Raw genomic sequence first — 55874 nt, 5'->3', positions numbered from 1 at the left:
CTTGATGCAGCCAGCAAACCGGCATGGGTAATACGAACTACAATGTCAGCAGCGATATTGCTCATAATGTTTCCTTTTTAATAATATTTTTTCACTTTGACATTGATGAAACCAAGCCGGTAATTTCGCATCATGCCCATTTGTACAATCGCATCAAATACACCCAATTGATGCTCGGTTTGAAAACGCTCACGCTGATTCCTGACATACACCATTCCATCCCTAACATACGCAAAAATCACATCCGCATTGGCGTTTTGATTGGGTCTAATATCATCCAAGGCCAGCATTGGTGATAAAACTGTGCCATACGGTGTGGTAACAGCCGCATTGACCGTACTGTCATACCAATATAAATACGATTGGCCATTGAGTAATTTGTAAGCAATATATGGATTCATATTCAAGTCAAATGCAAAACTCAATTGCACCACATTAGCCACGGTCAAAATCTCATGTGAGCCTAATGGGTTGGAAAGAATGATTTTGTTGTCCACATATGAACTTGACCACAGATAGCCATTGCGCCCTTGTGACAAATCACGAATGCCTACACCACCCCATTCATAATCCACCAATGGATACATGCGTGTGGGTGTTAAAAATTCATTGGGAATGGGCGTGCTAGAAAGCTGATTATTGGGAATCATGTTTTACGCCCCCAAGTCACAACATATTGAAAGCGCATGGTTTGAGTATTCACTTTTGAGATTGGCGTATCAAAGCCAATCTGATACAAGCCCAAAGGCGTATAAATCAACATTGATGAAAATGTTGTATTACCTTGTTCAACTGGAAGTGACACAGTGTGTACAGTCTTAAAAGAGCCGCCGACATACGATGCTATATTGTGCGTAATTGCACTTGCTGTTGAAGTCCATCGATTTGTACCGCTTGGTATGTATTCAGCAGCTCCTATTGCACCGCTATACGTTGCTAAAGCATTGCCATTCGTGCCTACTGAAGCTCTCATGTTCGTGCCAATTTTGTAGCTTGCGGCTTGATTAATATTTGCTGGTCTGATTGTGTAATTGACGGTTTGAGCCACTTGGTCACGATTCATAATCGCAATACTGCCCACTTGGTCGCTAGCGTTTGGATAAACACGCACTTCAACTGTCACATCCAAATATTCATCAGCAAGCATCGTAATCGAAGTCGGATTGCCTTGTGCATCGGTAATCAATGCACGATTGATAATTGCCGATGATGTGTTGCCTGACAAAATACCTACTTCGGACAAAATGGTGTTATTGAAGACACCAGCGGCAAAGCGAAAGGTTTTGCGTGAAAAGCCATAATAAGGTACTTCGCTTGATACGCCATTAACAGTGCTGCCCTGCTGCGTTGTAGATGCCGCAAAACGAGCATCTAAATCGGTTTGCGTTACCACTGGCGTACTGTTTCCTGTACCCAAAGCAATACCCCCAAACCAACTACCAGCCGCCATTAAATCCAAACCGCTGTTTAAGACAATATTGTCCATCCAGTCGGTTTCTTGAGTGACTTCATGTGTAACAGCGTTGCGCTTGGTGAATTGAAAACGCCCCTGCACGCCTATCGCAATATTCATCATTCAACCACCCCTGTATATCTGCCCCAAGACACTGAAAAGAAAATAGTAAATATTTCATCAGCCGTTTTTTGGATGGTCTCGTCTAATTGAAATTGAAATGCAATCATATAAGTTTCAAGTAAAAATGATTTTATTGCAGCGGTATTGCCAAGACTCAAAGGCACAATAAAACGGTATCTGACTGAATAACTATCATTAACATAAGAAAAATAGGTTTTACTTACGCTGGTATTAGAAGTCGAAAATATCGTACTACCGCTTGGATAACCCGTAAAAATATTTGTAGACATTGAATTTGGATATGCTTGTAGGCCAAAGCCGTTACCACTTGAAAAACCACTTGATAGTGAATAAAAAATAGATGTATTGATTTTAGATGGCAAACACTGATATGAATGAGAGCGAATCAAATGATTATTTTTATCTGTTAAATTAAAGCTTCCTGTTGTTGGTGTTTTTGACACATACATTCTCAATTCGACTTTAACATCAAGATATTCATCAGATTTGATTTGAATAGATGACGGTTGACCATTGGCATCTAAAATCAATGCACGATTGAAAAGCAATGCGCCTGTTTCATTCGTTGTAATACCAACCTCTGTTAAAACTTGGTCGTTAAAAACCCCAGCATTGAAACGAAATTGCTTAATTAATGACGCATACGGTACATCAGCATCAATAATGGTTTTAATATCACTACCTACTGCGGTTGTAGTGGCCGCAAAACGGGAATCTAAATCGGTTTGCGTCACCACTGGCGTGCTGTTACCTGTGCCTACCGCCACACCAGAAAAAATATTTTTATTAAAAGCCAAATTCAAACCTTGGTTTAAGACAATGTTGTTAAACCAGTCGGTTTGCTTAACCAGCTCACCAGTGCTTTGCTTATACACTTCCAATTTAAAACGTCCGCACATTTCAACTTTGGCTGAGAACTCAGGAATTGATGACATATATCATCCTTTCTAATTATCTATATGAAATTCTTGTATTAAGATGCTGCAACTTAATGCCTCGCTCTGAGCATCATTGGTAATCAAAACATTTTTAAGTTGCGCACTTTCAATGGCAGCGTTGCTTGTAATGGCTTCTATTGGTGCTTCTTGATTAACCAACACATTTTTAAGCTGTGCGCTTTGAATGATGGCGCTGCTTGTAATGGCTTCTATTGACGCTTCTTGACTGACCAACACATTTTTAAGCTGTGCGCTTTCAATGATGGCGCTACTTGTAATGGCTTCAGGCTCTATATTGTCCAGCGCCACCATCACATTTTTAATCTCAATCGATTGAATACTCACACTGGTTTGTAGCGCTTCAAATTCATCAGTTGGATAAGGTTTCGATGTCAGATACACAGCCTCTTCCACCTCAAACTTAACCACGGTTTCCCTGGTCACTGAAAAGAAGTCGCTGTGTTGACCTATATTCACACCGCCATTCACATCACGGCGCACCACAATGTCATGAATGAACAAACGTGCTGGCAAAGTGTCGTCTAATGAATTGGCAACATCGCTAGGGATTGCATCAACTGGCGTTAAGTCAGGACTCAATTCAATGCGAACCCGTGACGTTAAAACAAAATCTTCTGCTGACCGCCCCATTTCTTCAATGTCCGTCGGTGAAAACAAAGAAGCGTCCTGAGCGTAAACCCCATCTTTAACAAAATACAGCTGATACGCCTTGTAATCGTCTCGCCAAAGCGCACGTAAATAGGTATTGAGTAAATGCAAGCCTCGTTTGCCATTGCGATAACGACGTGCCATGTGCAAATATTTCAGGACGCTTAAATCAACATTCTCTGCTTCAAAATTACCGATACCATCAGCAACCAAGCTTTTTTGAAGCAAATCACGGTTGCCCAAGTAAGGCGTACCATAAACATTGATGTTTTGTGCCGCATCTGCCAAATGCGTTTGATACAAAGCCACAAACACTTGCTTGAGTTCGGTTTCAAAAGCATCGTGTTCATGCGATTGTTGTAAGGGAATCAGCGCTTTCATGGCTAGATCGGTGTATTAGTGATGCTGATGGATGCAGCACTCACATATTGAAATACTTCAGGCAAGTGATTTTGTGGCTGTTCAATCACCATAGACAAATCACTACCTCCATCAGCAAATTGGGCAATCGCTTTGGTCAATTCACGCACCGTATTGCGGTTGTTAATACGTTGCCCACCTCGTTTTGCCCACAAGGAATCGCGCCCGTATTGATTCAACAACCACAATTTGATTTGTTGGCTGACATCGCCCTCGTCATACATGGATTTCAACTGCAAAGCCACTTGAATGTGAATGGCTTGTTCTACCGCAGGGACAAACACCAATTGGTAACTGTCATCCGCCATAAATACGGTATTTTTGATTTGGGTTTGCATCGCAGTGGTATTGATGCCTGACTTGATGAAAGAAACAAACAACTTGTTGATGTTGTTTACATTGGCACCACGAGCTTGCTCTTCCCGAATCTCATTCCATACCGATAAAAAGACAAAAGGACTGTGTTTGCGCTCAATCAGAGCTTGAAATTCGCCCAGATACACCGCGTTTTCATCGTAAATCGACGGATAACGAGTGATTTCACGCAATTCAGTGATATTGGGCGCATCAGAACCGGCCTGAATTTGAATGTCGGCATAAATGCTCAAATACTCTTCACCTGGTTGCACATATTCCAAGCTCAGCTCTGAATCTTGTTTGAGTACCACATCACCATGGGTGTAACGCAATGTGACTTTGATTTGTTCACCCACTTGTGGCACATAACCGAATTTGTCTTTCAAACCAAAGGTAACAAACAAATCCATCACTTCATTGCCATGCAAATGCCAAACCTTTTGACCTTGAAGAACATTGTTAAAGCGTGCCACATGCTCAAATAAATCCCCATCGCCATCATTGACTTGTACATTCAATAAAAATTGATTGTCAGCAGGTTGTGGAATGCCGATTTGGTAAAAAGACTCGTGCTCGGTGACAGTGTGTACAAAATGGTTTTCATCCAATTGCTCCGCTTCAACATAAGCATGACTTTTAGCAGGCACCACCACGCCATCGGTCACCACCCAAGTACGGTTGCGATTATCAAGCAAGCGGCGACCTGCATGAATGGTGGTGGCCACATCTTGTGGATTGTGTATGGCAAAGCGGTATTTAGAAGCGGTTCCATAAGGAAAGATTTGACGGGCAGCAGCATCGGCCAATACCATCGAATCGCGAGCCTTCGTCCAAAACTCGGTTTCACCTAAGCCAATTTGAGACGACAACATGGCCAGCATTTGCGCCATGGCACCGATATGCTCGATCACAAACACATCGCCCATGGCCACACGCTCAGCCAATTCGGTATCACTGCCTACCAACATGCGCAATGCGGCTTCTTTGAAGTCTTCCTTACTGTAAACGTCGCTCATAAAAAAAGCCTGAAAATGGATTCAGGCTTATTATCAGACACACAACAGCGTGGTTTTCGAGGCGTTCCCTATGTAGATACGAAGTGATTGTAAGTCACTTCGTCATTTACGGTGCTGGCTCCCTATTTGATTCAAGTCCACTTCTAAGGCATAGCCATACACCTCAATCACAATGATTTTGCTGTCAAAGCCATCATTGCGCGCATGGATATTCAGACCGTCTTCTGCCACACCATTCAAAACAGGAATATCAGCCCGCATTTTGGCAATGATTTCATCCGCCATTTGGTGGGTCATCGGCTTGTGTAAATATTGGTAGACATCAATACCATAATTGCTGCCCAAATAGGCATTTTGCGGTGTGTGTATCCAATGGTGGACTTGTGCAAGAATGAATTGAGCAGAAACTTGTTGGCTCATCGTTTACATCCAAGTGGGCATGAAGGTCGATTCTTGTACAAAACGCAAAGACACCTGCTCTAAAGCTTCTTCAGAACGATCTAAATCACTTTGGGTGCCCGCAATCATCATGGTGTAAGTCTCATTGTAAAATTGTTTATAGGCCTTATTGGTGCCATAAATCACTTTAACATCAAAGCAATGGTAATACGGCGGCATCACCGTGCCATCACTTGGGGTTTGGTACAAAGCCTTGCGCTTGGCCCAATCTTTAATCACACCTGTCATGGTGTCATACACACTCAAAGTCATCTCAGTCAAACCGTTTTGAGTCGGAATGTTCATGGTTCCTGAGCCAATTTGAATCTGTTCTGCACTGATTTCAATCGGATTGAACGACAAATTGGTGGTAAACAAATTGAACAAGCTGCGATTGCCATCACTGCCCTCAGTGGGGGCTTGCCCTGAACGGTCATTGATTTGCAACACGTAGAAATTCTTACGAGACAACTCATCGGCGCGGGTTTCTTCAATGATTTGCTTCATGTCATTCAGTGACAAGCCGCCTGCAAAATGCAAATCTTGATCGCTGCGGGCTTGATGGCCAAAATTGCTCAAGCCCAAAGCCGACAACACCTTGCCAGCACTTTGGTTGATGGTCTCATCCACTTGGTAACCCAAGTTTTGAATCGCTGCATTGGCGCGTTTGTTGATTTCGGTGGCAGCCATACCAATGGCAGCATTGGCCAAGTTACCTGCTACCGTTTGGCTCAATGCACCGGACACTTTACCATTGATGGCTTGTGTGGCAGCGCCGCCTAAAGAGGTGGCAGCACTGCCTATAACACCTGACAACAAACCACTGGCAGTAGAAGTCACATTACTGAACAAGCTCGGTTGGTAAATCGACATAAGGCGTCCTGTAAACATCAAACAGTGATGATGGGCATTCTAAATGCCAAGCGGCGCAATTGATCGTTGCGATAAACGGTGATGTCTTGCTCAATCTCGCTCGATGTGCGCCCAAACAATTCGTGCATGTGGTTTTTACTCGCCTCTTGTACCAAAGCTTCTTGGCGCTCGACATAAAAATACGCCAAAGGCTTGATGACACCCCATTCTGACAAGGACAAAACGGTATTGGCATTGACCATCACTTCATCGCTGACCAGCACCGATGCTTGAGCCAATACATCGATGCGCTGGTTCTCTGCTTTCAAAGCCGCCCATGCCTGGTATTCACGTACCGCTTCAATGAACAAAGCCTCCAAAGAAACCTCATCCAAAAGTGTGGTGACATGGGTATCACGGTATTCAGTTACCAAAGAAGTGATGGTCAGCATCAGATATTGCCTTTCTTGCTGCCAAAGCAATGGTAGGCAATGTTGCCTGCGTATTGCATGATTTGAGTGCGGTTTTCACCATCGATTTCAGGCGGCTCAAAACCATGTAACAAGGCTGAGCTGCATGACCATTTGCGCACATGCTCTTCAACCGTACCTTGATAAATGGTGAAGTTGAATTTGGTACGATGGACAATACTGCGCTCATAAGCCACGGCTTCAAACAAGTCCAAAGCATGGCCTGGTACGGTTTCAATGATGGTCAAGCCATGTGAAAAATCGGTTTTGGCCATTGGGCTGGTATGGGTCACTATGCCACCTGCTAAAAACACGTCGATTTTGTCTTCTGCGGATGCCAAAGGCAATGCAAAGCCTTTGGTTAAAAAACGCAGGTGTTCATAACCCTCAATCACCATCAAATATTCACTGGCGATGGCGATTTCGCCCAAAGCAGTGACTTGATTGATGGCCGCTTGCTGTTGTTTTAAATTGAACATGGGTTTGCCTTTATTGGAATAAACGGGATACAGCGCTGGCGGTATTGTCAAACAAGGTATTCACCGCGCTGTGACCGATATTTTGCAAGTCTTTTTGATCCCAACTTCGGTGCGTTCCCAAACTGATTTGAACCGTGGCATACACATCACCAAAGCTGGAATAAGGATTGATCAAAGGGCGTGAAATGCTTTCAATCACCAGTGGCTTGTAAGTCTCACCTTTGTAAGTCAAAGACACATACGTCGGGGCAATGGTCGGAAACAAGGTTTCAATCAGTTTTTTCATGCCATCAGTGGTGGATGTCACGCCAGTTTGAGCCGCTTCTTCAGTGGATTGCACCGCTGCTGTGATCATGTCTTCGGCCATTTCGGCGGGATAACCCATGGCCCACAAGGTTTTGATGGGCTTGGTCACTTCTGATACTGGGTCTTGGTAGGCACGAAATGCCAAAGTCAGCTCAAACTTAATCGGCTCATGTCCGACAAATACCTGACGGCTATTAAGTTTGGTAATGCCGCTGCGTCCTTCGGCTGCACCCATGACTTCAGACAATGGCCGCACAATACCTGCCACCGATTCACCCGTTGCCCCACCGTATTCTTCCATCTTGCTTGCCAACAATTGTGTTACTTGTTCTGCCTGTCCTGATTGCAAACGTGCAGCCAAGGTTGGATTTTTGGATTCTAGTGGGACGTTTTCAAATGGAGACTGCCAATTGAATTGTTGTTGCATGTCGGCGCTATCAATTAAAGGCGCTGAAACGGCTATCGCGCCAGCAATCGGATTGCCATCTTTGTCGCAAGGCATGATGGTGGCAAATAAATGGGCATTCAAAGAACCCCAATTGGATTTCATGGTGTATTTTTGCTGTAAAACTTCCACACCAGCGGCCACCAAATCATTGAACCACGTCATGCCCTACGCTCCTATAAAACCTTACATGCCCAGTTTGGCGCGCTTGCGCATTGATTTAGCGCGTTTCATGCGTGCGGCACCATTGTGTGATTTACGCTGTGCTTTCTTGATGGCCTGCTTTTGGGCTGACGTCAAACGCACTTTGCCACTGATGCGTTTTTTGATTTTAACCTTTTGGCCATTGCGAACAGCAGTCACTTTTTTGTACATCGCATCCATGACTGCGCCATCCATCACCGCACCCAAACCCGCAAATTCATTGATAGCCGCTTCAATGGCATCGTCACCATCAGGCAATACCCCTGCCAGCAACTCCATGACGTTTTCAGCCACGTCGTCATCGTCATCATTCAATAAAGCATCGATGTCAGCATTGGTCACCCCTTGCAATTGCAACCACTCAACCGCTACATTCAAAGCCATGTCCAAATAATCGGCTTCATCGCTGGTGACTTCACCGTCTTTGTCCAAATCCACAATGCCCATGAACAAAGCGTTCAAACGATCAGTTGGGGTTTCACCTTCTTGCAAGTCATCGGTTTCCGCCCAAGCAATCAAGGCACTGGCGACCAACAAACGCAAATTGGTCAATTCATATTGGCTTGCCGCATCTTTGGCTTCGACCGCTAGGCCATCAAACACCACTTGCGCGCTATTGGGCACCATCGGTTGCGTGACTTGATGTGCCAAATCGTTTAAGTAATTTTCAATCATTTTGTTTCCCTTCAATCAATCGAATACATATTGCTGTCAATGAAGATGCGACGCACCACACCGTTAATGGCCAAGTTGATGGTCACATCCATTTCATCGTCTGGATAACGCTCATTTGGACGCACCACATAGCCAAATGCCGCACCATCCAAAGACGCACTCGGCACCAACCAATCAGAGGCTTGCGCCCATTCACACACACGCTGCAATTGGTCTTCCATTGCGCGAATGGCATCAGTCATAGGCTTTTGCAACACACTTTTGGCATAACGACCAAAATAATGTTGAAACCAAATGGCAATCTCAGCCGCACTTTCCAACTTGGAAATGCCTGATTTATTGGCACCTGACAAAGAATCCGCCCACACATAACCACTGGTATCGTGGTATTCCTGATACAAACATGGGTTGATTTTGGCTTCTGCCAATTGCGCCAATTCCAAATCGTTCGGATATTGGGTTTGATTGAATTTGGTACCAATCAACTGGTAATCTCGTCCCGCAATCGGTTGCTGTAAAGCAGGCATCCCGTAAGCGTTGTAAGTGGCATTGCGAGCACAAGCCAAACCAATTTTTTGACCAACAGACGACATCAACACAATGCCGTTTTTGTAAGTTGGGTCTTGGCGTTGAATCGGCGACCACAACCAACCGACATACATTGCCTCTTGGTCATCGATTTCAAATTGGTTTTTCCACGCAATCGCCGCTTCGGGTGACAAAGTGCCATCAATGGCTTGGTACATGCGGCGGTTTTGAGCAATCGCCACTTGGGTTAAAGCGAACACCAAAGCCACATTGTTGGTGTCTGACATGATGTAACGGTATTGCAACGAGGTATTGCCAATGTGATTGGCTGCCGCCACATATTGGGTATCTGCCAACACACCTGCATCTGTATAAGGCACCACGGCTTGGGCTTGTTTGACGGTAAACAACGCATCGTCAGGCAAAACAGCATTCGCAGTAGGATTCACCTCAATACTCAACCAATCGCCGTAATAACGCTGTGCCACGTCTGCAATGAAGTAAGACTGATTCAAATCATCGGTCGCATCCACATCGGTCGAGCCGGTAACGGTGTACAACACCTCACCAGTACCCACTTCAACACCACGGCTGTTGGTTTTACGTTCACGCACCACCAAATTGATTTCAGTATTGCTTTTGCCTTTTTCAAACGACACCCACACACCGGCATTGATACAGTCGGCCAACTTCACTGCCATCAGCCAATCGCCAGTGTTGGGCACTGTTTCTACCAAACTAATCTGATTGTCTGCGGCATGACTGAGCAAAATCCATTTATTTGAAGCAGTCTCACTGGCCAAGCGCATCACCACTGCAGCCGCCGCACCACGATTGAATGCTTCAAACATTTGCAAATAAGTACTGGCCGCTTGGGTTTTACGCAATGATTGGGGCTCACCCAAATAACGGTTCATTTTGCTGGCAGCCACCAACATTGGTTTATCAATGCGGCCACGGGTAAACATGCCCACGGTAGCAAAGGTTTGATCACCAGTTTCTTGTAATAAACGCTCAGTACGGTCATAAGGAATATTGACTTGTACGCCCGACTGTTGACCCACTAATTGGCGTTGATAAGTATTTTGTGCCATAAAGTTACTCCTGCTGTGCTTCAGGCACCGCTTCAATGAACACACCATGCGGTGCTACCCATTTGCCAATGCCGTTAAAGCTATTTACATTGCGCTGCAGTGTCGCCATGATTTCAGCAGTTTTAACCGTCACCACTTGGCTCTCACCACCACGCAAACACACATTGCCAACTTCTGGGTAAGCGACGGTGGCATAAGTACGATTGACCAATAAAACTGTGGCTGGATAGCGTTCAGGCTCAAATGGTGCAGATGCATTGGCTGTTTCAACTTCCACGGCTTCAGATACAGATGCCATTTGTGTGTTTTCAGCCTTCACTTTCGCTGCTGCTTTTTTCTGTGCCGCCGTCAATTTAATTACAGGTTGCTCAACACTGGCAGTGTCGCCAGCTTGAGCAACCACGTCTTTTTGAGTGTCTTCAGACATGGTTGCATCACCTTTCAATTAAAATTTCACATTGATCAAAGCTGCAGAATCAGCACACTGCAAATGCGGATTGACGGTGTCTACACCGGCTTCAAACACAAATTGACCTGTGATGCCATCTACTGTGGTAGCCAATGGTGAAACCGCCGCACCCAACGCAGTACCAGTGATGTAAGGATTGGCACCTGCTTGATCGGACGTACCGATACACAACATCGGGAAACCATCAGAAGTGGCAACTAATTCAGGAATTGGGCTGAAATACAATTCATATTTACCCAACAAACGACCCAAACGATAAGTGCCTGCACGTGGTTTCACATTGGATGCTTGTAAGATTTCAGGTGGCAAGGTGCCCAAATACGAAGCCGCTGACGCACCGACATAAATCACACCAATACCATTTAAATTGGTGCGTACAATCATGTCCAAATTGGCCGCCTCAATCGCCTGACCCAAATCCATCATAATGCTGGTGATGGAACGCTCATTCATACGGTTGGCTTTGTCCATTTCAAAATTGAATACATGGGCTGAAGCAATGCGCCACATGCGACGCACCGCCAAATGATGACGCTCAGCCACACTTTGGGTACGAATGGCAGCCATGTTTTGTGAACTTTGATCCAACTTCACATCCACTGCCCATTGGTGGCGTGCTTCTTGTGACACACTGTACAAAGCAGATGCATACGTTGCACGAATGGACTTGATGGTGGCGTGTGATTCCACCACTGGACGCTTTCCTTTCATATTGGCATGTTCAAAATCAATCGCGGCACTGAATTCAACCACTGAACCTGATGCCAATGCCGGTGTAAACACCGCGGACAAAACGCCTGTGGTAGCGTTACCTGTCACTGTCACCGCTGTACCTGCAGCTGCACCTGGCAAATGGAACGATTGTGAGAAGGTAATGGTGGTATCAGAACGATTGGCCATAGGATTGCTTTGACCGACCAACAAACCATTCACATACACACCCACTGCTGACGGCAAAATTGGTGAACCTGCCGCATCGACTGACGCATTTTTAATCGTTGCCGCCCAAGTACCACTGGTGTCAACGGCTTGAGCCATGCGTTGTGACATCAAGAACGGCTTACCCGCATTCAAGCCATCTAATGAGGCGTATTGTGCGTAATCACCTGAAGCGGCAGCAGCTCGATGACCCACCAAAATCACACGACCTTCCAAGCCTTGGTCCATGGCAATGCGGCCACTGAACGGCATCGGTTCAGAATAAGCCATCACAATCGCAGTCAACACTTGGCTCACGCTCATCGCACCGCCTGAGGCACTGTTCACATCATCGAATACGGTTTTTTGACTGCCTAAAAATTGGCTTGGTAAACCCAAAAATTCCGCATAATTTTTTGATACCAATGGCAGCGTCGAACGCAAAGCATCGTCAGAGACCCAAGCAGGTGCTGCATGACCATGCTCATGAGCAAACATGGCTTCGGATTTGGCAATTGAATCCATCACCAAAGAGGCAGTGTTGTAAGGTGCGGCACCTTCGGCAAAAGTCACGGTTTCAGGTAATACTGCCATCAAGTCTTGCACCACTTGTGGCGCACCACTATCACGCAAATGATCTTGCACATTGGCATCATCAAACACAGCAATATTGCTTGGCTTACCACCTGTGACTTTGTCCAAGGTTTGTTTGATGAATTGGTTGGTTTGATTTTGAACAGACGGTGTCATGCTCTTGGCTGCAGGTTGTGGCATACTTTTTCTCCAAATAAAAAAACGACATGCGTTGTTGGCATGTCGTATTGTCACTTTGATTGCAAGTATGATTTCGCAGCGTTCCCTATATTGCTTTCGATTCGCAAAAAGCTAATCTAACAATGACTGTTTACTGAATATGATAAAATACGCCATTATATTTAAAAAATAAAAAACCATAATTTATGAACTTCATCGACTTATTCGCTGGTATTGGTGGCTTTCACCTTGCTCTATCCCGTCTTGATATGAATTGTGTTTTTGCTTCTGAGATAGACTCTCATGCTCGAGAAGTTTATAAACTCAATCACAAGATTTCTGATGAGATTTTCAATGAGGACATACGCTCTATTAGTCCTGATGCCATTCCAGACCATGATATTTTATGTGGTGGATTTCCATGTCAGCCGTTTTCGCAAGCTGGGCACAAGCGCGGCTTTGATGATGTTCACAAATCAGAGCGTGGTAATTTATTTCATTACATAGCAGATATTATTAAAGAAAAACGTCCTAACGCGTTTATTTTAGAAAATGTACGTCATCTTCTTAAACATGATGAAGGCCGAACTTTCCAAACAATACGAGACATTCTTGAAAAAGAACTTAATTACACTGTTTATTTTAAAATCATCAAAGCTACTGATTTTGGCCGACCTCAACACCGACCTAGAATCTATATTGTTGGATTCAACAATCATACTGTAAACACAGTACCAAGTTTTGAATTCCCAAAACCAACTGGCACCACAATGACTATGTCAGACGTATGGGAAGGAGATTGTTCTCGCGAAATTGGTTTTACATTGCGCGTAGGTGGCAAAGGCTCACCTCTAAACGATCGAAGAAACTGGGATGGCTATTTAGTTAATGGCCAAGAGGTACGATTATCTCCAAAAGAAGGAAAGCGCATGATGGGCTTTCCTGATGATTTTCAATTATCAAAATCAAAAACACAAGCCATGAAGCAATTGGGAAACAGTGTTTGTGTTGACGTAGTTTATCATGTAGGCCTCGCAGTAAAAAAATACCTTGAACAAAATCAAATATCTGCAAATGAAAGTGACGGCATGGCAAATTTCAACAAAGGGGAATGGGGAGAGCTGTATGCTTTTTTAAAAGCAATTCAAAATCCTCAAATAAAATTTGGTGATACCAATACCAATATTTTAAACACAAACGACTTTATTACTGTTTTTTCATTACAACATAATGACCAACCATATCAATACACCATACAAAATAATCAGTTAATTATTTCAGAAAATGGCGTATTAATATCGGAGCACAATATTGATGAAATATTAAACCAAGAACGCCTGGATCAGTTTAAAAATGATATTGTTAATTCAAAAGCAACTTTTGAAATACAAGACCAAAATATACTTGAAACACTCAAAATCAATTCATTTAAAGGCAGCTCTTTTTCAAAAAAAGATGTGAGTGTAGGATTTAACTATCAACATATGTGCATTGAAAATGATCCATTGGGGATTAAATCATTTTTAGGTAACAACCCTACCCTTTTAAATGCCTCATCCAATACAAACTTTATTTTCGAAGTAAATGGGTTCCAAGGCAGAATTGATGATGTCAACTCAATCGATACCAAAAATAAAGTACGTGATCGCATTGCCTATATTGTAGAGCACGGCGGTAGTTTTACATTTAATAAATGTGAAAAACCAACCTTTGAGGAAAACCTTTTCAGAGTAGACAGCTGTATGCCTCAGATTTTAGGTAATTTACTGTTGCAGTACTACTCTGGTAGTGGCTCTGAAATTGCACAATTGATTACTGATGACTCAGAAAAAATCAAAATAAAACGATTGTTAGAAGCCATGTTGCTTGGGATGTTCCCAAGCAAACTGTGGGATGGCAATTACAGCTCAAATGGCATTATCGTAGTACGTAAATTAGGTGACCTACTGCTATACCACACATTAAAGCGTAATATTTTAATGAACTACTTATTTGAAAATACAAAACTTGATACGCCATCTACTTCACGCCATGGTTTTGGCAAGCTTATTGAAGAAAAGAACGGCTCAAAATTTTTCAAACTGAATTTGCAAATCCGAAATACTTAAAATCCACAATTAAAAGCCCACTCATATCATCACGTAGTGGGCTTTTAATTTAAATCAAATCATTGAAATCAGGGTTTGAAGCCTGTTCTAACGGCTGCAAATACACCACACTGGAGCGTCCTTGCGGCAAACTAGAAGGCGATGTAATGCTGGACACCTGATAACCATAAGCAAAATCAGGCAAAATCACATACACCCTGTCATGTTTTTTGATTTCGAATTCGCCTTCTATAACCGGCTCAATTAATACTGGCACATCACCGTTACTCACATTGAAGGTCTGCCAATTGCCCGCATGTTCCGCACCACCATATTGACTGGCAAACACCATTTTGCCCGCTCCCACAATTTCCAATTCATAATCGGCTTCATCTTCCATGCCCATTTGCATTGCACCACCGAATGTAGCGGCATTGTCAGGATCATTGTCTTCATCAGGACGCAGCGAGATTTTACGGTAGACCACCACGTCTTGAGACCAGATGTGATTCATCACCACCATGCGCTTAGCACGGTTGTTGGCATTCGATAAAGGATTGCCATTGCTCCAATCAAGACCCACGTTTGGCTCCTTCCAAAAGCTTTTGAATTTGAGCAAAGACCTCAGGAGTCGTATTTTGCTGAATCTCAGGATTGTTCAATTGACGGTTGATTTCACGAATCGCTTCCATATTGGCGGCTTTAGCCTGTGCTTTGGCTTTGGCAATTTCGGATGGTGTCATTCCCACACCGGCAATGCTTTTGGCTTTGCGGCGGTTACTGCTAAAAGCATCAGTCATGTCAGCAGGCACAGCGGCATTGGCATGTTGGCGGATGCGCTTTTTGTTCCAAGCCTCTTGGCTGATTTGCTCTGCCAGTTGCTCAATTTGCTTTTTGCCCATGGTTTTGGCTTTAGGCGTTGGATTCCCACGCATTTGTGCAATGTATTGCTTCATGTAGGCAGTAAAAGCAGGCGATTTGGTCAACACCAACATCACCCGCAACACGTGCTTACAGGCAATGCCACCCAATTTTGGATTGCGTATCTTGGGAAAGCCCGTCTCAGGCTTGCCTTGGGCAAAACCACCTACCGTAGCCACATAACGGTACCAAAAACGATGACGGCCACAATCACAATCAAAACGAATAGGACCACGTGCCACTGCTTCGGCCATTTTATTGCTGATGCGACCACCGGAAATGGCGGCCTGAAAATCCAAAAACTGTACCGATACCGCATGGTGGGTTTGTTTGGACTTGGCACTGGCATTGACCCGAAACACCACCACGCCTTCTTTGTCACGTCTTGCTGCCACCGCTGTATTGATTTCAGTTTCACAACGCAACAAATCGACCTTACGGCTTTTGTTAATCACAGTTCGTGGATGAATGCCACCGCGCACTTGCATGGATTTGAACTTGTCTTGCAACTCGTCCATCGCTTTGGCCAAATGCTGCAAGTCATCGCGGGTCAATTCTTCGGTCATCACCCCACTGGCAATATTGATTTTGGCCAATACCTCTTCAACTTGCGTCGGCTTTAAACCCAAGGCATTGCCTAGTGCCAAAATATTGCCCGCTTCGACCCGTTCTTGCTCGGCACGCTTTTCACGCGCCGCAATCACATCCAGCTGCTGTTTAACCGTTAAAGCGGCTATGGCTTCTTTGTTTTCGGCAACTACTTTATTTCGTGTGGCCATATCAATACAAACTCATGCCAGATTTGGTTTTAAGCATTGCGGTGGCTTTGGTAATGGCAATGGCCTGGCTCATTGGAATGAAGCGACGTGCGCCCTCTTGTACGGGTACATCCACATCGTTAAAACCCGTCACCGCAGCAGCGACCAACCAATCAGCACGGTTTTTGTACACAAATTGATTGGTCAAGCTGTGATCCAAGACTTGGCGCAGCTGAACATAGTGGACTTTATTCAATTGATAAGATTTGGCATGTTGCGATGCTTTGCGCATTTCACGGTAAGCATGGCCCACTCGCATAGAGTCAATCGGCATAGGGAACTCACAATCAAAGCTATTGGGATGCTTGGATAATAAGCCCACTATCCACCATATTGATTGAGCGTTCCCCATGTCACAAGAAGTGATGATTCGTGCCGCGTTTGGCGGCTATGACGGCAAACCCGTCGGCATTTTGTCTATGGTGATGGACATCGATGGCAAACCGACTTTGATTTGTACCCAAGAAGAAACGCCACCGAAATTTGGTTTACAAGACGGCTTTGTGTTGATTACTGATTTGGATGGTATTGGCGCCACCTCACTGTTTGACCAAACCGAATTCATCCCTGCCATTGAAGCGTATCGAGAACTCAAAGCCAAAGGCGCCATTGTTTTGGAACCCAGCTTACAAAAGCATGATGTATCCGACTCGGTACAGATTGCAGGTTTGAAAGATTCAGGCCGCTTCAATTACCAAGTGCAAAACGTGGGCAACGGTGCTGCCGCCATCTTGGCCACCGCACTGTATTTCAAACAATACTGTGGTACCCAAACCGTTTTATCTGGCATGAAAGGCTTTATGAACATGCTGACAACGATTTGAAACCGCGTTTTAACACTAAGATACTGACCGTTAATTTGAACTAAAGAGATTTGCCATGACGACTACCTATTATCCAAACAACTTCCAATTACCCATGCTCGATGAGCTATTGGCCATTGAAGGCATTCGAGACACTACTGAGTTTCAGGACGCTTTGCACGTTGCGGCCAAATCATCTTTGGAAGCTTTGCAATCTCAAGCCAAAAGCCGTGTGGTGTATGTACTTTGCGGCTCAGATACAGGCATTGAGATGCTGCAACGTGTGGCCGCGCAATATGGGATGGATTGTTTTGAATGTGTGAAGCTGCATACTGAGGAAACCATGCCTGTAAAGATTTTAGCGGGACAGCAGTTTATGAATTTGGTGGGGTACTTTTGAATATTATGATGTAAATACACTAAGATTCAAAGCAATACCAATTTGACAATTAAATCCTCAAGCCTAAATGTGAAATATGATTTTGTTAAATCAAAATCTATTCAATAGTTTGAATGATATTGAAGACTATACCACTAGCTGGCTGTGGTTTACAACCATGAAAGGCCTCATCAAGCCAATGGCGGCAAGCCGCCATTGATGACTGTTTGATTCTGTTTATTCGGTCCATTAAAAATGGGAGGATTACCAAGATATGGTTTACTAAATTAGTCCTTACTCAACAATTTAGGGTTAATTATTTAAAAGGTCTTAATCTAATAACTCTAGCCAGTTAGATATTTCACTAGCTTTTCTTTTTAATTCTACAGAATGAGTTTTATTTGATAATTTTCTTAATATGAAATTTGATTTTCTCATATATGGTATTAAAGAGCGATGTCTATTATATGTAGGTACTTGTTCATAATAACGCTTCATATTTTCCAATTCATTAAGACATTCTGAAAGATTATTATTTCCATAATAAAAATCTCCTAATCTATAAAAATATTGTATTTTTACTATATGAAATTGGGTACGTAGATAATCATCTAAATTTGATAAATCAATATTATTAATGAGCTGGTTTGCTTCATGAAATTTCTTTTGATACATATATGCACGAATTAAAGTGATTTTTAAATCAGGTGAATTCTTTTCAAATGAATAAGCTTTTTTTAAAATTTCTAGAGCCTTTTCAGTATCTCCATTATCTAGTAAAAATCGTCCATACCAATAAAAGGTCACTGGTGATTTTGGAGCTAATTGCGTTGCTAATTCGAAGCTTTCTTCTGCTTCAAAAATATTCTCTTGCTCCTGATAAAAATAAGCATAAACCCTATGAATTTCATGGTACTCAGGAGATAAAGCTTTTAACTCATCTAAAATTTTTTGAGCTTTCTGAAATTCTCTATCCTTAATAAAATTCATAACAACATTTAATTGACGCACAATAATTGCATCTTTTTTATCTCTAATTTGTATTGCCGTACCTCTATACATTTTTTTATCTGCATATTGATAGTTATCTGCTGAGGATTGCAATTGTTTTAATTTTTTTGTGATACTTTCACGGAAAGACTTAGTTGGTGGATACATTAAAGACAAGAATTTCTGAGCAAGTTCTGATAACTCATAGCTAGATTTAGTAGTGCCAAGGATAGGTTTATTTTTTTGATTTAACATATTAGTAGTTAATAACAAATTAATACAATTTTGCAATTTCATGGCATTATAATCTGTTAGGAACTGTAATTCAGGAAGCTCTCTTGCTCCTTTAGCACAAAGTAAAATTTTAGTAAGATTTTTAGTTTCATCATTTAAAAATTGATATACATTTGACATACAAAATGTTAAAAACTTATCAGGATTTTGCAATACTTCTTCTGGTCGTTTACCAGCTTGGACACAACTTACAAACCATTTAATAAAACTAGGATTACAGTTCATTCTTCTGACATAATTTATTAGAATTTCTTCAGATAAATACTGTAATTCTTTGATAGACCGTGTGGATGCTAAAGTTCTTAAAAATCTTGAAGCATTTTTTTCATCGATACCATTTAATTTAATAGGATGCTCATATGCCCCTAATCCAATTCTAGAAGTAAAAATAATTTTACTACCTACACCAATATCTTGTACTAATTTCCGAATATTATCGTCTAAAATCGTTTCTAAATTATCAATAAAAAGAGCAATTTTAAAATTATTCAAATAGCAACGAATTTCCTCTAGCCCTGCTTCTAAATTATTAGTTTCTATTCCACTCAAATCATGAGCAATATGTGAAATAACATCTATTGAAGATGAAATGGCATCCTTAATATCATTAATTTCGGTAAATGATATTTTTGTTGTTTTAGAAGAAATCCATATTACAGAGTCAAACGGTTTTTCAGGATTATCTAATAAATCATAGGCTACTTTTAAAGCTAATGCGGTTTTACCAATACCTCCTTCACCAATTACTGATATGACAGAAACATTTTGCTTCAAGCATAATTCTTTAAGCGTTTTTTCTTCATTATCTCGACCAATTAAGCCTGTCTCATCATAATCAGGAACTGGTAAATTATGACCTAAGAAGTTTAACTGTTGCTCATCTGGAATGGTGAAATTTGAAAAAACATAATTAGAATCTTTATCAATTTCTGTCTTTAAAGATACTAATGGGTACCATATTTCCTGGGAATTAACAGTGTTTTCAATTAAATTTATACAGAATTCGAAAATGAAATGGTAATCACTAAATGAAATGGGCCTTGAATGCATCACAGCATTTCGAATTTGAATCAATTTTTCAAACTCAACATAATTTTTATTAAACTCTTGATAAATAATATCATTAATGTAATTTTTACTTAATGAAATAATTTGGAGTAAATCTCCATAGTCAAAATAATCAATAATATCTTTTATATATAATATTTCATCTTTAAAACCAATATCTTTTTCCAATCTTTCTATTGCTTTTTGAGTAGCATTTTGAGGTAAAAGAAAAGCATGCTGACTGATATCAAAATTACCAATAAAAGTTATTACTAAATTTTTTAAACTAACTTCTAATGAAGAAATATAAGCATAAGCAGTGATTCTATATAATGAATTTTGCATAATTACCCCTATTTTTGAAAATATTCAAATCGTATTATTTATAACAATATTGGAATGGTGAAATATAACTGCTCATCAATGGAGTATATTTTCGACCAAAACCTCCATAGAGTCAGATAATTTAAAAAAATTATTAAAAAATTAATTACTTATTCTCTTTAGCATCTCAAACACCACCCTCACAAACTGATTGAACTTTGCAGGATCTGGAAGCAATTGCATTTGTTGATTGTTGTGTGCTTCGCTGCTGGCAAAGATGGCATCTTCTGTACGGGTCGTAAAGTCACCTAACATAGCTTGTTCAGGTGCATTGTTGGCGATTTGCTTCATGGCGGTTTCATCCTCTGCGACCTTATCACGAATGGTGATGGCGTAATTGAGCATATCTTAATCGGTAAGATTCTCTGTGTCGTAAATAGCATTCAAGCATTTGTTTTTGATCTTTAGCTTTGCCTGAACTCAAATCTTGACTGGGGACTACAATTGAAATTTATCCTTGTAATTTGATGTGTTTTTGTTTTAGCTTGAACAAGCGATAAAACTCATACTAATTATACGAATGTCATTATAAAACACTAGCATAAGCATACAAAGTTTAATTGCCGCTTAACTAAAATTCATTGTATTTCTTAGCACACCCCTTAGATTGATTCACAGGATATTTTTCTGCATTTTTAATCATTTTTAATTCGCAGGCTTTTAAAATATCAATATTTAATTTACTGGCCAATTGAATTAAATACAATTGAACATCTGCAATTTCTTCACTCACTGCTTGTAATTTATCATCGTTTAAATTAAATGATTGCTCTTCAGTCAGCCATTGAAAAGGTTCCATGAGTTCCGATACTTCAACAGACAGGGCCATTGCCAAGTTTTTAGGGGAATGAAACTGACTCCAATCCCTTTCTTCTGTAAATTTAATTAGATTTTGTTGTAATTGTTCAAACGATTCACACATATTATTTTCACTTAAAATATCATAATAAAAGAGCAACTAATTTACCTAGAACCTTCAAATCAGACTCCTTTAAAGAGTATTTTTCATACGCATTTTTTAAGGTACCAATATAATACTCCTGAGCATCTAACGTACTCATTAGGCAGATATCATCACTGTTAAATTCATCCATATCTTTATTAAAAACATAATGAGTATCTGGTTGAATTTGATCAATTACTTCTGCTCCATCTATGGTAGCCACAAATAAGGTGGATATTGGTTGAATATAATATGGGCATTCAAACCATTGCTCAGTAACACTAGGATTAGCGTAATTGTAAACTGGTAAATAGACTTTATTAGGAGCAGTTTCTAATGTTGACTTAATTAGATTAGGCTTAAACTTTTGTAAATCAAAATTTTTTTCAGGTTGAACACTATTAGAAGGATGTGCGTTCAAAAGCTTTTTAAAATAATTTTGAGTCTCTTGGTCTGTACAATAAATAAAACAGCCCTTTTGTCCTCTGGTCATCAAAGTACGATATGTATTTTTGATAATAGAACCCACGAGATTTTTTGCATGTTCGGCATCTGATTTTAATAATTTTTTATAACCAGAAATCGATTTATCACTTTTCGCTCTTTTGTCAGGGTTCGTCACTACCTTGCCATCTCGGATAACAAAATCATCACCTATAATTACACCAACATAATCAAACTCTAGTCCTTGGCATGTGTGAATACAACCAACTTCCTCTACTGACTTTGGTGCAATAGCCCATAACATTCCATCACTTCCCAAATTCCATTTTGCTGAATACCCGCAATTTTCTATAACGATGTCATCTAAATCAGGATTATTTTTACTACTCCAAGGCCAACAATATCCTGCAACCATTCTAGATTTATTATTAATATCATTCAGTTTTCGAATGCAATTATGTAGTTCTACAGGATTATCAAACACTCTAAAATCATAATCTATACCATCTAAATCAAGATTTGCTGTTGGACGAATATTCAATACTGAATCCAACCATGCCAAATAGCCATCCGAACCATTGCATCTGAATTGGGATTCTAATTCTAGCTCTGTTACTTTTGCATCTAAGGCAAGAGCATGTTTTTTAATTTCATCAATACTACCGATATCTTTAAATGTTACTTTTTGGGCTTCATCAATAAAAAATATTGATAATTTAGATGCGGCAATAATTTCTTTAATTTGATTCTCACCTAAGTGACTAAACATTCCTGACTTTGCATTAAGACGGTGAGCCTCATCTACCAATAAAGCATCAAAAAAATTTGTCTCTTGGTCAATGTAACTACCAGATCCTTTAAAAAGGCTATCTATTCGTCCTTTAGCGAGAGATTTTGTTAATTTTGCTTTAAATACATCTCTGGGGGCAGAGTTTTTTGATACATATTGTGTTAATAATCCTTGGTGAGTAAATTTTACCAATAGATTGATTGCTAATACTGATTTACCCGTTCCAGGACCACCTTTAACAATTAAACAATGTTTCTGATTTAACTTTGTTTTTTCAGCAAGCTGTATAGCTTGTTCATACACCAATTTCTGATTATCAAGGAGGATGAACTCTTCATTACCTTGAAGCATTGATGATAGATAGTCTGATAAATTTTTACTTGGTTTGATTTTGCCATTTTCGATTCGGTACATTACATTTGTAGAATCACCAAATTTAATGTGTTTACTGATAAATCGAGATAGTTTTTCAACATCAGAAGAAATAAATACGGGTGCTTTATCAATATGTTCTTGATAAACATCATGCTTTACCTCTGCACTATTTTTTAAATTATGCAGATACGTACATGGTATTAATTGTATGTTTTCGTTACGTACAGTTTCATTGTAATCATTAATCAAGGCAGAATAAGTCCAGGCTTGGTAAGATGGATGGACGACTTCTCTTAATTGCTTACCCAAAAATGTTTTTACAATAGCATCTTTGTTTGTTCGCTCTAGATCACTCCACTGCTTAAGCTCTATAATAATTGCAGTATCAATTTTTTCTGGATTCTTGCCAGTGACAATGAAATCAACTCTTCTATTAGTCAAAGGAATATTATATTCAATTGAAATATTACTATCGTTAGGTATTTCAGGATCCATCATCACACTCATCATGAATCTTAATGAGTTTTCCCAGGAAATCTCCTCACTTTTGGGTGAGTTACGATTCAACTTTCTGTAAACTTCATTTTTCACGATATCAGAAATATGATTTTTTCTAACGTCATTAATAAATTTATCTTTTGAATTCTGATAGACAATCATAGCAATATAGTTTACTTAAAATTTTTAATATCTATTATGGTATAACTAAAACTACAATTTTTCATTATTTGATTGTCATTTAAGATGCCAATTAATATCAATCCTTAAGATTTATGTTTTCACCTAGCAAGATTACTATAAGAAATTGCTTTTCAAATGAATAAAAAATCCCTTAATGACTTTAAATATCTCTTTTAGCATTTTTTTAAAAAACGTTACTTATTTGGTTTGATTCATAGAAAGGGCGCCCTGTAACCTTACAAGACGCCACCATTGAATCAATCAAAGTTCAAACCATTACTTATAAATCCCCACCACTTTGCGCCAATCCTTTTGGCTCTCGTAATCGGCATCCCATGGATAATCACGCATCGTCATGTGATTCAACGCCACCATATCGTGTTTCCTGCCAAAGTTTTGAGTATGAATCCACACAACTTTGAAATGTTCGCTCACTGAGCTGACCATTTTCGGATTGATAACGCTTAACGCCATTTTGTAATGATTGAACCAACAGAAAATCCAATCCATGCTTTGGGCTGCGTTGACCAAATTTTTAACTTGATGCTCTTCCAAGACATAGCCACTCGGCTTTTCAGTCGTGAGTAATAAGCGGTGCAAATATTCCGTAGCCTCGCCAACTTGTTCCAAGGTTAACTCATCGATGTGTTGGACGTTAAAGCGTTGGTGCACCAATTTGTAGGCGTCAGGGTACAACATGGATTTTTTGCTGACGATGGCATTGACGGCATCACGTAATCCTGTGCGTTCATCTGTGGTAGTTGAGCGTCCTGTAAACTTCTGTGCTTCGGTTTCGATTAAATCCAACACCCATTTGCGGAATTGTTTGGCGACTTCGGTCTTGGCAAAGAAAGCGATTGCATAGCAACCACGCAAACTGAAAATACGTACAGGCATTACCACTGAACCCGTTTTCCTAACGACGGTCAAATTGACCGTCGTTGACATTTGCTCTGTAAATTCATCTGAATTACGGTTAAAAATCTTGGTAACAGAATCAACAGCCTTGTAGCCAAGTGCTTTTGCAAGCTCGGCTGAAGTAATCCAAATTTGGTTGTCGGTATGTGAAACACGATTCAAAGAAACTTGATTGAAAGACAGTGCGTTCATGATGAACACTCCTTGTTATTTTTTACGAAATTAACAAGCCCAATTGGGCGGCCAAGAGGTTCGTAAGCCCTAACAAGCGGAGGCTGGAGTTATTCCCCTTACGGGTATTGTATTCCTCACCCTCTCGACCATAATTTTGACGCACTACTGCCTAAAACAATAGATACACGAATTCTATGGACGAAAAAATATCACGCTATCGTGGTGAGACACGGCTGTTAGAAGGCTACGACACCTTGAGTGCATCATAAAACAAAAAAACCACCTGTGCAAGGTGGTTTGGGTTGATAACATCCATTAAATAGGAGGCAAATTATAGTGGCTCACCTTTTTGAATGATTGAGTACTTTTTAAAGACTTTTGCCATTCGAGGTATTCGCTTTGAATCTTTAGCTTTTTAAATTTATCATTTAAAGTTACCAAATCATGGCTATCATAGCCGAGGTTTTGTTGAGCATATAATGTAAAGCTTTTAATTGACAACATGGATGTTCCCCTATGAGTTGATATGGTCAGCAGACAGCACAAATCAAAATTTCGCTTCAGTTGGCTTTTAGAATCATTGTGCTAATAAATAACCCGTCTATGAAGACGGGTTGATGAACACCAATTTACTTCACTACATTTAAATTAAATGTAATTAAGCAATGGCTTGAATATTAGTGGCTTGAGGGCCTTTAGGTCCAGACTCACTGTTAAAGCTTACTCGTTGATTTTCAGCTAAGGTACGAAAGCCTTCGCTTGTAATAGCTGAAAAGTGTGCAAATAACTCAGCACCTCCGTTATCAGGTGTGATGAAACCAAAGCCTTTAGAATCGTTGAACCATTTTACTGTACCAGTTTGTTGAGTCGACATTTAATCATTCCTTTTATGTTTATATAACAATATTAAGGTTTACTTAATAAAAAACTGAACCTGATAACTTAAAGAAACAATCAATAGAAAACTAACAAATTTATGATAGTAAAATATCTTGGAGACCTATAGAAAGACAGAGATAAGTGAATTCATTACTAAACCAACTTTTTCAGTATAACCCATATATCAAAAGATAAGTTTTTTATTTTTGATATATTATTTTTTGTTATAAAAATATATTTAGTATCAAAATTCTCTTCTCGCATAATAATGCTTTTACAATTGACATTGTTTTCTATGCTACTACAATCCCAATAGATTCTTGCTCCCAACATACGCTGGCGAAGAGGAGGTTTATGTTGCGTAGGTATGAGTTTTCATATGGCACTCTCATATTCACCAAGAATCCCCATTTTCTAAGCAGTCGCTCCCATGATGCAACGTGTAGGTGTAGGTGCATCATGCGTAGGAATGAGCATCCCATATCTGTACTCATCTCCATCGACTGTTTCTCAATACCACATGAAGTGAGATTTTGACACTTCTAAGCGGCCTGTATGGCCGTGAACTTCCGATATAATAAAAATCATCATCAGCACTTTTTCTAAGCGGCCTGTATGGCCGTGAACTCAACACTTCGAGCCATTCATTAACCGACAATTTTCTAAGCGGCCTGTATGGCCGTGAACTTTGGCGTCTCAGTGCCATTACCTGTGATAGTTTTCTAAGCGGCCTGTATGGCCGTGAACCTCAAGCCCTGATATTCCGCTCGCTTGACTGCTTTCTAAGCGGCCTGTATGGCCGTGAACCGTCTAACTTTTTCCAATTGTCAGAATCACAATTTCTAAGCGGCCTGTATGGCCGTGAACTGCGCTTCAAGATGTAGCGTATCAAAAAGAGTTTTCTAAGCGGCCTGTATGGCCGTGAACAGTTACTAAGAACGCAATCGGCACATTCTTGCTTTCTAAGCGGCCTGTATGGCCGTGAACTCTGCTAATGCAACCTGCAAATCGTGGTTGATTTTCTAAGCGGCCTGTATGGCCGTGAACGGCACTGAGAATGGCGGCAACGATATTGCAGTTTTCTAAGCGGCCTGTATGGCCGTGAACGCAAGCTAATGGTGGTGGTGTTGAGACTATTTTTTCTAAGCGGCCTGTATGGCCGTGAACACCAATTCGAAGCTGCTGCTCCTGTATCGACTTTTCTAAGCGGCCTGTATGGCCGTGAACAGTAAACATAATCTACAAAAACAAGATACCACAATGGTTTGAAGCCTAAAACCTGTTAAATACCCAAATTTCAAGCTTCAAACATAAGTGATTGATTTTAATTATTTATTAAAGAGCGCATAAATATTGGGTTAAAATTGATATGACGCCACCTACGCCACCTATTATAAAATTTTAATGGACACAATCAAACAATGAATCCATCAAAGCTTTGTTTGCAGTAGCTGTTTCCAATACCTTCTTCTCCCGAATGACTTTAAACAAACCATCGAAAGCGTCATTGATGCGTTGGCGCTCTTCACCTTGTGGATAAGCGCGCTCACCGACTCGACCATTGCCACCTTGGGTTGAATAAGCCAAATAATCATTCTTGCGCCCTTGCTCTTCCAAACGATCCTGTAAATATGCTGAAAACGCACGCGCTGCCATTTCAAAGTCTTTGGACCAATACTTGCCTTCTTTGCCCATGTCCAATTCAATAGCGTTTTTATAGAACTCACTTTGTCCTGGCAAGCCATCAAACGTTAAAACACCATCTGCACTGATATCGACATCGCTCTCACTGCCCAAAGTCCAGTGACGCACTAACAAGGTGTAAGCCACATTCGAGCGAAGCTCTTGGGTTTTGGGCGGTGTGGTGGCATAATTGCCATGGCTTCCAATCCACTTTTTTAGGTCACTCATAGCGGCATTGAGTGGCAAACGGCTGCCTCTCAAGAAATTACCCGCCATGCTTTCAAGGAAGGCTTTGGTGTCTGCACTTGGCTGATGAACATCAGGAATGAATGCTTTAGGATATTCAAACTTCAAAACCCCATCAGTCTTCATCATGGCCATACGCAAGGCTTTGAATACCTGAGCCAAATCCACATCAGGCAAATCATCAGGATTGCTGGTACCCATGAAACTGGCACTGCCAACGGTTTGTGTGGACAAATCTTTAATCAAGTTATCCAATGCATGGAAATACTCATGGCCAAGACTCCCACCGCCTTTCATTTTGGTGATGTTGATGACCTTACTGGATGACTCATAATGCGCTAATGCGCCTTTCTTGCCTCGAGCACCAAACGCCAGTGCCAAATTGCCTCTCAATCCCAAGTATTGTGGTTCGATGCCTAAAACATCCGACATGTCCAACATCGCAGCAGCGGCATTTTTCATGTGAAATTCAGCGGCAGATTTGTCTTTTAATACCCAATTGCCTGATTGAATGCCTTTGAAACCAAACATGTCTTGCAACTGCTGCGAAGAGGTTAAATCCACCTCTTGCCCACCAATACGTTCAATGTCTTCTGCAGACTCCAATTGAAACGATGGCTTTTTGGGTTTAGAAGCACCTTCAGGAGCAGCATTGCCTTCACCATCAGTACCAGTTTTAAAATCTGCACACCAATTAGACCAATCGGCGTATTTTTTATCGCGTTGGGCATTGCGCAAAGTAGTGTTGACCGATTTACTGGTCCAACTAAAAAAACGCTCGCCCAATTCAGCCCAAACTTGGCTGTCGTAAGACAACAACTTCTCTCGCCCACGGACACTAATTTGTTTGAAGTTGTTATCAATATTTTCTTCAAAAGTAATGCCTGCAGTCAGCTCATCTTCGTACAACATGCGCATCAACTTGATGCTAGGCATGGCCACAATGATTTCATTCATTACTGCAGCCACATCTTTGAACGTCAAACACACCTCCAAACGCTCCCGCAAATTGGAAATGGCTTGTACGTAGTTCTTTTGACTGTGCTGACTCAATGGATGTAATGGCATTTTGTCCATATTGGCATACACCCGGCTGATGAAATACGCCACCTGTGAAGGCATACCTTTGTCCGCCAATGCCGCCCAATCTACCCGTCCAAATACGTTGTCTTTCACAATCAATGACTCAGACAAACGTGGGTCTTTGGCCAACTCATCCCAATCGATGTCATTGGCGTTCACTCTTTGCCCATCACGCTTGGCCTGTAAGATAGATTTTTGAGCCAATTCTTTGCGTGCACCGGCAATGTAAGCGGTATCTTTCCAACGATAATTTTCAGCTGTGGTGGTATCTGATAAATCATCATCGATGTTTGCTGCAGCAGCCAAATCATCTTCATCCAAACCCACCTCATCTTCGCTTGGTGGCAATTGATTATCTGTATCTTCTGCAGTCATGGGTGCCTCAGGCTGTTGTGAAACAGCCCCATTGCTTTCGGACTCTGTCTCAGTTTGCATTTGATCAGATTCTTTTGGCTCTGCTGCAGGTTCAGGCTCTACCACTGACCCTGACGCCACCACAGGTTCAGGTTCTGTCGCCATCACCGCCAAACCAAGCTGCAAACGCAAAGCCTGCACCATCTTAATCCAATCCAATTTCTTTAATGAGTCGGTTTCGGCATTGCGTGCTTCAATCGCTGTCTTAAGCTCACCATTCAAGCGCAAGCGTTCCATCGTATTCAATTCCATGCTCATTCCCCCTTTATTGGCTTAATTCATCTAATTTGGCGGTATAGGCATTGACCGCTTGTTCTACCATGGTTTGCATTTCAGTATTGTCACCACCGTTATAACGTAAAGCGACTGCAGTCATTCGTTCGTGAAAACCTTCATCCATCACATCAACCAAACCTTCAATGACCTCTTGTAAGAATGCTCGATCCGTATCATGACCAGACTCATCGGTTTCTTCAGGCTCAAACGTATCTTCTAACTCAACCCATTCACCATCTGCATTTTGTACTTTTACAAACAAATTCAACAAACTACCATCATCTTGTTGACTAACATCATCAAAAGTGGCAGTATTAATCATGCTTGAAACCCCAGCTTTGGTAGTTGGGAAAGGTTCGGGCTGTAAAGCGACGCTATCTAGTGTCGCTTTTACTTTATTAGGCAACATCAAATCATAGTGTAGGTACCCATGAATATCTCGCTCTATCATCACTACAACCTGATGCAACATCCCATCCACACTAATAGTATTTTCAAGTTTGTAATATTCAAACGTACCTGGTTTAGCAGCTAATTTGAAATTTGGCTCTACTACCGCATTTCGTGCTGTTTCAATAATTTCTTCAATTTTGGCGGCCAGTAAGATTTTTACAGGATTACCGGTGTAAGAAATAAACTCCTTCACACTCCGGTTACGAATTTCCACTTTACGCACATCACCATTTTCATCTCGTGGCATAGCAGGACAATCCACCCATTTACCACGCAATGATTCCAAATGTGTACGAGCAGCTGCACGCATTGCTTTTTTACCTTCATCGGTACTTAAATCGAAGTCACCCAATTCATTTCCTACAAATTGGACGGGTTCCAACTGTGAATTTAAAACTGGCTCCGGTTCTAAAGCCGGCTCTGGCTGCGAATTAACAACATCCTCCAGATTGGCTACATGCTCACCATTACTATCAATCACGCTCACAATCTCAATATTCCATCCAGAATCATTGACAGCACTATCAAACGCAGCTACATTTGAATTCATAGGAGTCTGCCCAAGCAGTGACCGACCAACAAGATTGTTGCCCAAAGCATCAAGAACTGAATTGTTGGAGCCAGTATCAAGCTTGGGTTCGGCTCCTTTTAATTTATTGTGATATGCCAAGAATTCAAATTTTGCGTTTTCACGCTCAGCCACTGTAACGATATGCGTAACTGTGTAGCTTCCAATCACAGCCTCACCCTTAAAGCGGTGAAAAGCCACAAAGCTGTCTTTTCGGTCCTTTTTAACTCCCTCACGTCCCAAGTAATCGCCATTTTTTAAGGTGTTTGGTACGAACGGAATAATCGCTGCTCTAAAGCGATCTTTATCTGTACCCAATCGCATCTCACGCGTAGCAACTGAAGTAAACAATACATCACCAATCACTGTTTTAACGTATCGGCCTTGAAAGTTTTCACGCATATAACGCTGAACGGCATCATACAAATCAGCTTCACCGGCATTCATGAATGCGTGAATATCTGTATTAAGCAAATCAATGTTCATTTCAGATGGCTCTACGCCATTTGGCACTTGTTGCGGTTTCGGCTCTACAACAACCACACTAGAGCCACTTTCCAATGCCGCGATTTGGTCCAACAAGCTCTGTAAAACATTCTTCTTCTGCTCAATGCGCTCTTCTGTGGCTTTGATTTCTGCTTCGTTCTCGGCGGCTTTGGCATTGGCACGGGCAAACTTGGTGGCGTTGGCTTCAACCAAGGCCATAATCTTCTTGGCAATGGCAGAAATGGACTGATCTTGGCCATTCTCTTTGGCCACCACGATGGTGATATCTTTTTTATTGAGCATCCACTTCCAAGACACCATTGAATCATCAGGTGATAGCTTATTGGGTGTTACATCAGGATTATGAAAGAACACTGATACTGTTTGGCCATCGCTCATGCTGAACAACATGGCAATGTTGGTGGTGCCACCTTGGCGGTATGGCTCAGTGACTTCAACGCCACCTTCTTCCACCACCTTAATGTCATCACCTGCAGCACGATTCAAAGCCATGCCGATTTGGGCGGCTTTCTTTTGGATTTGGTTATTAGGTATTACCAAGGCATCCAACACACCCAACTCGCCACCATCTTGGTGTTCAATTTGGTCTAATAAATCACGGTGGTTATTGGCTTCAATCAATTGGCCATAAGCACTGTCCATGACACGCATGTCGTATAAAACACGGCTGGCAGCCGCGGTAGGTTGATCCCAATCATATTCAGGAATTTGTTGCATGGCTGTCTCGCTGTAAGAGTCGAAAGGGAGGGATTGGGCTGTCATGGCTTCGGTGTGATTACCGTACTCTAGCCACCATTTGAATTGAGAAACCGTACAGGCGACCACACTCATGGGCTTTTTGCCAAAGCAGCCAAGGCTGTACACATTGATGGCATGGTCTTGGTCTAGAAAACCAAACATGACTTTGTGTTCATCAAAACCCACACCTTGTTTGTCTTGGTTAATCACATACACGGTATTGGTTTCAGGATACGGCCCAACGTAACAATCAATTGGGTCTTGGTCTGCCCCTTTGGTACCAACCAATTCGCCGTAATCATCTGAAACCAAAATCGGTGGGCGGCCTGATTTGATACGATAACTGCCTGCCACAGACTCAATACGCACTGGCAAGCCATAAACCGATGTAACACGCCCATTTTCATTGCGGGTGACGTTGCCCATCACACACCACCTTGCAGCGCGGCTAAGGTTGCCTGTGCTTCGGCAATCAAGCCATCCAATTCAGCTTCTTGTGCTTCCAATGCAGCTTTACGGGTCACACGGGTGGTAGCTGCGCCTTTAGGCGGTGTGGCCTTTTTGCGCGCCAAAGCCTTTTGAAATTTGGTAGCGTTGGCATCCAAGGCATTGACGATTTCAGCCAAGGCTTTTTTGATATCGTCTTGCTCTTTCATCGGCAAAACTTTGCCATTCATGCGCACCTGGTAAATGTCACCGGTTTGTTTCACACGCAAGACGATGGTTTGAGAGTCTGCCAAAGTAAAACCAATTTCACGGTAAGTGATGCTGTTCTCACGTTTGGTCTTTTCAGCTACCCAAGATGCGGCAATTTCAGCCCCTGCTCGCTTAAAAGCGGTGACCAGCTTTTTGGGTGCTGTTGTATCGTTTCCCTTGAGTTCATCCCAAGTAAACAAATGATTGGTATCTGCCATAACAAAAGCCCACTACAGTTGTTGTAATGGGCTTATTATCAAGCGGCTGATGATGGCAGTTTCGAAGCGTTCCCTCTTCCACTAAACAGTGATTTGCACTACTTGGCTTTAAACTCCTTAATAGGAATTGGTTTGTCTTTAACCAACTCCACCACACCTTCATTCAAGCCATTGAAATTTTTAAAGTGAATGGAAACCCCATCATTACCCACCATACGCATACCACTGCCTGAAACTGCAATTTTTAACAGGTGGTTTTTACCTGAGTTATCCATCATCGTCGCGGTTTTAAAACCATCGTTCGATTTCAATTCAATGGTTAAATCATAAGGGCCTGTAAAGTAGATGACTTGGGTTTCTTGCTGTATGGCATGTTCAGTACTAGAAACTTGCTTACTCTGTTCTACAGTCGCACAACCCACCAATCCAACAGCGATTAATCCCAATATGATGGCTTTTTCCATAACATTTCTTTCAAATTTGACGTCTCATTACATGAGCATATACTCACAAATCACCCTAAAAATATAATTTATTTTTATTAAAAATGATTTATTTATTACTCTATGCTATAATCGCTCTACCTTGTTAGTTTCAACAGCCAAATTGGCTCTTCTGTAATACCTTCTGCTTGATCCTCAGAAAATAAAAACAGCAACATCATAAGAAAGGACTGACGCTATGCAACATAGACGCAGACTGAATACTTTCCGTGCCATGAAAAAAGCTCAGGAAAATACTGAACAATCTAAATAATTAATAAAAAATATACCGCCATCAGGCGGTTTTTTATTGCTTAATCACTTGATAGTGATTGCCGCCATCTTCGCCTTGGCCAGTTCCAAAGCACTCTTTTTCTTCTCTTGCGCACCCACGCCACCATCAGCTCGATCACTAACGTTGTAATGCACGCCTTCCAAATTCGCAAAACACACCGTATCAAAAATATCGGGTGATTTGATGCCTTGGGCGGCCATCTTTTCTTTACCCATGATTTGGTAGCGCAACACACCCGAATCGGTAAAGTTGTAAGGGATATGTGTCGCCTGGTAAATGAACATTTCCTTGGTCTTCTTAGGCAAGTTCCACAAAAAGCGAATCCGGCCTTGGCGTATGGCATCACGAGTATGGACCGAACATTGGGCGCGCTGATTGATGAAACGGTTTTTGTACTCGGTTTTGAAATTGGGTTTGCCCCATGATACCCGTACCACATCAAAGCCTTCGTCTTCCAAATCCTTACACAGTTGCAAGCCATTGCCGCCACTGTCGATGATCAAGCGAATGTTGGAGTATTTGGCGGCCTCTTCAGCAATGCGTCCTTTAAACTGCTTCACATCAATCCCATTGCTGAAAATCGGTATATCAATGAAGTCAATCAAACGGTTTTCACCCACACCTTTGACTTTGGCCAAAGTAGCGACAGAATAATCTCGGTACTCACCTGCAGCGACATCGCACAACAGAAACCAGCCCCAATCCTCGTCATCTTCGGCAATCAGAGGTGTGGTGTTGGCCATCGCTTCATCCAACATGCGCCGGTGTATTAAGGTTCGTTCTTCATCTTCGGCAAACTGTCCCAATACCCGTATGCGGTACTCAACTGAGTCACGACCACCTGATTCCACCTCTCGTGCTTTGAGCCACTTGCGGCTCACGTGTGGGGCGTTCTCAGAGTTGAAACACAGATTAATCCAACCGCCTTCGTCCACAGGTGTGTTGATGTGGGACAAGGTGTGGTGGGTGTCGTAGAAGTAACCCGTGGTTTTAACGCCTTGGCTGAATAGGAATGTGCGATTGCCCTCTTGGGTTTGGGTACCATTAATCACGTCGTAGTGACTGTCGGCCACACCTGCAGCTTCATCAATGAAAATGGTTTGGTAATAACGGTGCTTACCGGCAATGGCCACAGAATCAGCATTGCCTAAGGCAATTTTGGCAATAAACCATTGGTCTTTGTAGCCATCCATGTACCACCGTTCAGCCTTTGGGTGGGTGCGTCCTGTCAGCCATCCCATACCATCCAGCATCTTAATGCGCTGAAAATTGTCGTTCATTTCTTTCCACACACCATCAGCCACCTGTTGAATCACCGGTGCGCCCACATAGGTGTTGGAACCGACTTCAATCTTGCCATCGTATTCCACCACAGGGAAACACCACATCGAATGCAGCGCAGCACCACCTAGCCAAGCGGTTTTGCCCGTACCAGTACCAGACACCACAGAGATACGTGATGTTGGATTGATGGCCAATTGTGATAAGACTTGTTGGTCACGGGTCAATGTCAGCCCACACAAGTCAAACAAAAAGCCTTCAAGGTTGAATTGGTACTCCTTCAAGAAATCATGGTAAATCGGCAGGCTTAAAATGGATTGAATGGCCATCAGGCGTCCTTAAATTTATCGGATTGTCGTTCATACAGCTCTTTGGCCAAACGTTCAGCCGCCTCAAAAGCCGCCGCACGTCTGGCCGCACCGTCTTGTGCCAACAGCTTCAAGGTTTCAGTACTGGCTTCAATCGTGGTTTCCACTTTCAGGTTGTTACCGTATTTGGCAGGTGCCAAGCGAGTCAAAGACCATTCCAACGCGTCAATGATGACTTTGCCACGTTGCACAAACAGCTTGTTCCATTCGGGTGTGAATGTGCCATTGCGCTCAGTCATCATGATGTCGTGCTCGATGTCATAAGCCACACGGAAACGCTCATCGTGCATCAGCTGAATGTTGGCTTCCATCACCTCATGATACATCTTCTCCAGCTCACCACTGGTATCACGCCGCAACCAACCTAAAAAGGCGGCCATGGTGGGGTATTTGTCACGATTGTCGTTCAGGACGCCTGACAAAGTCTTAAAACGATTGGTGTCAGGCTCAGGCATGGTCAGGTCGGTTAAGATGTCTAGAAATAAGGTGGCACTGAATTCAACCTGTAACTTTCGTTCCTTCTTGGCCAATTCAAGCGCGCTTTTTACTTCACTTTCAAAGGTGGCTTTTTGGCGGCCTGCATTGCTTGCACGATTCGTACCTTTAGGCGCACCTCGTCGAACCACTTTTTTAGTAGCAGTGGTTTTAGATTCTGATGTTTTTTTGGGTATTGTTGTCATGTTAGCAATATCTCATTTTTAAGCGTAAAGCCTTTGCACGCGCGTATATGGAACTTATAAAAGTTTTGAATTCCACCCTTTTTTCGCTGTTTTAATTTCGGCTCATATTAACAAAATTTAACGATTAGAAGCCAACGCTTTAAAGCCACTGGCCAAGGTTTTACAGATGGCATTGGCGGCATTGCTGATGGCTTTAATCAAGACTTCAAAACGCGCACTGTCCACATCGTTCTCTTGGTGCTTCTCCCAAGCTTTGGAAGTCACCAAATCTTCAAACTCAGAGAGGCTTAATTGTTTGAGCATTGGCAAAGGCATATTGGGCAATTCAAGCTGCATCATCGCCAATTGGTTCTTCATGTCGCGCCCAAACCTCAAGCGCGCCGTAAGGGACAATGGCATCAAAGCAAAATCGGTAAGGTGCGTACACCTCACCCCCTTTCGTTGGCATCAAAGCAAAACCATCATCAAACACACGTAAGCGCACGATATGATCCAATGCCAACAAGCCTTGCTCAAAAGCCATCATCAAGGCCGCATAATCACTGACCGACATCGACAAAATGCGTTGGATGTTTTCATTGATATAAGCATCGATGCTGATATGGTTCTCTGCTAACCAAGATGCTTCAAAATCACGGGCATGAATCTGAGCTGCAGCACAGGCAACACGCCAAGCCTCACGTTTATCTGTCACCCCTTTCACTTGGCCATTTAGAACGCAACGCTCAATAGCCACCACCCATGGACCCGTTAACGGCACTATCTTTAACAAATCAGGGCTGTCAGATTCACTGTCTAATTCGAATTCATATTTCAAATCGGCTGGTACCACTTGGCGTCCCACCGTTTCCAATGGGTAATCTTGTCATCCAACACATACACCGACAAATCAGCACCACTTTCTACATCTAAGACCAATGCTTGGCCTCCATTCACAACATGAGTGTGGTAATGCAATAAGCCCGCATACAATTCTTGTACGGTCCATGCCTCAATAGGTACATTGGTTTCAGCCACCACTTGTTTGACTGAATGAAAAACACCTGCCTCATTGTTCAAAGTGGGCATCGCTGCCAAATCGATGACATCACCGATAGACAGCTCTTTCATGTGTGCATTAATACGGGCAGTGACCAAAGGTGGGATATACATTCATTTTTCCAATACAGAGGGGTGTGGTTCTAAATCCAATCTCGCCTGCATCACATCTTCTATTTCTGTTGGTAAGGTCAATTCCACCAAACGATGCCGACGTCCTGCGATTTGTGCTTGCATAAACGCAGCTTTAGCATGACCCAAAGCACTTTCAACTCGAGCACCATTGCGTACTTCAGATTCAAAATACTTGCGATTCAATTCAATCATGCGGTCAATTTGCTCTACCAACACCACCCCGCTGTTAACCGCCTCTTCGTAGCAGTGCAGCTTGGCTGCATGTTGGCCAATAGAGCCTGAAATCTTAGAAGCCATCAAACTCCAATAGTGTTGACCTACCGTATGCAGCATTTCATTGATTTCCAATGAATGTTTTAACTCGCTAGAGCTGTCAGTGGCACATAGCAAGTAGTCAGTTGAGACCCCATAAAACATCGCCAATTCTCGCAAAGCCCACATGGGAATGGGTTTTTCACCATGCTCCCACTCACTCAGATGTGACTTTTGAATGCGACCAGGGAAGGCAGCAACCACTTGGTAAATCTTAATGCCCAAAGCAGTACGGGTTTTTTGTAAGCGTTCACCCGCCAAACGCGACAAACGCATGTTTTCGGTTTCTTTGCGCTTAGAGGGTGTGACTGTGTGTGGTGCTGCATTAGCCATGTTTGCTCTCTCCTGTCTTTGGACGCTTCCCTGCTTTCTTGGCCTTTTTATGGTGGCTGCTAAAAATTTCTGTAATTTTGATTCGGTGGCGATGCCACATCAGTGCTTTTTTTAATTTGTACAAACCAAGCACCATGCCTTTTACATCTACCAATTCAATGCGGCCATCTAAATGGGTTATGGCAAAATCCGCAACATAATCAATCTTATGCGAATACACCGAACCATCTTCATTCAAAACCTTATCGGCAATCGGATAACGCACCTGACACTCAAAATCAGCAATGATGCCAGCTTCTTTTTGCTGTTTAAGCAATTGGTAATGCTGGGCTTCTAAGGCACTGTCAAACTTGCGGCCATCCACCTCAGTAATTTTATTGCCATACTTGCTAGTGGCTTTGGGCTTGCCCGTTTTAGCATCTGCCTCACGCCATTTGCCCTTAGCGTCCTGTACCAACTGCCCTGCTGCCACACGTCGGTTAAACTCAACCGTACTGATTCGCTCTTGCTTGCCTATTGCTGTATTAGACATCAACTACCTTCCCTTAAAACGCAGCGTTCCCTCTTTTGGCCTTGATTTTCATCATGCGCCCTCACCTCCAACCAATAAGCACGAATGGGCTCCATATCCATGCCTTTGTCTTTTTGCTCCCGCCACCATGCCTCACGGCTGGATTTGATTAATCGAGCCGCCCAGCGCCATCGACACTGATCGCAATGGGCTAAGGTGGTGTATCCCATCACCTTGCATGATGCGCAGTACTCTTCAATCATTTACGGTAATCTTCCCAAGAAAACAAAACATTCCAAGGCCTACCGCCTGTTTCTTTCATACGAGACATGGTCAAATCACCAACGCTTTTTTCAAACTCAATCAAATCACCATTGCAAATGAAAATCGTAGGACGCATTTCTGCATAGCGTGCATTGAACACATCAAAAAATGCACGTGCATCGGCTTCGCTGTTCTGGTTTAAAATCCGTACTTCATCCACCACAAGCAAATCAAACGACACCAAAGCATCAATCACTTGGCTTTCAGTCACATTGGAGTCAAACGACTTAGCTTCACGAATACGACGTAACATGTCATTGGCAGTGGTGAAATGAGCCGTTTTACCGAAGCGCTCGATCACCGCATTGGCAATGGCACAAGCCAAGTGGTTCTTGCCATTACCACGGTTACCATGAAACACCACATTGCGACCTGAATGCTCAGTCTCAAACTCTTTTACAAACTCAACTGCAAAAGATTTGGCATTTTTTTGTTCTGCAGTATTGGCAACGTAATGATTAATCCGTTTATCACGGAAGCGCTTAGGGATACCTGCATCGACAATTGCTTTCTCAACTGCCATAATTTTTTGCTTGGCTTGATTCTCTGCCTGCATGACTGCCAACAATTGTTTGGTTTCTGCTTTCTGCTCCTCAGCCACACACTGAGGGCAACGGGTCCACAAATCACGTAAACCAAGCTTGGCAACGTAAGCACCGTGTTTTGAACAAACTTCATCACGGGCGCGGATTTGAGCGCTTGTAACACCTACAGGCAAAATGCTTGAAATATTTTGTAACATGACCATCCCCTTAAAAATCGATCTCGATGTTGTCCAAATCCACCGCAGCCAAAGTACGTGCCATTTGCTCACGGTATTCGTCTGTCACATCTGCAGATGTCAGAATTCTGTAGCTGTGGTGCTTGGTACCTCCCATGCCAGGTGGCAATTCGGATGACTTGGCTTTTTGTGTTGCAGGTTTATTTGATTCAGCATAGGCAGTACGACGTGCTTTGGCACCATTCGAGAAATTACGCAGCAGAGCCTTGTTCCACTCTGCCTGAGTTCGCTCAACGTCTTGGGTCATCCAGTAGGCAAGAAACTCAGCAAAGTCTGCTTGGTTGTCAGCAGTGTTTAGGTCAACACGGGAAAATTTCAGTAATTGCTGTCCAGCATGGTCAGGTTGCCAGTCGATGTGCATCGCAAATTTTTGGTCATCAACTTTGGGCTGAGTCTGTGGCTGCGACTTGGACGGTTCGCAGTCAGGTGCTGTGTGCTGCGGCGAATTTTCGTGCGCGGGCTGTATGTAAGTATTCTCTGTTGTAGTCTTTGGTAATCTTTGTTCTATATACGAGAGCGATTTCTTCACTTCGGCGACAGCGATTTTCTTACTTCCCGAGAGCGATTTCTTCACTTCGGGAGAGCGATTTTTAGCATTCGCGACAGCGATTTTGACAGCCTCTAAATCCAGCTTAAAAAACGTCACATGTTGGATACGATTTTCTTTGATTTGCACTACACCCAATGCCACCAATTTGTCACGTGCAGTTTTTATTTGGCTAATAGTCAAACCTGTTTGTTCAGCCAATTCCGCAAGTGTGGTGTAAAAACCCGTGCTTTGATCGCACATATCCCACCAATACAAAAGCTGGCTAAACAAGTCAGCAGCTTGCTTGCTGCCAAATGGCTTGGCTAATTGAGGATAAGTAGCAACAGGTTTGCCGATTAATTGTTGTAGCTCCATCTTGGCGCTAACCTCGGGCAATTTTTGGAATGGAATAGCAGCCATCACGCTACCTCTTGAGTTGAAATTTGTTTTGCTAGGAATGCCAAACCTTTAGGCGTCACCAAAACTTGGGTAGTCAAACGATCCATGCCCATACGTTCGCTGTAATGTGTATGCTGGGAATGGCGCAATAGTCCAGATTGAATTTTGTCCTGGTAAGCAATCCATTCACCTTTACCACCACGCTTATAAATCCAAGCATTCTGGCTCAACCAATCAAATAATTTACGCGGTTGGGTATCCAAAGTTTTAGCAGCATCAGTAATACACAAATCACCATCAGCCTTTGAAATGAGGTCTAACGCCATGGCTTTGGGTGCCACAACCGCCAATTGGCTTTCTAAGGCCATGCGCTTTTCAGCTTCAGCAGCAGCCAAACGCAAAGCCTCTGGCAAAGTCTGTGGAATCATTGGCGTTTGTGATTGTTTCAGGCGGCGTTCGCATTCAATAAAATACAAGCGCGCTTCACGGCCTTTTTCATTGCGCTCAACCATTGCCAGTTCTTTAGCCATTGCTAAGGTAATGTGGTATTCAGTAGCTGGACGACCTTTTACTAAAGTTTTAGTAAAAGTCACAAAGTCTTGATTTCCAATAAACGCATACTCTGCAATTCGATTGTTAATCCAATCATTAAAGCGGCTCTTCACTTCCAAAAACTCATATAACTCACGAGCAGATATCATTTGTACTTCTTCGCCAGCAATCTGCTGATTGACAACCAATATTTTTGTATCCATAATTAACTCACTTGTTTTGTGGCTCAAGCCACGTTTGGAATGGCCAGCAAAATCCCCTTGCTGGCTTTTTTTTATTCCACCAATAAGGCTTGGCGAAACGCCACCGACGCCTCAATCAGCTTATCCACCAATTCAAGACTCGCTTTGCGTTCACTGCGTGACAAATCACTACCTAGTTCAGAATTTTTATCTGTTGCAGCCTTCACCGATTCACCAACGCCAGCGCATGCAGTAAACACATCAATGAAATGTGCCAAGACGTCTTGAGACGATTTGCTTTCAGGTAGTGGCATCACCATGTAATCCACCAAATAAGCCATCGCACGCAATGGAGTTACGTCCTGAGAAAGCTGCAAAATATTGCAAGCGTCGTAGAGGCTCAAATGAGCATGGTCAGAATTGGCATTCAATTTGTTATTCAATGAACGCTCATGCTGCAAACCCATGTCTTGAGCCATCTTAATTACGCTGCGACCATCGCCATAACTTCTCGACGCCACCCGAAATAAGTTCAAAATATCAGGATGTTGCATGCTTTCCTTTTTAAAACTCATGTGACTTCTTTCTTGAGGTTTGGGATACTTTTAATTAGCTAATTAATTCATTCAGCTTCACTTTGTTTTTAGTGGCAGCAACAATTAAAAGACAGTTTTTTTTGTTCGGGCTTCTTCTACCTGTTTTCCAATGAGAAGCTGTAGCTTTTGTAACTCCAACTGCTTTTGCAAAAATAGATAAATTTGGAAACAAGGAAATAGCTTTTAAAACCCCAGTATTTGTGAGTTTGAGATTGCTCATAAGCACCATTCATATATTTAACAAATAAAGTATACGATTCGTATATATATAAAGTCAACATAACGAATACTAAAAATATATACATGATGTATACAATATGAAAATTATTGGAGTAAAACACATGGAAAATTTAAAAGACTGGGTTAAAACAGCTAGAAAAAATGCTAAGTTGACTCAAGAACAATTGGCTGAAAAATTAGAGTTAACAAAGGCTGCTGTATCTGCATATGAAACTGGTCGAAATGCGCCATCGGTAGCATTGGTAAATAAAATTTCTAAAATTACCAATACCACTCCTCCTCTCAATCAAATTAAAAAAAATGAATCAAATGCTACACTCATTGGTGGTATTGAAGTTTGGGACAAAAATACCCCCCTTAATGAGGATGAAGTTGAAGTACCTTTTTATAAAGAAGTTTATTTATCAGCTGGTAATGGCTTTACTAGCGATATTGAAGATCATAATGGATATAAATTGCGTTTTTCAAAATCAACATTAAAAAAATATGGAATTTGCTATGAGAATGTTGTTTGTGTTTCTGCTGATGGTGACTCCATGAAACCTGTTTTTCCAGATGGTGCAACCTTAGGCATAGATACAGGCAATAAATCCATTAAAGATGGGCAAATCTATGCTATTAACCACGATGGATTACTACGCACTAAAATCCTAAAGAAACGGCCAGGTAATAAAATATTGATTCAAAGCTATAATAGTGAAGAATATCCAGATGATGAAGTAAGCTTAGATGAAATTAATGTCATTGGTCGTGTGTTTTGGTGGTCAGTTATGATTTAATTAAAAGATATTAGTCTAATTAACAAAGTTAAAATATGATAAATGATTATACCAATAAGTCATCAAATTTAAATGAACTAGAGAAGCAAATCCAATTACCATTAGATTTTTTTATTGAAAATAGAGAATTTAGCTCTTATATAGTTTATGTCGACGAAAGTGGAGATTCAAATCTAGAAAAAATTGATGCAGGCTATCCAATTTTTGTATTGGCTTTTTGTATTTTTAGTAAACGCCACTATGCAGAAACCTTAGTTCCTATGGTTCAAAGTTTAAAATTTAATTATTTTGGGCATGACACAATAGTACTTCACGAAAGAGAAATCAGAACTAAGGCACCACCCTTTACTTTTAAATCCAAAGCCAGAGAACAGGAATTTATACTTGACTTAAGTAAGATAATTGAAAATAGTAAATTTGTATTAATTTCAAGTGCGATTTTAAAAAATGAAATAACTATTAAGCCTTCAAGAAATGCATACTATATTGCCCTAAGCTCATGTTTAGAAAATCTGTATAAATTTTTAATTGAAAAAAATCAGCATACTTGTAAAACTTTTATTGTAGTTGAATCTAGAGGTGATCGGGAAGATAGGGAGTTAGAATTAGAATTTCGTAGAATCTGCGATGGAGATAATATATTTAAATTATCATTACCATTTGAGGTCATGATTAAATCAAAGCAGGTGAACTCTACAGGAATGCAATTTGCGGATTTATTTGCTAGACCTATAGGTAGGCACCTATTAGATGGTGCAACTAAAAGAAATAAAGCTTTTGATATGCTAGAGAAGAAATTTTTTTGTGAAAATAACCAACTGCTAGGGGAAAATTATCATAACTTTGGCTTAACATTGTTTCCAAAACCTGAATCCAAAAAAGCGAAAGGCCCCGATAAATTCGGAGCCATAACGCCGACCGAGGAACCCCTCAATCCACTTGACTAAATTATATATTACATGCTAAGTAATAGCAATTAATAGATGCTTAAAACATAACTATATTTTGAATATTTATTCAAGTAAATTTACATACTATTGAAATTGCAAAATAAATTTTAATTATTTTATGATGATAAAAACTGTTTTTATAAAAGTTTTTATCATCAAATCTATATTTAATGTCCAACTAAAACTTCCATTACATTTTTCAATCACAAACTTTAAAAAAAATTATCATTAAAATCAAATACTAAAAACAAAAAGTATACTTTAAGTGTTTTTATTAGATACTTTTTGTTGATTTATATGTATACGTTTCGTATACTAAGTCCATCAACTCACGAAGCACACATTCACACGGAGTTTGGTCTAGGTGCGCAGAACTTTCAAAACTCAGTAACGTGATAAGCAGCTTAGTCTGAATGGTGACAAGTGAACCGCAAAATGCTTATGCGCCAAAACCAAACGCTAAAGGTAATCCACATAAGTGGCACCGGAACGAAGTAAGCGAAATCATTGTTAGGCGTGGTGAATACCAAAGCGTGACAGCAAGCGTGGATATGTCCAAGGGACGCACACAGAGCGGCGCAAACAATCGGCAAGTCGGCTAGAAATGGGCAGCAGCAAGTTAATTCCCTCGAATTCGGGGGAATAGAAGTAAGTTGTCAAAGAAATTTTGACATGTGAAAAGTAAGTTTTTTAAGTGTTGACCAAATCTACAAAAATCAGACGCAATACATTGATTTTTAATGATTGTAGGTGATGACCAAAACCTAATTAACTACAATTTACAGCTAACTTATAGCTAAATCGAACTAGTACAGTTTTTGAACTAGTTCAAAATCGAACTATTTCCAAAATGGAAACAGTTCAAATGCAACAAGCGCACACGGCTACGCTACCGTGTAATAGGTTTCAAACTGAGCAGCATCAAAACATCGGTGCTGCTTGGCTTGCAACTTCGCAAGGTAACTGGAGATTTATCATGGCATGGGAGACAGGTTTAGAGTTTATGTTTCTTGGTTATATTTGCGCTACGGTAACTAGCCTAAATGGAAAGCTTGATAACTTAAACCGAAAAGATAACTGAATATTTTGTGAAGAAGGTGACCGAGGTAATGACATGAGCCAAAATGACCATCATGAAATTGAATTAACCTACCGTCGAAACGGTATATTAATTTGTCGTGAGTCGGCAGTTTTAGAGAGCCCTAAAGGCATCGCACCTACAGAAGCGGTCTTTAAGGCCTCTGAAGCTATTCAAAAACTAAACATAGATGTCCGTCACAGTGCAATCTTAGGGCGGCTAAAAGTAAACAACAATGATTATTAAATTGTTGTTATTTTATAAAGAATACTTTCTCCTTCGCTAACATTATGAACGGATGATTCTTTACTCTGGGATTTTAAAAAAATGTTCACACTTTGAATGCCATTAGTATCAATATCAAATACGCGTTGATGAACTAAAAACTCAGTATTTGATGTGCCAATATTTTTCAAAGAAATAAGATCTCCTTTATTTGGTATTACACTCTCATTGGCTTTGAAAGAAAAATCTGCATGAACACCATCACTAAAGAAAAATTTAATAATCATTTCTTACCTTACATGGTTGATTAACACTAGGAAATTTAATCTTACCATGATGTCAGCATGACAATAACTGCCAAGGTGGTGAAAAGCCACCAATTTCACAAAAACTCGCTAGATGGTGACTTAGCAGTGACAAAACAGATAAATATTTGATCACTCGAAAAGACTAGCAACAATATTTCAAACAAGCGTCCTGTAAATCACAGGACGTTTTTTATGGAGAAGTGAAATGAAAGCATTTCAAGAATTTATAGCAAAAGCATCTGCTGAATTGATTGCTGAGTCAATCAAGCATGGCGTTTCAATAGGTATCAACACATCATTCGTAAATGGTTCGATGGCTTTATTTATAAACACTCCAAGCAAAAGTGTTTTCACTGCCGAGTATCGCAGCGAAGAAGATTGGTATGCCGCTTTAAGCCTAGCAAAGACAAGCATCCAAAAGACTGCACTGGAGGGAATTAAGGTGGCAGCTTGAACGTCAGCGATACCATGTGAAGCAGGCAACTTCACATCAGGCGATTGGCTGCGCAGTTCCGGCCTGCGTCAGAAACAAGCTGGCATCGGTCAGTCGCTTGCTGTGAAGTTGCGTTGAAAATGGTTTGGGTCAGTCATGAGTGCCAAGCCACGGTTTTGAACCAACCGAGAAACCATGACGTGATGTAGCGGATTTTTATTGAGACTCCTTGCCGCGTGACATCAAACTGAAAAAGCACAGGCAGACCATAGCGCAAGAATGGTCTGCCTTTTTGCTTTTACGATTATTGCTTGGTTTGCAACAGGCATTAACCGTAAGAGTGAACAAAGGAGAAAACATGGCTCTTTTTAGAAGCACCCGCAAGCATCATGAAGTCACCCGTATGTCTGAGGGTAAACACAATTGCTACATCCGATTGATTACAGGCTTACCTACGCCCCCTGCAACCGAGAAACAAAAACAAACGGCAGCCAGACGTATTCAGGCAAGCATCAATGCTACTTACAAAGAAAGGACGGCAGACTAATGGCCAAATACCTTATCCGCAAAACGGCAACCGTCATGGTTGCCCTTTTTATTTCAGGTATCGCAGGTGCAAGCCTTGATCGCAATGATGCGGCACTGAATCAATCTGCCAGCGATTTGATGTTCATCGAAACCCAAGAGCGTCAACGCTTAGCGGCTTGGCACCAACGAACGCTGCAGATTGAAGCAGAGCAAGCGCAATACGAAGCAGCTTTGTATGCAGCGATGGAAGCGCGTAATGCAACGGGTAATTATGGTGAAGTTTATGAGTACGAATAAGCGGCCTGCATTTTGGGCTTGCTTACTGGGTTTAACTTGGGTGGTGATAACGCTGCCCTTTTTCTATTGGAAGCATAGAAAGGCGGTTAAACATGTCAATCACTAAATTTGTTGAAATTGACGTTGATATTGATGAGCTTCTTGAAGAAATGAGCAGCTCAGAAAAAACTGAGCTTTGCGCTCAATTAATTGAAGAGGGATACGCTGACGGCTACTTTCCTGATGGCATCAGCAACAATCCTCGCACCACAGTCGAGCAAGCATGGGTTCACTCGCTGGATATTGATTTACCCAAGCCTTTAGTTGAGTTCTTAGAAGATACCACAGGCAAGACCTTTGGGAGGTGCTAATGAGCTATACCTTCAATATCCCGCCGCAACACAAGCTGGCGGTAGTCGCTGTCATCGCCGTCAAAGAGATGATTGCAGCCAAACACCAGTACGCCACGATTACAGGAGTAACGCTACCTGATGGCCGTCAAATTTTCCAAATCGTGGCTCCTGCCAAGCGTACCGAGTGCATGGCTGTCGGTTTAAGGCGTTGGTTAAAAACTTATCAAAATCACAAACGGAAGGTGAAAAATGATTACTGAATTGCAATTACTGACTTTGGCTTGTTTGGCCTGTGGCTTGAGCCAAGAACAAGCATCTCGCTTCGATGGTGACATCGATGCCTTGCTTGATTACAAATTCGGCATGGCATTTGAAGACTTTGCCAATATGGCTCGTGCCAGTCAGCCTTTTTGGGGTTTGTTTCCGTACCAGGAGCCTGTTTGCGAGCAATGCAATGGTACCAAAAAAATGTTTGAAGAATTCTTCTGCTATGAAGAACGTGAATATTTCACCAAATCACACGAGTGTCCATTTTGCTATAAGACCTAGCCATGAATCAAATCACCATCCGCGCATCCAGCTTGGGCAGTCTGTTTGACTGCCCTGCTTCTTGGTACGCCAAGCACATCGAGCGCATCCAAATGCCACGCAGCCCACGCAGCTTGATTGGCAACGCAGTCCACCATGCTGCCGCAGCGTATGACGTCAGCCGCATGAACAAATCAGGCTTGACCATCAACGAAGCCGCAGGCGCAGCTGTGGACTACATCAAGCAATACACCACCGAAGTGGCTTGGGAGGGTTTGACACAGAAAGACGTTGAATCAAAGTCCATCGAATTACACCAAACCTATTGCGCCAAAATCGCCCCGAATTACGACTTCGTGGCCGTTGAAGTGAAGTGTGAACCAATCACCATCAAAGTCGGCAACTTGGCCATCACGCTTACGGGTGAAATGGATCGCATTTACCAAAGCTTTGATGGTGGTATGGGCGGTATGGATTTAAAGACAGGACAGAATGCTGTCAGCAAAGACGGAGAAGTGGCAACAGCCGAACACATTCCTCAAATGGGTGTTTATACCGTTTTGGCAGAAGAGTATTACGGCATCGAATTAACCGAGCCATTCGCCATTGCAGGCTTATCCACCACCAATGGGCAAGCTGGTATTGGCTTAATACACCACGCTAAGCATTTGCTGCTTGGCAATCCTGAAACTGGTGAATATGGCCTATTGCACCATGCAGGAAAAATCATCGAATCAGGCAATTTTTACGGCAATCCACGCAGCATGATTTGCAATAAACAATATTGCCCCGTTTTCAATCGTTGTAAATTTCGAGGTAAATAAACCATGACCCAAATACAAACCACCGCAAGCTTATTGCAACCAAGCACCCAAAAGACCAACGCCACCGTTGGCTTTTTTGATTTTGAATCGTTTGAATTGACTCAACGCATGGCAAAGATGTTTGCCTCAAGCAGCCTAGTGCCTGCTCAGTTTCGCAAATCAGTTGAGAAATACAACAACCAAACCCGCCAACGTGAATGGGTAGAAAATCCCGAAGCCATTGCCAATTGCTGTATTGCTTTGGATATGGCTGCACGCTTGAATGCAAACCCGATTATGGTGATGCAAAATCTCTATGTGATTGAGGGCCGCCCGAGCTGGTCAAGCCAATGGATCATTGCGTGTATCAACCGCTCAGGACGCTTTACCCCTTTGCAATTTCGCATCGAAGACAAAGGCGAGCAGGAGGTGCAATACGAAGAGTCTGCTTGGGTGAATGGTAAAAAGCAATCAGCCATGAAAAAAGCCACCATTCGCAATTTGGTTTGTGTTGCTCATGCCAAAAGCTTGGAAACAGGTGAAACAGTGGAGTCAGCACCCATCAGCATGGAATTGGCTGTTAAAGAAGGATGGTATGGCAAAAACGGCAGCAAATGGCAAACCATGCCTGAAATGATGCTGCGCTATCGTGCTGCCAGCTTCTTTGGTCGAATCTATGCCCCTGATTTACTGATGGGATTTTCTTCACAAGAAGAAGCCGAAGAAATGGCATACATCGAAACCATGCCAAGCGGTGAAGTGGTGGAAGAAACTACCAAAGTAGCCAAAGGCAAAATGAAAAAAGCCGAGGCGGTGGCTGCGTTGCTAATTCCTGATGCCGCAGCCGAAGCCGAAGCCGAAGCCATTGCCCAGCAAATCACCTCCGCAAGCATTCAGAGCAATGCCCCCGAGCATGTGGATACCGAGCATGTAGACACGCAAACGGACGAAGTTTTATACAACACAGGTCCTTTATCCAATCCTGACCAATACCCTGTCAATCCTGACGATGATGACATTTTCGCAGGAACCGGCGTTTAACTTTTAACCCAAGCCACCCATTGCGGTGGCTTTTTTATTTGGAGCAAACCATGAGCACCGCAGTCATGACACCTGAACCACAAGAAGCCGCCGCCATCGCTCAATTGACCACCATCCCTGCCAACAGCTTGGCATTTTTAAACCAAATTGGTGTGATTGATTCTGAATTTGCCACAGAGGGCTACACCATTCAATTTCACGAAAATGCCAAACCAATCGAATGGACCCGCCGCCAAATCCAAATGGCGTTGGTCAACGGTGGCGATGACTTGGCCAATTTGTACAAGCAAGTGGAAGAAGAAGCTGAAGCGGTTTTTCAAGCCACTGATGCCAGCACCAAACAAGGCTTGGCCACACTCAAAACTTTGGCTGTCAATGTCACCAAGGCCAAAACTACTTTGGCCGAAGTTGAAAGCAGCATGAAAAAAGCCATTGATGCTGCAATGGAGCTGCCAACCAAGACCAAAAAAGACTTGATTGCCCACGCCAAAACCCATGCTGCAGCCATTGATGTGGTGCGTGATCGTGTGCGCATGCCTGTCACATTGGTTGAAGAGCATGAGAAAAAGCAGAAGAAAGCTTTAGAAACACTGCTGGCAAGATTGGAGGATTTAACAAATGTAGGTTATGACCCAATCAATCACACCTACACACCAAGCACCGAGCTGCAAAAACGCTTGGATGATTTGCCAAGCATGGTACCGCCTGAATTCAAAAGCCATCCCAAAGTTTTGGCAGCATATCAAGACGCAGAAAAGCGCCTGCCCGACATCATTGCCATTGCGCGCATGCAAGAACGCAAAGATGCCGAAGCGCAAGCGGCCATCGATGCTGCCAAGAAAGCCGAAGCCAAAGCCGAAGCCATGAAAGAAGTGGTACAGGACGCTTTCAAAAGTGGTGCAGACATTGGCAACACACTTGGTCAAATATCACAACCTCAACCAGTTGAGATGCCTCAGCCGCAAGAAATCGCACCACCACAGCCACAGCGCAGCGGCTTTGGCTTAGAGCAGCGCAAAACCATGGCAGGTGCATGGGTTTCTCATTTACGTACAGTGTGCACAAAACATGGCTTCCATCCTGAGGAGCCTATCCCTGCTGAAATTTTGGCTGTTTTCAAAAGCTATTTCAACGACATCGGCAAAGGTCAAGTGCCATACTTGGCAATTGAATGGTCAGAATGAATGATTCAAGCCGTCTATTACTGTGCTCAAAATGCAATACCACCAAACCATTGACCGAGTTTTCGCCCTCTTACGTTGGTAAAAAGAGAGGCTTTTGCAAAGCATGCGCAAGAGCTAACCAAGAGAAGTGGCGCAAATTGGTTTGGGTAAGTCCATTCATGAGCAATGACCCATTAATTGACCTTCTAGCAGCCCTCAATACAAGGAATCCACATCATGGCCTCTAAATACACTGCCCTCATTGCCGACATGCGCGATGTGGCTATCCAACTGTCTGATATGCCTGAAAGCGAGTTTGCCAGCTTCGCAAAGCAGATCTCGGATTTGTTTCCAAATCCTATTAACCCTTTAAATTTGATGTCTGATGCTAAAAATGGTGATTTAACCGCACAAAGAACAATTTCAATTACTACTCTTTTATACGCTGTTTCGGTCAATTTTATTTATCAGGCGCAAACATCACCTCCTGTTTTAATCACACACAAACAATTACCTTTAATCAATTAGCCGCATAGCGATGCGGCTTTTTTATTTTGGAGAAAAGCATGTTCAAAACCAAACAATATACTGGTCAACAGTTACTTGAGCTGCGTAAAAAATTGCAACTGAATCAGCAGCAATTTTGGGCTGAGGTCGGCGTCGCCCAATCAGGTGGCTCTCGTTACGAATCAGGCCAGAAGATGCCTAAACCTGTCACCAAATTGATTGAATTGGTGCATGAGTGCCAATTAGACATTTCTACCACCAAGGCTTGTAAGGCATTGGCCAAAGCAGCAAAAGGCATCGCATGAGCCTCACATTCACCAGCAAAGATTATAGCCCTGCAGACTTGGTGATGATGCGACGCAAGCTTGGCTTAAGTGTGGCTGAGTTTTGGGGTGCGATTGGCTTACCCAAAGACATTGGTGATGCTTATGAAGCAGGTCAGCCATTACCACCACCTTTGCCACCCTTGCCTGCTTTGGTTTGTGTGGCCATTGAATTGGTACATGAACTTGATTGCGACATCAGCACCCCTGAAAACCGCCTGCGTCTTGCATCCATTGTCCATCGTGACCAATACCTTCAAGATTTGGAAAAATTATGAACGAAAAACTCAATCGTCAAATTCTCAATGTTTTAGAACTTACAGGCGCCAGTACTGCCGATCAATTGCATGAATGCTTAAAACAATCACGCAAAGCCACTATGGATGCGTTAGAGACTTTGGAACACATTGGCGCCATCACCCGAGAATTTGATGCTGGCTTAAATTGTTCGGTTTTTTCATTGCCGACAAAAACACCTACAGCAGAGCCAGCACCTGCCAAGGCCCCACAAAAGCAGTCTCTGTCTCAGGCCACAGCACAAACAGACAAGCCAAAACGCAATCGCCCTTCTAAAGTTTCAGCACCAATATCGGCTATTGAAACTGATTCAGTACAAGAACCAGTGCCAGATTGCGTCTATCAAAAAACAGATGCCATTGATGTGGATAACCTGCCAGATGTTCAGCCACAACCAGCCAAAAACGCAGTAATAACGGTGAAAAAGGTTCGCAATAAGCCATTTACGCCAAACCCTACTCGCGGTTACGAAGCCAAGCACGGTTACGTCAAAATCTTTTTAGAGCGCCGTGCCTGCAGCCGCACATTGACCCTGACGGTGGATGATTTGAAAGAGTTATTAAGAGCCGCTGAAAAAGCGGCTTAATGATAACGAAATTTTTACACTATCAATTCCCAATAACGAAAGTCGCTGCCTGACTTTCGTTTTATTTTTACAGGGCGCTTATATGTGGATCAAACAATTATCCATTTTTGTATTACCAAACCCCATCTGCATTGATTCCGAAGCTTTGGCCAATGCAGCTTTTAAACCTTGCCCAAGCTTAAGTTGGTCAAGCTCAGGCTTTCACCAAGCTATGCCATTCAGTGACAACTTGGTTTTTGATGCTGCCCAAAGCCGCAAAATTTGCTTGCGTACGGACACTAAAATTCTACCCGTTTCGGTCATTCGTGATGCTTTAAATGCAAAAGTGATTGAAATTCAACAAAGCGAAGAGCGAAAAATCGGACGCAAAGAGCGTTTGGAGTTGAAAGAACAAATCACAGATAGCTTATTGGCCAAAGCGTTTGTAAAGTCCACCCACCAATGTGCTTACTTCATTGATGGTTTGATTTTGGTCGATTCTGCCAATTCCAACAAGGCTGAAAACCTCATCACCGAATTACGCCAAGCTTTAGGCGGCTTGGCTGCTGTATTACCTAAAACAGCCCACGCACCTAGCCAAATCATGACCAATTGGCTATTGGCTGGCGAAGCTGTGGGCAATTTTGAGCTCGATAGCGACTGTGAATTGGTCAGCGTCGGTGAGAAAGCTGCCATTATCAAAGCCAAGCGCCAAAATTTGACTGCAGAAGAAATACGTCACCATTTGGAATCTGGCAAAATTTGTACCCAATTGGGCTTGGTTTGGAACGAACAAATCCGCTTTGTTTTAAATGATGATTTAAGCCTCAGCCGCATTCAATACTTGGACATGTTGCAAGAAGAAGCCGCCAATGAAGGTGATGATTTAGAAAGCCTGATGACGGCCACCCAAATCATCATGACTCAAAACTTGTCTTTGCTGATTCATGAGTTGGTTGAGTACTTGGGCGGTTTTTGTTTGCAATAAGAAAGGAGGTGACCAATGAACGAAGAGCGGCAATTCCACTTAGCTTGTCGAGCCTGCAGTTTGTCTGATGAAGATGCGAGAAGCTTTAATGGCAACATCAATGAGTTGGTTCAGTTGGAGTTTGGTGTCACATTTGAAGACTTCCGCAATGTTGCACTTAGTGTTATGCCATTACTTGCCAATTGGTTTTATGTTGCCGATGGTGACTTTCCACCAAATGACGAAGATGTTTTGGCGTGGAATATTGAGATAAACAAAGCGGTGGTTGTTAAATCTAGCATTTTCAAAAAGCAGCATACTAGAACACAAAAGCTAGGCATAAAAACACCATATCCATGTTGGCAGCCTATCGTGACTCCAATTAAGCCATAAAAAAGGAAGTGAAATGGATATTAAAGAAATTGAGCAGCATTTTCCAGAGCAAGTCGCGCATCACAAAATGAACATCTTGAGTGATAACGGCATTGTTCGTCACATTGATTTTCGCAACCCCGATAACAGCAATCGTCATTTTGCCATCACCACTTGGCCGCATCATTTGGCGATTAGTGGCGACATGGGGACGTTTGTTTTCAATGTGTATGCACAAGGTGGTGATCCATTCCGCTTTTTTCGAGCTATATGGACACCAACATGCTTTGGATACTGGGCTGAAAAATTAAAAGCGGGTCATTGGAAAAACTACAGCAGCGAAAAAGCTGTACGCGCAGTCATGACTTATTTATCTGAATTTGCTGAAGATGGGGATTTGGATTTCAGTAAAACGAGCTTTGAATCACTTGAAGAACTTGAAGAGCATCTTCAACGCTACGCAGATTCTGAGCATGATTTTATACATGAAGTTGACTCAATCGTTGGAATTGATATGGGTCTTTGCGACATCTTTGAAATTTGCAACAGCTTTGATGAAGCTGATACCTATTACATTTGGTGCTGCTTGGCAATCAAATGGGCAATTGATCAATACGACAATCCACAAGAAGTAGAGCAAGAAATGGCATGAGCTTGCAGCACAAAGAAACAGGCAAGGTTTATAAAGTTGAATCCAGAACCGAATTCGGGCCAATGTTCTTTCTTGATGTTGCTTATAAATTACCAGATAGAGGCTTGACCGAGGCAATTGGTAGCGAAACGGAAAAATTATTCAGAAAATACAAAGGGTAAGGCGAATGAATAAATTCAAATTTGGCGATAAGGCGCGAGTCCTAAAACCGCACTGGCACAATGAAAGCAAAATTGGTGTAATCACATCAAGCGAAAATGGACTAAATACCGTGCATTTTAATGGAGGTCAGTTTTCTTGCTTAATACCTGATGATTACTTAACCCCAGTAAGTGCATGGATTCCATGCAGCGAGCGGATGCCTGAGCAAAGCGGTTACTATCTTGTAAGTGTGATGGATATTAGCTCGCAAGATGTATATCAGAGTGTCTCTTATTGCATAGCAGGTTGCAGGTTTTCGTCTTCATTTAATGAACGAGTAACCCACTGGATGCCACTGCCCACCCCACCGCAAGACTGATGCCACCCTCGCGAATGAGGGTACCAACATACAGGCCGCTTATGCGGTATTTTTTTGGAGAAAATATGAGCAAGAGAACATTCATTGCCTTGGCGCTTGCAGTATTAGCAGGCGCAAACATGGGTGCAAATCAGCACTACATCACACCTAAGCGTTTCAAGCATCAAAACACATACTATCAGCGATTAAACAAAGCAAACTATCGCAACCAACGTAAACGCAAATAACCCACCGAATTGGTGGGTATTTTTTGAAAAAAAACATTTGCACGAAAGCCAAGCAAAAAGAATTATGATTTTAGACCCAAACGGCCTGTAAGTTACAGGCCATTTTTTATGGAATGAGAAAATGAACATTGACCCATTACTCACAAAAAAAGAAGTGTTACAATTGACCAAAATGTCAGACACTACCCTTTGGCGCTTGCGCCGCAACGGTGATTTTCCTAATCCTGTCAAAACAAGCACGAATAGCATCCGCTGGCACCAGTCATCAATCCACAAATATCTCGAAAATCTCAAGCAGCAAAATCAATAGACGGTAAGTTAGTCGGTAAAATAAAATCAAAAACTCGTTTTAATCAATAAAATCAACCCTCTTTCAAACATATCAATAATTGAGTGGGAGTGATTGAAAGTTATTTCATAACGCTTCATATCACACCCAAAAACTAATAAAGCCCCGATTATTCGGGGCTTTTCTTGTCTCTACTTCTCATATTTTCTGATTCAATATCACTTGAAACACAGGGTAATCCTCCCATTTTTAATGGACAGAATCAGTAGAATCAAATGTTCATCAATGGCGGCTTACCACCGTTGGCTTGATGAGGCCTTTCATGATTATAGAACCACAACCAACGGGTGGCATAATCCTGAATATCATTTAAGTTGTTAAACAAATATTGATTCAACAATCCATACCTTACAGTGCGGTTGTAACGCTCAATATAAGCGTTTTGTTGCGGTTTACCAGGTTGGATGTATTCAATCCTGATGCCTTTTTGTACGACCCAATTTTGAAATTCATGAATGGTAAATTCTGGACCATTGTCACAACGTATGGTATTGGGTGGCAATCTATATTCCAAGATTTGATTCAAAGTCCGAATCACACGGCTGGCAGGTAAGGATAAATCCGCTTCCATTGCCAAACCTTCACGTTTGTAATCATCAATCACATTCAACAATCGATAGCTTTGGCCATCGCTCATTTGGTCATGCATGAAATCCAAAGACCAAATGTCATTGGTATGCTCAGGCTCTTTTAAGACTTCTGTTACAGGACGCTTAATGCGGCGTTTAGGTTTAATTCTCAGATTCAATGCTAATTCACAGTAAATGCGATAAACGCGTTTGTGATTGAATTGAAAGCCTTTTACATTACGAATATAGGCAAAGCACAAACCAAACCCCCAATCTTTATGTTCATTGGTGAGCTTGATAAGCCAATCGGCAATCAATGAATTGCCATCTTCACTTTGGTGCTGATAACGATAACATGTTTCGCTGATTTGAAAAGCATCACAGGCAAAACGTATGCTAACAGCCTTTTGTGTGACTGCCTCATACGCCATCTTTTTACGCAAAGAGGCTTTACCACTTTTTTGCCATCGCCTCCTGAATGATCTCAGCTTTGAGCCGTTCTTCAGCGTACATCTTCTTCAGACGGGCATTCTCAGCTTCCAATTCACGCATACGAGCCATCAATGAAGCGTCCATCCCTGCATAC

The 55874-nt window shown here is 42.0% G+C and carries 67 protein-coding genes, 1 pseudogene and 1 CRISPR repeat array (1 of these 69 running past the window's edge); of the genes and pseudogenes, 26 read left to right on the top strand and 42 right to left on the bottom strand.

Annotation, left to right across the window (positions count from 1 at the left end; translation table 11 throughout):
* The 15 genes from H150_RS14365 to H150_RS0111085 all read right to left on the bottom strand — a co-directional run.
* A protein-coding gene (locus H150_RS14365; protein ID WP_019959148.1) for a hypothetical protein crosses the window boundary here: on the bottom strand, positions 1-65 show its start. The gene continues 1135 nt to the left of window position 1, outside the view; only the first 65 of its 1200 coding nucleotides appear in the window; it begins with the start codon at positions 63-65; the stop codon falls past the left edge of the window.
* A gap of 12 nt (positions 66-77) precedes the next feature.
* Positions 78-650: a hypothetical protein gene (locus H150_RS0111150; RefSeq protein ID WP_019959147.1), complete on the bottom strand. Its 573-nt coding sequence runs from the start codon at positions 648-650 to the stop codon at positions 78-80.
* Positions 647-1576 (bottom strand): hypothetical protein, encoded by a 930-nt coding sequence (locus tag H150_RS0111145; protein WP_019959146.1) that lies wholly within the window; start codon positions 1574-1576, stop codon positions 647-649. The genes H150_RS0111150 and H150_RS0111145 overlap by 4 nt, the downstream gene beginning before the upstream one ends.
* Positions 1573-2532 (bottom strand): hypothetical protein, encoded by a 960-nt coding sequence (locus tag H150_RS14875; protein WP_019959145.1) that lies wholly within the window; start codon positions 2530-2532, stop codon positions 1573-1575. The genes H150_RS0111145 and H150_RS14875 overlap by 4 nt, the downstream gene beginning before the upstream one ends.
* Positions 2533-2544: 12 nt before the next feature.
* Positions 2545-3585 (bottom strand): hypothetical protein, encoded by a 1041-nt coding sequence (locus H150_RS0111135; RefSeq protein ID WP_019959144.1) that lies wholly within the window; start codon positions 3583-3585, stop codon positions 2545-2547.
* Between the two features lie 2 nt (positions 3586-3587).
* On the bottom strand, positions 3588-4997 hold the full coding sequence (locus tag H150_RS0111130; RefSeq protein WP_019959143.1) for a hypothetical protein: 1410 nt from the start codon (positions 4995-4997) through the stop codon (positions 3588-3590).
* 102 nt (positions 4998-5099) lie between these two features.
* Positions 5100-5417 carry a hypothetical protein gene (locus tag H150_RS0111125; RefSeq protein WP_019959142.1) on the bottom strand — a complete coding sequence of 106 codons (318 nt, stop codon included), beginning with the start codon at positions 5415-5417 and terminating at the stop codon, positions 5100-5102.
* Between the two features lie 3 nt (positions 5418-5420).
* Entirely contained in the window at positions 5421-6308 is an 888-nt protein-coding gene (locus tag H150_RS0111120) for a hypothetical protein (RefSeq protein ID WP_019959141.1), read from the bottom strand.
* 17 nt (positions 6309-6325) lie between these two features.
* Positions 6326-6739: a hypothetical protein gene (locus tag H150_RS0111115; protein WP_019959140.1), complete on the bottom strand. Its 414-nt coding sequence runs from the start codon at positions 6737-6739 to the stop codon at positions 6326-6328.
* A complete protein-coding gene (locus H150_RS0111110; RefSeq protein WP_019959139.1) occupies positions 6739-7236 on the bottom strand; it encodes a hypothetical protein in 498 nt (165 codons plus the stop codon). The genes H150_RS0111115 and H150_RS0111110 overlap by 1 nt, the downstream gene beginning before the upstream one ends.
* Positions 7237-7246: 10 nt before the next feature.
* The gene (locus H150_RS0111105; protein WP_019959138.1) at positions 7247-8152 is read right to left on the bottom strand and encodes a hypothetical protein; all 906 of its coding nucleotides are present in this window, start codon (positions 8150-8152) and stop codon (positions 7247-7249) included.
* Between the two features lie 21 nt (positions 8153-8173).
* Positions 8174-8866 (bottom strand): hypothetical protein, encoded by a 693-nt coding sequence (locus tag H150_RS0111100; protein WP_019959137.1) that lies wholly within the window; start codon positions 8864-8866, stop codon positions 8174-8176.
* A gap of 11 nt (positions 8867-8877) precedes the next feature.
* The gene (locus H150_RS0111095; protein WP_019959136.1) at positions 8878-10488 is read right to left on the bottom strand and encodes a hypothetical protein; all 1611 of its coding nucleotides are present in this window, start codon (positions 10486-10488) and stop codon (positions 8878-8880) included.
* A 4-nt stretch (positions 10489-10492) separates the two neighbouring features.
* Positions 10493-10915, bottom strand: a complete 423-nt coding sequence (locus H150_RS0111090; protein WP_155970582.1) for a hypothetical protein — start codon at positions 10913-10915, stop codon at positions 10493-10495.
* A gap of 18 nt (positions 10916-10933) precedes the next feature.
* Positions 10934-12649: a hypothetical protein gene (locus H150_RS0111085; protein WP_019959134.1), complete on the bottom strand. Its 1716-nt coding sequence runs from the start codon at positions 12647-12649 to the stop codon at positions 10934-10936.
* Between the two features lie 185 nt (positions 12650-12834).
* Here H150_RS0111085 and H150_RS0111080 point away from each other — a divergent pair, with 185 nt between their 5' ends.
* Positions 12835-14736, top strand: coding sequence for a DNA cytosine methyltransferase (locus tag H150_RS0111080; RefSeq protein ID WP_019959133.1), 1902 nt, complete (start codon positions 12835-12837; stop codon positions 14734-14736).
* A 49-nt stretch (positions 14737-14785) separates the two neighbouring features.
* On the opposite strand, the gene H150_RS0111075 is transcribed toward H150_RS0111080, so the two are convergent.
* The 3 genes from H150_RS0111075 to H150_RS0111065 are packed head-to-tail and all read right to left on the bottom strand — an operon-like array spanning position 14786 to position 16728.
* The gene (locus tag H150_RS0111075; protein WP_019959132.1) at positions 14786-15298 is read right to left on the bottom strand and encodes a hypothetical protein; all 513 of its coding nucleotides are present in this window, start codon (positions 15296-15298) and stop codon (positions 14786-14788) included.
* Positions 15288-16415, bottom strand: coding sequence for a hypothetical protein (locus H150_RS14870; protein WP_019959131.1), 1128 nt, complete (start codon positions 16413-16415; stop codon positions 15288-15290). Before H150_RS14870 ends, H150_RS0111075 begins: the two co-directional genes overlap by 11 nt.
* 1 nt (position 16416) lies before the next feature.
* Positions 16417-16728 carry a hypothetical protein gene (locus H150_RS0111065; protein WP_155970579.1) on the bottom strand — a complete coding sequence of 104 codons (312 nt, stop codon included), beginning with the start codon at positions 16726-16728 and terminating at the stop codon, positions 16417-16419.
* A 76-nt stretch (positions 16729-16804) separates the two neighbouring features.
* Here H150_RS0111065 and H150_RS0111060 point away from each other — a divergent pair, with 76 nt between their 5' ends.
* The gene (locus H150_RS0111060) at positions 16805-17278 is read left to right on the top strand and encodes a hypothetical protein (RefSeq protein ID WP_019959129.1); all 474 of its coding nucleotides are present in this window, start codon (positions 16805-16807) and stop codon (positions 17276-17278) included.
* A gap of 55 nt (positions 17279-17333) precedes the next feature.
* Complete coding sequence (locus tag H150_RS0111055) at positions 17334-17657, top strand: hypothetical protein (RefSeq protein WP_026353666.1); 324 nt, start codon at positions 17334-17336, stop codon at positions 17655-17657.
* 309 nt (positions 17658-17966) lie between these two features.
* Here the strand turns inward: H150_RS0111055 and H150_RS0111050 are convergent, their stop codons facing one another.
* From H150_RS0111050 to H150_RS0110935, 22 genes are all read right to left on the bottom strand, one after another.
* Positions 17967-20312 carry a tetratricopeptide repeat protein gene (locus H150_RS0111050; protein ID WP_019959127.1) on the bottom strand — a complete coding sequence of 782 codons (2346 nt, stop codon included), beginning with the start codon at positions 20310-20312 and terminating at the stop codon, positions 17967-17969.
* A 141-nt stretch (positions 20313-20453) separates the two neighbouring features.
* Positions 20454-20696, bottom strand: coding sequence for a hypothetical protein (locus H150_RS0111045; RefSeq protein ID WP_019959126.1), 243 nt, complete (start codon positions 20694-20696; stop codon positions 20454-20456).
* Positions 20697-20922: 226 nt separating this feature from the next.
* Complete coding sequence (locus tag H150_RS0111040) at positions 20923-21273, bottom strand: nucleotide pyrophosphohydrolase (protein WP_040755923.1); 351 nt, start codon at positions 21271-21273, stop codon at positions 20923-20925.
* 19 nt (positions 21274-21292) lie between these two features.
* Positions 21293-23401, bottom strand: coding sequence for a DUF2075 domain-containing protein (locus H150_RS0111035; protein ID WP_211206687.1), 2109 nt, complete (start codon positions 23399-23401; stop codon positions 21293-21295).
* A gap of 459 nt (positions 23402-23860) precedes the next feature.
* Positions 23861-24694 (bottom strand): BRO-N domain-containing protein, encoded by an 834-nt coding sequence (locus H150_RS14350; protein WP_019959123.1) that lies wholly within the window; start codon positions 24692-24694, stop codon positions 23861-23863.
* A 640-nt stretch (positions 24695-25334) separates the two neighbouring features.
* Positions 25335-25550: a cold-shock protein gene (locus H150_RS0111020; protein WP_019959121.1), complete on the bottom strand. Its 216-nt coding sequence runs from the start codon at positions 25548-25550 to the stop codon at positions 25335-25337.
* A gap of 544 nt (positions 25551-26094) precedes the next feature.
* Positions 26095-26782: a CRISPR direct-repeat array (repeat unit 28 nt; unit sequence TTTCTAAGCGGCCTGTATGGCCGTGAAC).
* Between the two features lie 174 nt (positions 26783-26956).
* Positions 26957-29233, bottom strand: a complete 2277-nt coding sequence (locus H150_RS14865; RefSeq protein WP_019959120.1) for an LPD1 domain-containing protein — start codon at positions 29231-29233, stop codon at positions 26957-26959.
* Between the two features lie 13 nt (positions 29234-29246).
* A complete protein-coding gene (locus tag H150_RS0111010) occupies positions 29247-31949 on the bottom strand; it encodes a defense against restriction DarA-related protein (protein WP_019959119.1) in 2703 nt (900 codons plus the stop codon).
* The gene (locus tag H150_RS14860) at positions 31949-32437 is read right to left on the bottom strand and encodes a defense against restriction DarA-related protein (RefSeq protein WP_019959118.1); all 489 of its coding nucleotides are present in this window, start codon (positions 32435-32437) and stop codon (positions 31949-31951) included. The genes H150_RS0111010 and H150_RS14860 overlap by 1 nt, the downstream gene beginning before the upstream one ends.
* 98 nt (positions 32438-32535) lie before the next feature.
* Entirely contained in the window at positions 32536-32901 is a 366-nt protein-coding gene (locus H150_RS0111000; RefSeq protein WP_019959117.1) for a hypothetical protein, read from the bottom strand.
* 336 nt (positions 32902-33237) lie between these two features.
* Positions 33238-34824, bottom strand: a complete 1587-nt coding sequence (locus H150_RS0110995) for a hypothetical protein (RefSeq protein ID WP_019959116.1) — start codon at positions 34822-34824, stop codon at positions 33238-33240.
* Positions 34824-35543, bottom strand: a complete 720-nt coding sequence (locus tag H150_RS0110990) for a terminase small subunit-like protein (RefSeq protein WP_019959115.1) — start codon at positions 35541-35543, stop codon at positions 34824-34826. The genes H150_RS0110995 and H150_RS0110990 overlap by 1 nt, the downstream gene beginning before the upstream one ends.
* Before the next feature lie 117 nt (positions 35544-35660).
* On the bottom strand, positions 35661-35900 hold the full coding sequence (locus H150_RS0110985) for a hypothetical protein (protein ID WP_155970576.1): 240 nt from the start codon (positions 35898-35900) through the stop codon (positions 35661-35663).
* Positions 35869-36396, bottom strand: coding sequence for a hypothetical protein (locus H150_RS0110980; protein ID WP_155970573.1), 528 nt, complete (start codon positions 36394-36396; stop codon positions 35869-35871). Before H150_RS0110980 ends, H150_RS0110985 begins: the two co-directional genes overlap by 32 nt.
* On the bottom strand, positions 36357-36695 hold the full coding sequence (locus H150_RS0110975) for a hypothetical protein (RefSeq protein ID WP_019959112.1): 339 nt from the start codon (positions 36693-36695) through the stop codon (positions 36357-36359). The genes H150_RS0110980 and H150_RS0110975 overlap by 40 nt, the downstream gene beginning before the upstream one ends.
* Positions 36696-37361: a helix-turn-helix domain-containing protein gene (locus tag H150_RS0110970; protein WP_019959111.1), complete on the bottom strand. Its 666-nt coding sequence runs from the start codon at positions 37359-37361 to the stop codon at positions 36696-36698. It abuts the gene before it with no gap.
* Positions 37354-37893 (bottom strand): DUF1064 domain-containing protein, encoded by a 540-nt coding sequence (locus H150_RS14855; RefSeq protein ID WP_019959110.1) that lies wholly within the window; start codon positions 37891-37893, stop codon positions 37354-37356. The genes H150_RS0110970 and H150_RS14855 overlap by 8 nt, the downstream gene beginning before the upstream one ends.
* Positions 37894-38131: 238 nt before the next feature.
* Positions 38132-38938, bottom strand: a complete 807-nt coding sequence (locus H150_RS0110955; RefSeq protein ID WP_019959108.1) for an ATP-binding protein — start codon at positions 38936-38938, stop codon at positions 38132-38134.
* A gap of 10 nt (positions 38939-38948) precedes the next feature.
* Entirely contained in the window at positions 38949-39926 is a 978-nt protein-coding gene (locus H150_RS14850; protein ID WP_019959107.1) for a DnaT-like ssDNA-binding domain-containing protein, read from the bottom strand.
* Positions 39926-40660 (bottom strand): phage antirepressor KilAC domain-containing protein, encoded by a 735-nt coding sequence (locus tag H150_RS0110945; RefSeq protein WP_019959106.1) that lies wholly within the window; start codon positions 40658-40660, stop codon positions 39926-39928. Before H150_RS0110945 ends, H150_RS14850 begins: the two co-directional genes overlap by 1 nt.
* A gap of 71 nt (positions 40661-40731) precedes the next feature.
* Entirely contained in the window at positions 40732-41214 is a 483-nt protein-coding gene (locus H150_RS0110940; RefSeq protein WP_026353664.1) for a phage regulatory CII family protein, read from the bottom strand.
* A gap of 34 nt (positions 41215-41248) precedes the next feature.
* Positions 41249-41455 (bottom strand): helix-turn-helix domain-containing protein, encoded by a 207-nt coding sequence (locus H150_RS0110935; protein WP_019959104.1) that lies wholly within the window; start codon positions 41453-41455, stop codon positions 41249-41251.
* Positions 41456-41576: 121 nt separating this feature from the next.
* On the opposite strand from H150_RS0110935, the gene H150_RS0110930 reads away from it, so the two are divergent.
* The 3 genes from H150_RS0110930 to H150_RS0110910 all read left to right on the top strand — a co-directional run bounded on the left by H150_RS0110930 (position 41577) and on the right by H150_RS0110910 (position 44528).
* Complete coding sequence (locus H150_RS0110930) at positions 41577-42254, top strand: LexA family transcriptional regulator (RefSeq protein WP_026353663.1); 678 nt, start codon at positions 41577-41579, stop codon at positions 42252-42254.
* Positions 42255-42289: 35 nt separating this feature from the next.
* Entirely contained in the window at positions 42290-43201 is a 912-nt protein-coding gene (locus H150_RS14325; RefSeq protein WP_019959103.1) for a DUF3800 domain-containing protein, read from the top strand.
* A 1117-nt stretch (positions 43202-44318) separates the two neighbouring features.
* A complete protein-coding gene (locus tag H150_RS0110910; protein ID WP_019959101.1) occupies positions 44319-44528 on the top strand; it encodes a hypothetical protein in 210 nt (69 codons plus the stop codon).
* On the opposite strand, the gene H150_RS0110905 is transcribed toward H150_RS0110910, so the two are convergent.
* Positions 44525-44794 carry a hypothetical protein gene (locus tag H150_RS0110905; RefSeq protein WP_019959100.1) on the bottom strand — a complete coding sequence of 90 codons (270 nt, stop codon included), beginning with the start codon at positions 44792-44794 and terminating at the stop codon, positions 44525-44527. The two genes, H150_RS0110910 and H150_RS0110905, sit on opposite strands and share 4 nt — an antisense overlap.
* A 226-nt stretch (positions 44795-45020) precedes the next feature.
* Here H150_RS0110905 and H150_RS0110900 point away from each other — a divergent pair, with 226 nt between their 5' ends.
* From H150_RS0110900 to H150_RS15435, 20 genes are all read left to right on the top strand, one after another.
* Positions 45021-45269: a hypothetical protein gene (locus H150_RS0110900; protein ID WP_019959099.1), complete on the top strand. Its 249-nt coding sequence runs from the start codon at positions 45021-45023 to the stop codon at positions 45267-45269.
* 337 nt (positions 45270-45606) lie between these two features.
* Entirely contained in the window at positions 45607-45795 is a 189-nt protein-coding gene (locus tag H150_RS15155) for a hypothetical protein (RefSeq protein WP_155970567.1), read from the top strand.
* Positions 45795-46073: a hypothetical protein gene (locus tag H150_RS0110890; protein WP_019959097.1), complete on the top strand. Its 279-nt coding sequence runs from the start codon at positions 45795-45797 to the stop codon at positions 46071-46073. Before H150_RS15155 ends, H150_RS0110890 begins: the two co-directional genes overlap by 1 nt.
* A gap of 92 nt (positions 46074-46165) precedes the next feature.
* The gene (locus tag H150_RS0110885) at positions 46166-46423 is read left to right on the top strand and encodes a hypothetical protein (RefSeq protein WP_019959096.1); all 258 of its coding nucleotides are present in this window, start codon (positions 46166-46168) and stop codon (positions 46421-46423) included.
* Positions 46423-46665, top strand: a complete 243-nt coding sequence (locus tag H150_RS0110880) for a hypothetical protein (protein WP_019959095.1) — start codon at positions 46423-46425, stop codon at positions 46663-46665. The genes H150_RS0110885 and H150_RS0110880 overlap by 1 nt, the downstream gene beginning before the upstream one ends.
* Positions 46655-46954, top strand: coding sequence for a hypothetical protein (locus H150_RS0110875; RefSeq protein WP_019959094.1), 300 nt, complete (start codon positions 46655-46657; stop codon positions 46952-46954). Before H150_RS0110880 ends, H150_RS0110875 begins: the two co-directional genes overlap by 11 nt.
* A 2-nt stretch (positions 46955-46956) precedes the next feature.
* On the top strand, positions 46957-47757 hold the full coding sequence (locus tag H150_RS0110870; protein WP_019959093.1) for a RecB family exonuclease: 801 nt from the start codon (positions 46957-46959) through the stop codon (positions 47755-47757).
* Positions 47758-47760: 3 nt separating this feature from the next.
* Positions 47761-48777: a hypothetical protein gene (locus tag H150_RS14320; RefSeq protein WP_019959092.1), complete on the top strand. Its 1017-nt coding sequence runs from the start codon at positions 47761-47763 to the stop codon at positions 48775-48777.
* 50 nt (positions 48778-48827) lie between these two features.
* Positions 48828-49961 (top strand): hypothetical protein, encoded by a 1134-nt coding sequence (locus H150_RS0110860; protein WP_019959091.1) that lies wholly within the window; start codon positions 48828-48830, stop codon positions 49959-49961.
* A gap of 216 nt (positions 49962-50177) precedes the next feature.
* On the top strand, positions 50178-50468 hold the full coding sequence (locus H150_RS0110855; protein ID WP_019959090.1) for a hypothetical protein: 291 nt from the start codon (positions 50178-50180) through the stop codon (positions 50466-50468).
* Between the two features lie 38 nt (positions 50469-50506).
* The gene (locus H150_RS14845) at positions 50507-50752 is read left to right on the top strand and encodes a helix-turn-helix domain-containing protein (protein WP_019959089.1); all 246 of its coding nucleotides are present in this window, start codon (positions 50507-50509) and stop codon (positions 50750-50752) included.
* The gene (locus tag H150_RS0110845; protein ID WP_019959088.1) at positions 50749-51048 is read left to right on the top strand and encodes a helix-turn-helix domain-containing protein; all 300 of its coding nucleotides are present in this window, start codon (positions 50749-50751) and stop codon (positions 51046-51048) included. Before H150_RS14845 ends, H150_RS0110845 begins: the two co-directional genes overlap by 4 nt.
* Positions 51045-51653, top strand: a complete 609-nt coding sequence (locus H150_RS0110840; protein ID WP_019959087.1) for a hypothetical protein — start codon at positions 51045-51047, stop codon at positions 51651-51653. Before H150_RS0110845 ends, H150_RS0110840 begins: the two co-directional genes overlap by 4 nt.
* 82 nt (positions 51654-51735) lie before the next feature.
* On the top strand, positions 51736-52620 hold the full coding sequence (locus tag H150_RS0110835) for a recombination-associated protein RdgC (protein ID WP_019959086.1): 885 nt from the start codon (positions 51736-51738) through the stop codon (positions 52618-52620).
* Between the two features lie 15 nt (positions 52621-52635).
* Positions 52636-52992, top strand: coding sequence for a hypothetical protein (locus H150_RS0110830; protein WP_019959085.1), 357 nt, complete (start codon positions 52636-52638; stop codon positions 52990-52992).
* 13 nt (positions 52993-53005) lie between these two features.
* The gene (locus H150_RS0110825) at positions 53006-53623 is read left to right on the top strand and encodes a hypothetical protein (RefSeq protein WP_019959084.1); all 618 of its coding nucleotides are present in this window, start codon (positions 53006-53008) and stop codon (positions 53621-53623) included.
* The gene (locus H150_RS15150) at positions 53620-53784 is read left to right on the top strand and encodes a hypothetical protein (protein ID WP_019959083.1); all 165 of its coding nucleotides are present in this window, start codon (positions 53620-53622) and stop codon (positions 53782-53784) included. The genes H150_RS0110825 and H150_RS15150 overlap by 4 nt, the downstream gene beginning before the upstream one ends.
* Before the next feature lie 5 nt (positions 53785-53789).
* On the top strand, positions 53790-54143 hold the full coding sequence (locus H150_RS15015; RefSeq protein WP_081619580.1) for a DUF551 domain-containing protein: 354 nt from the start codon (positions 53790-53792) through the stop codon (positions 54141-54143).
* Positions 54144-54208: 65 nt separating this feature from the next.
* Positions 54209-54370, top strand: a complete 162-nt coding sequence (locus H150_RS0110815; RefSeq protein WP_155970564.1) for a hypothetical protein — start codon at positions 54209-54211, stop codon at positions 54368-54370.
* A gap of 121 nt (positions 54371-54491) precedes the next feature.
* On the top strand, positions 54492-54680 hold the full coding sequence (locus H150_RS15435) for a helix-turn-helix transcriptional regulator (protein ID WP_019959081.1): 189 nt from the start codon (positions 54492-54494) through the stop codon (positions 54678-54680).
* A gap of 250 nt (positions 54681-54930) precedes the next feature.
* On the opposite strand, the pseudogene H150_RS0110805 reads toward H150_RS15435, so the two are convergent.
* Positions 54931-55874 (bottom strand): annotated as a pseudogene (locus tag H150_RS0110805) (IS3 family transposase); the annotation flags it as partial.

It is taken from the genome of Vitreoscilla stercoraria DSM 513 (assembly GCF_000382305.1).
GTDB lineage: Bacteria > Pseudomonadota > Gammaproteobacteria > Burkholderiales > Neisseriaceae > Vitreoscilla > Vitreoscilla stercoraria.
This window is presented reverse-complemented; position numbering and strand designations above follow the sequence as displayed.

What these genes read in the sequence shown, in the direction of transcription:
- H150_RS0111150 (WP_019959147.1), bottom strand. Translation starts at nt 650, where the DNA reads ATGATTCCCAATAATCAGCTTTCTAGCACGCCCATTCCCAATGAATTT.
- H150_RS0111145 (WP_019959146.1), bottom strand. Translation starts at nt 1,576, where the DNA reads ATGATGAATATTGCGATAGGCGTGCAGGGGCGTTTTCAATTCACCAAG.
- H150_RS14875 (WP_019959145.1), bottom strand. Translation starts at nt 2,532, where the DNA reads ATGTCATCAATTCCTGAGTTCTCAGCCAAAGTTGAAATGTGCGGACGT.
- H150_RS0111135 (WP_019959144.1), bottom strand. Translation starts at nt 3,585, where the DNA reads ATGAAAGCGCTGATTCCCTTACAACAATCGCATGAACACGATGCTTTT.
- H150_RS0111130 (WP_019959143.1), bottom strand. Translation starts at nt 4,997, where the DNA reads ATGAGCGACGTTTACAGTAAGGAAGACTTCAAAGAAGCCGCATTGCGC.
- H150_RS0111125 (WP_019959142.1), bottom strand. Translation starts at nt 5,417, where the DNA reads ATGAGCCAACAAGTTTCTGCTCAATTCATTCTTGCACAAGTCCACCAT.
- H150_RS0111120 (WP_019959141.1), bottom strand. Translation starts at nt 6,308, where the DNA reads ATGTCGATTTACCAACCGAGCTTGTTCAGTAATGTGACTTCTACTGCC.
- H150_RS0111115 (WP_019959140.1), bottom strand. Translation starts at nt 6,739, where the DNA reads ATGCTGACCATCACTTCTTTGGTAACTGAATACCGTGATACCCATGTC.
- H150_RS0111110 (WP_019959139.1), bottom strand. Translation starts at nt 7,236, where the DNA reads ATGTTCAATTTAAAACAACAGCAAGCGGCCATCAATCAAGTCACTGCT.
- H150_RS0111105 (WP_019959138.1), bottom strand. Translation starts at nt 8,152, where the DNA reads ATGACGTGGTTCAATGATTTGGTGGCCGCTGGTGTGGAAGTTTTACAG.
- H150_RS0111100 (WP_019959137.1), bottom strand. Translation starts at nt 8,866, where the DNA reads ATGATTGAAAATTACTTAAACGATTTGGCACATCAAGTCACGCAACCG.
- H150_RS0111095 (WP_019959136.1), bottom strand. Translation starts at nt 10,488, where the DNA reads ATGGCACAAAATACTTATCAACGCCAATTAGTGGGTCAACAGTCGGGC.
- H150_RS0111090 (WP_155970582.1), bottom strand. Translation starts at nt 10,915, where the DNA reads ATGTCTGAAGACACTCAAAAAGACGTGGTTGCTCAAGCTGGCGACACT.
- H150_RS0111085 (WP_019959134.1), bottom strand. Translation starts at nt 12,649, where the DNA reads ATGCCACAACCTGCAGCCAAGAGCATGACACCGTCTGTTCAAAATCAA.
- H150_RS0111080 (WP_019959133.1), top strand. Translation starts at nt 12,835, where the DNA reads ATGAACTTCATCGACTTATTCGCTGGTATTGGTGGCTTTCACCTTGCT.
- H150_RS14870 (WP_019959131.1), bottom strand. Translation starts at nt 16,415, where the DNA reads ATGGCCACACGAAATAAAGTAGTTGCCGAAAACAAAGAAGCCATAGCC.
- H150_RS0111065 (WP_155970579.1), bottom strand. Translation starts at nt 16,728, where the DNA reads ATGCCGATTGACTCTATGCGAGTGGGCCATGCTTACCGTGAAATGCGC.
- H150_RS0111060 (WP_019959129.1), top strand. Translation starts at nt 16,805, where the DNA reads ATGTCACAAGAAGTGATGATTCGTGCCGCGTTTGGCGGCTATGACGGC.
- H150_RS0111055 (WP_026353666.1), top strand. Translation starts at nt 17,334, where the DNA reads ATGACGACTACCTATTATCCAAACAACTTCCAATTACCCATGCTCGAT.
- H150_RS0111050 (WP_019959127.1), bottom strand. Translation starts at nt 20,312, where the DNA reads ATGCAAAATTCATTATATAGAATCACTGCTTATGCTTATATTTCTTCA.
- H150_RS0111045 (WP_019959126.1), bottom strand. Translation starts at nt 20,696, where the DNA reads ATGCTCAATTACGCCATCACCATTCGTGATAAGGTCGCAGAGGATGAA.
- H150_RS0111040 (WP_040755923.1), bottom strand. Translation starts at nt 21,273, where the DNA reads ATGTGTGAATCGTTTGAACAATTACAACAAAATCTAATTAAATTTACA.
- H150_RS0111035 (WP_211206687.1), bottom strand. Translation starts at nt 23,401, where the DNA reads ATGATGGATCCTGAAATACCTAACGATAGTAATATTTCAATTGAATAT.
- H150_RS14350 (WP_019959123.1), bottom strand. Translation starts at nt 24,694, where the DNA reads ATGAACGCACTGTCTTTCAATCAAGTTTCTTTGAATCGTGTTTCACAT.
- H150_RS0111020 (WP_019959121.1), bottom strand. Translation starts at nt 25,550, where the DNA reads ATGTCGACTCAACAAACTGGTACAGTAAAATGGTTCAACGATTCTAAA.
- H150_RS14865 (WP_019959120.1), bottom strand. Translation starts at nt 29,233, where the DNA reads ATGGAATTGAATACGATGGAACGCTTGCGCTTGAATGGTGAGCTTAAG.
- H150_RS0111010 (WP_019959119.1), bottom strand. Translation starts at nt 31,949, where the DNA reads ATGGGCAACGTCACCCGCAATGAAAATGGGCGTGTTACATCGGTTTAT.
- H150_RS14860 (WP_019959118.1), bottom strand. Translation starts at nt 32,437, where the DNA reads ATGGCAGATACCAATCATTTGTTTACTTGGGATGAACTCAAGGGAAAC.
- H150_RS0111000 (WP_019959117.1), bottom strand. Translation starts at nt 32,901, where the DNA reads ATGGAAAAAGCCATCATATTGGGATTAATCGCTGTTGGATTGGTGGGT.
- H150_RS0110995 (WP_019959116.1), bottom strand. Translation starts at nt 34,824, where the DNA reads ATGGCCATTCAATCCATTTTAAGCCTGCCGATTTACCATGATTTCTTG.
- H150_RS0110990 (WP_019959115.1), bottom strand. Translation starts at nt 35,543, where the DNA reads ATGACAACAATACCCAAAAAAACATCAGAATCTAAAACCACTGCTACT.
- H150_RS0110985 (WP_155970576.1), bottom strand. Translation starts at nt 35,900, where the DNA reads ATGAAGAACCAATTGGCGATGATGCAGCTTGAATTGCCCAATATGCCT.
- H150_RS0110975 (WP_019959112.1), bottom strand. Translation starts at nt 36,695, where the DNA reads ATGTATATCCCACCTTTGGTCACTGCCCGTATTAATGCACACATGAAA.
- H150_RS0110970 (WP_019959111.1), bottom strand. Translation starts at nt 37,361, where the DNA reads ATGGCTAATGCAGCACCACACACAGTCACACCCTCTAAGCGCAAAGAA.
- H150_RS14855 (WP_019959110.1), bottom strand. Translation starts at nt 37,893, where the DNA reads ATGTCTAATACAGCAATAGGCAAGCAAGAGCGAATCAGTACGGTTGAG.
- H150_RS0110955 (WP_019959108.1), bottom strand. Translation starts at nt 38,938, where the DNA reads ATGTTACAAAATATTTCAAGCATTTTGCCTGTAGGTGTTACAAGCGCT.
- H150_RS14850 (WP_019959107.1), bottom strand. Translation starts at nt 39,926, where the DNA reads ATGGCTGCTATTCCATTCCAAAAATTGCCCGAGGTTAGCGCCAAGATG.
- H150_RS0110945 (WP_019959106.1), bottom strand. Translation starts at nt 40,660, where the DNA reads ATGGATACAAAAATATTGGTTGTCAATCAGCAGATTGCTGGCGAAGAA.
- H150_RS0110940 (WP_026353664.1), bottom strand. Translation starts at nt 41,214, where the DNA reads ATGAGTTTTAAAAAGGAAAGCATGCAACATCCTGATATTTTGAACTTA.
- H150_RS0110935 (WP_019959104.1), bottom strand. Translation starts at nt 41,455, where the DNA reads ATGAGCAATCTCAAACTCACAAATACTGGGGTTTTAAAAGCTATTTCC.
- H150_RS0110930 (WP_026353663.1), top strand. Translation starts at nt 41,577, where the DNA reads ATGGAAAATTTAAAAGACTGGGTTAAAACAGCTAGAAAAAATGCTAAG.
- H150_RS14325 (WP_019959103.1), top strand. Translation starts at nt 42,290, where the DNA reads ATGATAAATGATTATACCAATAAGTCATCAAATTTAAATGAACTAGAG.
- H150_RS0110910 (WP_019959101.1), top strand. Translation starts at nt 44,319, where the DNA reads ATGAGCCAAAATGACCATCATGAAATTGAATTAACCTACCGTCGAAAC.
- H150_RS0110905 (WP_019959100.1), bottom strand. Translation starts at nt 44,794, where the DNA reads ATGATTATTAAATTTTTCTTTAGTGATGGTGTTCATGCAGATTTTTCT.
- H150_RS0110900 (WP_019959099.1), top strand. Translation starts at nt 45,021, where the DNA reads ATGAAAGCATTTCAAGAATTTATAGCAAAAGCATCTGCTGAATTGATT.
- H150_RS15155 (WP_155970567.1), top strand. Translation starts at nt 45,607, where the DNA reads ATGGCTCTTTTTAGAAGCACCCGCAAGCATCATGAAGTCACCCGTATG.
- H150_RS0110890 (WP_019959097.1), top strand. Translation starts at nt 45,795, where the DNA reads ATGGCCAAATACCTTATCCGCAAAACGGCAACCGTCATGGTTGCCCTT.
- H150_RS0110885 (WP_019959096.1), top strand. Translation starts at nt 46,166, where the DNA reads ATGTCAATCACTAAATTTGTTGAAATTGACGTTGATATTGATGAGCTT.
- H150_RS0110880 (WP_019959095.1), top strand. Translation starts at nt 46,423, where the DNA reads ATGAGCTATACCTTCAATATCCCGCCGCAACACAAGCTGGCGGTAGTC.
- H150_RS0110875 (WP_019959094.1), top strand. Translation starts at nt 46,655, where the DNA reads ATGATTACTGAATTGCAATTACTGACTTTGGCTTGTTTGGCCTGTGGC.
- H150_RS0110870 (WP_019959093.1), top strand. Translation starts at nt 46,957, where the DNA reads ATGAATCAAATCACCATCCGCGCATCCAGCTTGGGCAGTCTGTTTGAC.
- H150_RS14320 (WP_019959092.1), top strand. Translation starts at nt 47,761, where the DNA reads ATGACCCAAATACAAACCACCGCAAGCTTATTGCAACCAAGCACCCAA.
- H150_RS0110860 (WP_019959091.1), top strand. Translation starts at nt 48,828, where the DNA reads ATGAGCACCGCAGTCATGACACCTGAACCACAAGAAGCCGCCGCCATC.
- H150_RS0110855 (WP_019959090.1), top strand. Translation starts at nt 50,178, where the DNA reads ATGGCCTCTAAATACACTGCCCTCATTGCCGACATGCGCGATGTGGCT.
- H150_RS14845 (WP_019959089.1), top strand. Translation starts at nt 50,507, where the DNA reads ATGTTCAAAACCAAACAATATACTGGTCAACAGTTACTTGAGCTGCGT.
- H150_RS0110845 (WP_019959088.1), top strand. Translation starts at nt 50,749, where the DNA reads ATGAGCCTCACATTCACCAGCAAAGATTATAGCCCTGCAGACTTGGTG.
- H150_RS0110840 (WP_019959087.1), top strand. Translation starts at nt 51,045, where the DNA reads ATGAACGAAAAACTCAATCGTCAAATTCTCAATGTTTTAGAACTTACA.
- H150_RS0110835 (WP_019959086.1), top strand. Translation starts at nt 51,736, where the DNA reads ATGTGGATCAAACAATTATCCATTTTTGTATTACCAAACCCCATCTGC.
- H150_RS0110830 (WP_019959085.1), top strand. Translation starts at nt 52,636, where the DNA reads ATGAACGAAGAGCGGCAATTCCACTTAGCTTGTCGAGCCTGCAGTTTG.
- H150_RS0110825 (WP_019959084.1), top strand. Translation starts at nt 53,006, where the DNA reads ATGGATATTAAAGAAATTGAGCAGCATTTTCCAGAGCAAGTCGCGCAT.
- H150_RS15150 (WP_019959083.1), top strand. Translation starts at nt 53,620, where the DNA reads ATGAGCTTGCAGCACAAAGAAACAGGCAAGGTTTATAAAGTTGAATCC.
- H150_RS15015 (WP_081619580.1), top strand. Translation starts at nt 53,790, where the DNA reads ATGAATAAATTCAAATTTGGCGATAAGGCGCGAGTCCTAAAACCGCAC.
- H150_RS0110815 (WP_155970564.1), top strand. Translation starts at nt 54,209, where the DNA reads ATGAGCAAGAGAACATTCATTGCCTTGGCGCTTGCAGTATTAGCAGGC.
- H150_RS15435 (WP_019959081.1), top strand. Translation starts at nt 54,492, where the DNA reads ATGAACATTGACCCATTACTCACAAAAAAAGAAGTGTTACAATTGACC.